Here is a 56,190-nt window from a genome sequence, read left to right on the forward strand (position 1 = left end):
CCCTACGCGTGGACGCTGCACGACTACTCGCCGGTGTGCCACCGCAACCACCTGGTGCAGCCGGACGGGCGCTACTGCGGCCTGGCGCCGGTCACCGAGTGCCGGTCGTGCCTGGCGGTGGACGCGGACGGGTTCGAGGAGCCGGATCCGGGCGAGCGGCGGGCGGCGTTCGGGGCGTTCCTGGCGGGCGCCGCGCGGGTGTTCGCGCCGTCCTCCGACACGGCGGCCCGGATCCGGACGGTGTACCCGGATCTGTCGGTCACGGTGCGGCCGCACGTCGAGCCGGAGCGGTCGGTGCGCTCGACCGCCCTCCAGCGGCCCGGCCGAATCCGCCGCGTCGCCGTGCTCGGCGCGATCAGCGCCACGAAGGGCGGCCTGTTCCTGCAGGCGCTCGCCACCGACGCGCAGGACCGCGACCTGCCGCTGCACTTCGCGATCGTGGGCTACTCGGACCCGGCCCTGGCGATCGGCCTGGAGCGCGTCGGGGTCGCCCAGACCGGGCGCTATTCCGGGGACCACGAGGCCCTGGACCTGGTCTGGCGGCTCTCGGCCGACCTCGTGCTGCTGCCGGCGATCTGGCCCGAGACCTACTCGTACGCGCTGACCCTGGCGCTGCGCACCGGCCTGCCGGTGGCGGCCTTCGACCTCGGCGCGCCGGCCGAGCGGCTGCGCGCCTACCCGAACGGGCACCTGCTCCCCGGCGCGCTGGCCACCGACCCGGCCGCCTTCAACGACCGCCTGCTCGCCATCGACGTCTCGGCCGCGGGCCGGCTCACCGTGCCGATCCGGGCCGCCACCTACGGCGACCTGATGGGCGACTATTACGGCCTGGACCCGGCGCCGGCCGGGACCGGGCACCCCAGCGACGAGGACGCCGCATGATCTCCGTCAACGAGGACATGAAGCAGGAGATGCTGCGCCGCGGCATCTCGGTGCTGCACCCGGCCCCGTTCGGCCTGCCGGAGGATTGCGTCTTCGAGCCGCCGTGCAGCATCAAGTGGATGGGCGTCGATTACTGCCTCACCATGGGGGCGTTCTCGTACGCGGTCAGCGGCTACTATTTCGGCGCCGACATCGCCCGCTACTGCTCGATCGGCGAGAGCGTCCAGGTCGGGCGCGGCAGCCACCCGGTCCAGTGCGGCTCGACCTCGCCGCTGTTCTACACGCACCACTCGGCCGTGTTCGACCGCATCGACCCGCGGGCGGAGGATTACGAGATCTCCGGCCCGTATCTCTGGCCCAAGCGCGTGCGCATCGGCAACGACGTCTATATCGGCCACGGCGCCTTCCTGATGCCCGACATCACGATCGGCGACGGGGCGGTGATCGGCGCCATGGCGGTGGTGACCAAGGACGTGCCGCCCTACGCGATCGTGGCCGGCAGCCCCGCCCGGATCGTGAAGATGCGCTTCCCGGACGCGCTGATCGAGCGCTACCTGAAGGTGCAATGGTGGCGCTACGCCTTCTGGGACCTGCGCCAGTGCTCGATCACCGACCCGGAGACGTTCATCGACGCCGTCGAGGAGCGGATCGCCGGGGGCATGCAGGAATACCGGCCGGAGCTGATCCCGATCCGGTCGCTGGTGCCGGGCGCCTGAGCCCAGGCACCTGAGGCCGGGCGCCCGCCGGGACGCGCCGCGCGCCGGGACGCGCCGCGCGCCGGGGCGTCCGGGGCGGCACGCTCAGCCCGCCAGCACCCGCGCCGCCGCGTCGCCGAGGGCCCGCACGCCGAGGGCGAGGTCGGCGTCGCTGGTATCCTCCGCCCAGTGGTGGCTGATGCCGCCGATCGAGGGCACGAACAGCATCGCGGCCGGCAGGATCCGGGCGACGTTCTGGGTGTCGTGCCCGGCCCCCGACGGCATCACCTGCCACCCGCCGGGGCAGACGCTCTCGGCCGCCTCCGAGAGGGCGCGCATCAGGGCCGGGTCGCAGGGGGCGGGGATCGCCTTGGCCAGGGCCGTCAGCGTGGCCGGGCAGCGCTCGCGCCGGTTCGAGTCCCGCACCAGCGCCTCCAGGCAGGCCTCCATCCGCTCCAGCACGGGCATCGCCACGTCGCGGAACTGGAAATACACCTCGGCCCGCCCCGGGATGATGCTGAAGCCGCCGGGACCCAGGGTGATCCGTCCCGTGGTCCAGGTGCTGCGCGGCCCGCAGACCTTCGGGAATTCCCGGTCGATCGCCGCGAGCAGCCGCACCGCCGAGAGACCCGCGTCCCGGCGCTCCGCCATGGTGGTGCCGCCCGCGTGGTCCTGGTTGCCGGCGAAGTCGATCCGGAACTGCCAGATCGCCACGATGCCGCTCACCACGCCGAGATGCAGGCCGGCGGATTCGAGCTGCGTGCCCTGCTCGATGTGCATCTCGAGGAAGCCGCGGTAGCGGTCCGGGTCGAGCCGCGTCCGGGGCAGGCCGGCGAGGCCGGCGCTCGCGAGCGCGGCGCGGAGCGGCGTGCCGTCGGTGCGGTTGCGGGCCTCGTCGATCTCGGCCTCGGTCAGGTCGCCGATCGCCGAGCGGCTGCCCAGGAAGCCCCCCGAGAAGTGCCCCTCCTCGTCCGCGAAGGCGACGACGTCGACGGGCAGCCCGGCGCGGGCCAGCGCGACCCCGGCCACGACGCCCAGCGCCCCGTCGAGCCAGCCGGCCTCGTTCTGCGTCTCGATGTGGCTGCCGACCAGCAGGTGCGGGCCCGGCCCGCGGTGGCGCCCGAGCACGTTGCCGATCCCGTCGATGGAGGCCTCCAGGCCGCAGGCCTCGAGCCGGGCCATCAGCCAGCGCCGGGATTCCATGTCGTCGGCCGAGAAGGTCGGCCGGTGGACGCCGGTGCGGAACCGGCCGATCTCGCGCAGTTCGTACAGGTCGGCCAGGAAGGCCCGGGTGTCGATCGCGGTCATGGTGAGCCCAGGCGATGAGGCCAAGTGTTGAGGCCGAGTGTTGAGGCCGAGTGAGGCGGCCACGTGGAGAGGCCTCCGGCGGTGCAAGCCCCGTGCGGCCCGCTATTCCGCCGCCGCAGGTCTCGAGGCCGCGCCCTGCGCACCGCCCCCCGCGCCCTCCAGCCAGGCGGCGAGATCGGCCCGGGCCCGGTCGGTGAGCGCGCGCTTCTTCAGCGCCGCCTTCTCGGGTCCGCGCAGGCGCCGGCCGGTCTCGTTGCGGGGGGCCCGCTCGAGCGGCGGGAACAGGCCGAAATTCACGTTCATCGGCTGGAACGAGCGCGGGGCGTTGGCCTCCCCGTCCGCCATCAGGTGGCCGCCGGTGATGTGGGCGATGAGCGCGCCGAGGGCCGTGCTCTGGGGCAGGGGGGCGAGGGGGGCGCCGGCCGCCTCCGCGACGGCGAAGCGGCCGGCCATCAGCCCGACCGCGGCGCTCTCGACGTAGCCCTCGCAGCCGGTGATCTGCCCGGCGAAGCGCAAGGTCGGACGGGCCCGCAGCCGGAGGGTGGCGTCGAGGAGGCGCGGGCTGTCGAGGTAGGTGTTGCGGTGCAGGCCGCCGAGGCGGGCGAACTCGGCCCGCTCCAGGCCGGGGATCATGCGGAAGACCCGCACCTGCTCGGCGTAGGTCAGCTTCGTCTGGAAGCCGACCATGTTGTACAGGGTGCCCAGCGCGTTGTCCTGGCGCAGCTGCACGATCGCGCAGGGCTTGACCAGCGGGTCGCGGGGATTGGTGAGCCCCACGGGCTTCATCGGCCCGTGGCGCAGCGTCTCGGGGCCGCGCTCGGCCATGACCTCGACGGGCAGGCAGCCGTCGAAATAGGGCGTGCCCTCCCACTGCTTGAACCCGATCTTCTCGCCCGCCACGAGGGCGGCCACGAAGGCGTCGTACTGCTCCCGGGTCATCGGGCAGTTGAGGTAGTCCGCGCCCGTGCCGCCGGGTCCCGGCTTGTCGTAGCGGGACTGGAACCACGCCACGTCCATGTCGATCGAGTCGCGGTGGACGATCGGCGCGATCGCGTCGAAGAAGGCCAGCGACTCGGCGCCGGTGAGCCCGCGGATGCCCTCGGCCAGCGCCGGCGCGGTGAGCGGGCCGGTGGCGACGATGCAGGGCCCCCATTCCTCCGGCGGCAGGCCCTCGACCTCCCCGCGGACGAGGGTGACGTTCGGGTGCTGCTCCAGGGCCCGGGTCACCGCGGCGGAGAAGCCCTCGCGGTCGACCGCCAGCGCCCCGCCCGCCGGCACCTGGTTGGCGTCGGCCGCCCGCATGATCAGCGAGCTCAAGGAGCGCATCTCCTGGTGCAGCAGCCCGACGGCGTTGCCCTCCGGGTCGTCCGACCGGAACGAGTTGGAGCAGACGAGCTCGGCCAGCCCGTCGGTCCGGTGCGCCTCGGTGCCGCGCACCGGGCGCATCTCGTGGATCACGGCGCGATGCCCGGCTTCGGCTACCTGCCAGGCGGCCTCGGATCCGGCGAGGCCGCCGCCGACGATGTGGATGGTCTGTGTCATGTCCGAGAATAGCGAAGGACCGCCGTCCGGATCAACGGGCGGCGGTCCTTCGAGGCGTTCGTCTCGGGCGCTGTGACGCGGACGCGGGGATCAGACGCGGGCGACGCCGCGGATCTCGCTGCGGTTGATGCCGAGATCGGCAAGATCGCGGTCCGACAGGCGGGACAGCTGGGTGACGGTGTCGCGGTACCGGAGATAGGCGCGGACGCGGCTCAGGACGCTACGGGCGGCGGACATGGTGTGCTGTGACCTCTGCTCGGGCAGACGATGGCGCCCCATTGCGCATCGCTGCCTCTTGTTGGTGCAACGCACATATAATCGCGCCGCAGCGCAGCAGGAGTCGCAAGGTCAAGCACCAGACCTGCGAAAATCGCATAACCGGCTTAAGAAACCGGCAAGGTTTCCGGATGGTCATTCTTTGTGCGCATGCAGGGCGAAGAAGGGCCTTCCGCACGCGCGAAGGGCGCCCCGCCGGTCGGCGGGACGCCCTGCATGCCGTCTGACGAACTCGGACGGGGGCTCAGTAGAACGGGCGCGGCCCGTAGAAGCCGTAGGGCCGGTAGAAGGGCCGCGGCCGGTAGTAACCGCCGTACCCGCCGTAATAGACCGGGCGCCGCCAGTAGCCGTAGGGCCGAGGGCCCCAGTTCGGCCGGCAGATGCCCCACGGATTGGGATGGAAGCCGGGGCCGCAGCCCCCGGCCGCCTCGGCAGACCCCGCGAGCCCGAGGCCGCCGGCGATCGCGGCGGCCATCACGAGTGCCTTCGCGCGCGGTGCGCTCAGAATCGTCATGACTGGATCTCCTCAACGTTTCCGGCGGATCGGGAGCCGGTCGTTCGAGATTCGGTCCCGCCACCTGAACCGTCGCTGAGCCGTAGGTTGTGTCCGGTACAGGCCCGCGACGGCGCCGCGGCAACGCCGCTCGGAGCGCGAAGGTTGCACGCTCCGGGTCGCGGGCTCAGTGCAGCGAGGGCGTGCGCAGGAACCGCTCCCGATCCCCGGAGACGAGGGCGAGCTTCACGCCGCGCCCCTCCCGGCGGATCGTGAGGGGGACCCGCACCCCGGCCTCGCCCAGGGCCCAGACGCTCCGGAACAGGGCGGCGAGGTCGGCCACCGGCTCGCCGGCCACCGCCTCGATCACGTCGCCGGCCTGGAGGCCGCCGGTCTCGGCCGGGCCGTTATCGGCGAGGCCCATCACGACGATGCCCTCCTCGCTCTCGGTGGCGTAGAGGCCGAGCCAGGGGCGGGGCGGCCGGTCGGCCCGCCCGCGCGTGGCGAGGTCCTCGAGGATCGGCGTCAGCAGATCGATGGGCACGACCATGTTGATCGGCCGCGCCGCGCCGCCGCCGCCCTGCTGCAGCTGCAGCGAGCCGATGCCCAGCAGGTCGCCCTGGGGGCCGATCAGCGCGGTCCCGCCCCAGTGCGGGTGCGCGGGGGCGGTGAACAGGGCCTCGTCGAGGACGTACTCCCAGTAGCCGGCGAATTCCTGCCGGGCCACGACCTCGACGGCGACGCAGCGCTGGCGCCCGCCCGCCCCGGCCAGCACGGCCCGGTCGCCGGTCTTGAGTCCGGCCGAGTGGCCGAGCGGGAGGGCCGGCACGCCGAGATCGCCGAGCGCCTGGACCAGGCCGAAGCCCGTGGCGGCGTCGAAGCCGAGGACGTGGCCGGGCACCGAGCGGCCGTCCCGGGTGGTGAGCCAGACGCTCTCGGCCTCGGTGACGAGGTAGCCGATGGTGAGCACCAGCCCGTCCTCGCGGATCACCACGCCGTTGCCGGCGCGCTCGGTGCCGAGCGTCTCGGCCGTGAACGCGCTGTCCGGGATCCGCGCCGACAGGGCCAGGACCGCGGAGAGCGCCCGGTCGAGGTCGTAGCCGTAATCCGCGGGCCTGGGCTGGGCCTGCGCGGGGATCTTCCACTCGCCCTGCGTCGCCATGACAATCCTTCGGCTCGTCCGCCTGCGCTCCGGTCGGCCCCGGAGCCGCGCCATCGGCACACCATAGGATGTCCGCGCCGCCCGCGTCACCCGCGGCCGGCTGCGACCCGTGGCACGGGCCCGCCCGGGGCGGCCGGGTGCGGCCCGCGGCGGCACCGGCACAAAGAAAAACCGCCCGGCGGAGCCGGGCGGCGCGCCGTCCCGGAGGACGGCCTGTCGGAGATCCGGGAGCCCCCGCCGCGCGGCGGCGGGGAGCCCGGTGTCTCGGAAGGATCTCAGTACTTGCGGACCAGCGGCGCCGGGACCGGCGCGGCGGCCGGGGTCGGCGAGTAGAGCGGCACGATGAACCGGATCCAGCCGTCGGTGGAGTAGTTGTCGCGGGTGCGGCCGAACGCGTTGGTGTACTGCGCGCCGGTCACGACGTCGCGGGCAACGTAGGCCTGGACGGTGAAGATCTTGAAGTCGTAGCCGATGAGGCCGCCGAGGGCGAACCGGCCACGGTTCCCGGCCGCGGCGCTGGCCTGGCTGATGTCGAAGTTGTAGGTGCCGTAGGCGATCGGGCCGATCTCGAAGTTGCCGAACTTCTTGGTCGCCGTGAGGTCGAAGTTCAGGGCGTCCGACAGGCGGATCGGGCCGATGGCGGCGCCGACCTGGCCGGGGAAGCGGCCGGGCGAGTCGTAGATGTTGGCGGTCAGGTTGGCGGTGATGTTCCAGCCGTCACCCGTGTAGCTGCCGGCGATGCCGAAGCGGTAGGTGTTGGAGGAGAGCTGCGGCAGGACCGGGGTGGCCGTCGTGCCGTTCGCGGTGATGATCGAGCCGCGGTCGCCGTTCAGGTCGTTCAGGTAGGCGCCGCCGAGCAAGCTGACGCCGAAGTTGTTGCCGAGGTCGAAGGCCCAGATGCCGCCGACGAAGGTGCCGACGTTGATCGAGATGTCCTTGTTGCGCACGCCCGCCGGGTTGCGGGTGAAGGCGAACACGGTCGGGGGCGCCACGAGCAGCTCGACGCGGCCGCCGAACGGCACGAACGGGGTCGACCAGACCAGGACCGGGATGTTGACGGCCGTGTCGGGCGAGTTCGGCGCGTCGGTGCGGCGATAGGTGAACGTGTTGATCGCGTAGAGGCCTTCCGGCAGCGGCGCGCCGACGGCGAGGCCGACCTGCTCACCGGGAACCGTCGTGGTCTGCGCCTGCGCGATCGTCGAGGTCATGCCGACCGTGAGCGCGACCGTGCCGGCCGCGAGCCAGTTCTTCATCATTTTCTCATTCCTTCCCAAGGTCATACGGCGTCCGTCCCGCATTCGGCACTTCCCTGCCGGTCTGCTCGCCTATCGCGGCTGCCGGCTTCGGACCTGCCGAGCGCCCCCACGGAGCCTGCCCGTCTCAACGTCTGCGACTATTCTACAGAGACCTGCGGAAAGACAGTGGAATGCTCGCCGAAACGCCACAACCGGCCGAACCGTTGCGCAAAAGCCGCATTTTTGCGGCGATGCAACACTGTCCACAGACCCTGCTCGGATCGCGGTTTCGGCAAAATATCGTTGAACGGTCAAGCTGTTGCCGGCCCGGGCCGCGGGAGAATCCGGCAAAGGCGGGAAGGTGATCGGGCAGGCCGCCGGTCCGGACGCGCGGGCCGGGATCCGGCTCCGAGCCGGTCGGCGGCGGGTCCGGAGCCGGATCCGGCCGCTCGAATCACCGTCCGCGGGCGCGGGGTCCGGCCGAGACCCGGCAGAAACTGCCGCGCCGGCCCGGGAGCGGGTGATCCGTCGCGTCGGACCCGCGCCCGCACTGCAGGGGCGGGGGCGCGTCCGGCACGGTCGCCGGTGCGTGCGATGCCCGCCCCCGGACGGTCCGCCCCCTCCGCCGCCGCGCTACTCCGCGGCGCGGCCGCGGCTCGCGGGTGAGGCGGGCCGCCGCTCCAGCACCTCGCGCAGGAACCGGCCGGTATGGCTGGCCTTGGCGCGGGCGATCTCTTCCGGCGTGCCCTGCGCCACCACCCGGCCGCCGCCGTCGCCGCCCTCGGGACCCATGTCGATCACCCAGTCGGCGGTCTTGATCACTTCGAGGTTGTGCTCGATCACCACCACGGTGTTGCCCTGGTCGACCAGCTCGTGGAGCACCTCCATGAGCTTGGCGACGTCGTGGAAGTGCAGGCCGGTGGTCGGCTCGTCGAGGATGTAGAGGGTGCGGCCGGTGGCGCGCTTCGACAGCTCCTTGGAGAGCTTCACGCGCTGCGCCTCGCCCCCCGACAGGGTGGTGGCCTGCTGGCCGACATGGACGTAGTGCAGGCCGACCCGCTTCAGGGTCTCGAGCTTGTCGCGGATCGCCGGCACCGCCTTGAACAGCTCGGCCGCCTCCTCGACGGTGGAGTCGAGCACGTCGGCGATGGACTTGCCCCGGTACTTCACCTCCAGGGTCTCGCGGTCGTAGCGCTTGCCCTTGCAGACGTCGCAGGTGACGTAGACGTCCGGCAGGAAGTGCATCTCGATCTTGATGACGCCGTCGCCCGAGCAGGCCTCGCAGCGCCCGCCCTTGACGTTGAACGAGAAGCGCCCGGGCTGGTAGCCCCGCGCCTTGGCCTCCGGCAGGCCCGCGAACCAGTCGCGGATCGGCGTGAAGGCGCCGATATAGGTGGCGGGGTTCGAGCGCGGCGTGCGCCCGATCGGCGACTGGTCGATGTCGATGACCTTGTCGAGGTGCTCCAGCCCCTCCAGCCGCCCGTAGGGGGCCGGGTGCTCCAGGGCGCCGTTCAGCTTCTTGGCGACGGCCTTGTAGAGGGTGTCGATCACCAGGGTGGACTTGCCGCCCCCCGAGACGCCGGTGATGCACGTGAAGGTGCCGAGCGGGATCTCGACGTCCACGTCCTTGAGATTGTTGCCCCGCGCGCCGAACAGGCCGAGCTTGCCCTTCCGGCCCTTGCGGCGGGCGGTCGGGGTGCGCACCGCCATCGCGCCCGTGAGATACTTGGCGGTGAGCGAGGCGGGGTTCGCCAGCACCTCCGCGGGGGTGCCCTGCGCGATGATCTCGCCGCCGTGGATGCCGGCGCCCGGGCCGACATCGACCACGTAATCGGCCTGCAGGATCGCGTCCTCGTCGTGCTCGACCACGATCACCGAGTTGCCGAGGTCGCGCAGGCGCTTGAGCGTGCCGAGCAGCCGCTCGTTGTCGCGCTGGTGCAGGCCGATCGAGGGCTCGTCCAGCACGTAGAGCACGCCGGTCAGGCCGGAGCCGATCTGCGAGGCGAGGCGGATGCGCTGGCTCTCGCCGCCCGAGAGCGAGCCGGAGCCGCGGGCGAGCGTCAGGTATTCCAGGCCGACATCCACCAGGAAGCTCAGCCGGTCGCGGATCTCTTTCAGGATCCGGACCGCGATCTCGTTCTGCTTCGCGGTCAGCTTCCCAGGCAGGTCCGAGAACCAGCGATGCGCCTCGGAGACCGAGAGGGCGGTCACGTCGGCGATGTCCGCCATGGCGACCTTCACGGCCAGAGCCTCGGGCTTCAGCCGCTTGCCGCCGCAGGCGGCGCAGGGCGTCTCGCTCATGAAGCGCCCGATCTCCTCGCGCACGGCGTCCGAGTCGCTCTCCTTGTAGCGGCGCTCCAGGTTCGGGATCACGCCCTCGAAGGGCTTGTTGACCGTGTACTTGCGCAAGCCGTCGTCGTAGGCGAAGCGCACCGCCTGCTTGCCCGAGCCGTAGAGCACGATGGCGCGGGCCGTCTCCGACAGGCTCTGCCAGGGGACGCCCGTCTTGAAGCCGAAATGCTCGGCGAGCGCCTCGAGCGTCTGGCCGTAATAGGGCGAGGTCGACTTCGCCCAGGGGCCGACCGCGCCGCGCTTCAGGCTCAAGCCAGGGTCGGAGATCACCAGCTCGGGGTCGATCCGCATCTCGTGGCCGATGCCGCTGCAGGTCGGGCAGGCGCCGAACGGGTTGTTGAACGAGAACAGCCGCGGCTCGATCTCCGCGATGGTGAAGCCCGAGACCGGGCAGGCGAAGCGCGACGAGAAGGTGACGGTCCGCGGCGCCTCGCCCTCGGGGGCGTCGGCGAACACGATCTCGGCGACGCCGTCGGCGAGTTCCAGCGCGGTCTCGAAGGATTCGGCGAGCCGCGAGCCGATATCGGCCCGGACCACGATCCGGTCCACCACCACGTCGATGTCGTGCTTGAACTTCTTGTCGAGCTTGGGCACGTCGTCGATGGCGTAGTATTCGCCGTTGACGCGCAGCCGCTGAAAACCCTTCTTCTGGTATTCTGCGATTTCCTTGCGGTACTCGCCTTTCCGCCCGCGGACCACGGGCGCGAGCAGGTAGAGCCGGGTCTTCTCCGGCAGTTCCAGCACCCGGTCGACCATCTGCTGGACGGTCTGGCTCTCGATCGGCAGGCCGGTGGCCGGCGAGTAGGGGATGCCGACCCGCGCCCAGAGCAGGCGCATGTAGTCGTAGATCTCGGTCACCGTCCCCACGGTCGAGCGGGGGTTCTTCGAGGTGGTCTTCTGCTCGATCGAGATCGCCGGCGACAGCCCGTCGATCTGGTCGACGTCGGGCTTGGACATCATCTCCAGGAACTGGCGGGCGTAGGCCGAGAGCGACTCGACGTAGCGGCGCTGCCCCTCCGCGTAGATCGTGTCGAAGGCGAGCGACGACTTGCCCGAGCCCGAGAGCCCGGTGAAGACCACGAGCTTGTCCCGCGGGATGGTCAGGTCGACGTTCTTGAGATTGTGCTCCCGGGCGCCGCGGATCGCGATGACCCGCCGGTCCTCGACGGGGGCCGGCGCGGCGTCGAACAGGGCCTCCAGCTTGGCGTCGATGGCGGCTTCGGTCCGGGCCGCGGGCGCTTCGCCCTTCGCGCGGACCGGTTTGGGCAGGGCTGCCTTCGTTGAGCCTGCCTTCGTCGAGGCTGCCTTGAGGGGCGTCTTGGGAGCGGCTTTGGCGGCGCCGGCGCGGCTTGCGACACGACTTCCAGCTTGGGCTTTGGCCATGAGGGCGGCGGTCTTTCGAGGCGTCGACGCGGTCAGAGTCGGATTTCGCGCGCGGGCCAGCCGCCGCACTGGCCTCATGTCGAGCCCGAGGGGGCTCACGGCAAGATGCGGCCGGCGGGACGCAGGCCCGTCATGCGCCGCCCTTGCTAGAACGAAACGCGTACGTCGGCAACCGCTCGGTGAACGCGCCGCCGTCTCCGCGGGCGCAGCGCGGCGGCCCCGATGGCGCCACACGGACGAGGCGCGCGCCGGGCTCCCTCCGCTGCGCGGGACGACGCGGTGCAGCCGACGGCCGCGATCAGAGTCCGGCGGCCCCAGGTTCGCCGTACCTTGATTCGCCAAATTTCGGGATCCGCCAAACCTCGGGTTTCGCCAAACCTTGGCCCACCTTCGGTGTTGCACCGCGGGGGCTGAGATCCACGTCGCCGAATCCCGCCCTCAGATCCACATCCCGACCCGTATCGATGCCAGCGCTCGACCTGACCGCTCCGGTCGCCATCCCCGGGGCCGACGACCGGACCGCGGCCCGGCAGAGGCTGTCCACCCGGCTGTTGTTCCTGATCGTCGGCCTCGCCAACGCCACCTGGGCGCCCCTGGTGCCGCTGGTGAAGGACCGCGCCGGCCTCGACGCGGCGGGGCTCGGCCTGCTGCTCCTCACCTTCGGCGTCGGCTCGATCCTGGCGATGCCGAGCGCCGGGGCCGCGGCCGCGCGGCTCGGCTTCCGGCCGGTCCTGCTCGCCGGCACGCTCGCGATCGGCCTCGCCCTGCCGGTGCTGGCCGTGGGCTCCGGGCTCGTGCCGCTCACCGGGGCGCTGCTGCTGTTCGGGGCCGGGATGGGGGCGGTGGACTGCGTCATGAACCTGCAGGCCGTCGCGGTGGAGCGCGCCGCCGGGCGCCCGATGATGTCGGGCTTCCACGGCCTCTACAGCCTCGGCTGCATCCTGGGGGCGCTGCTGGCCAGCGTCCTGATGGGCACCGGCCTGGGCGCCGGCTGGAGCGTGCTGATCCTGGTCGCCGGCATCGTGGCCCTGTTCGCGGCCGCCTGGCCGGGCATCCTTCCGGCCGGCGGGACAGGGGGAAGCGGCGGGCCCGCCTTCGCGCTGCCCCGCGGCCCGGTGCTGGTGCTGGGCCTGCTCTGCTTCGTGGTGTTCCTGACCGAGGGCTCGGCCCTCGACTGGAGCGCGGTGTTCCTGATCCAGCAGCGCGGGCTCGATCCGGCCTGGGCGGCGCTCGGCTACGCTTCCTTCTCGGTCACCATGACGGCCGGCCGGCTCGGCGGGGATGCGATCGTGGCCCGCCTCGGCCGGCGGCCCGTGGTGATCCTCGGCGGCCTGCTGGCGGCGGCCGGCCTCGCGCTCTCGGTCGTCATCCCGGCCTGGGAGGCGGCGCTCGCCGGCTACGCCCTGGTCGGGGCGGGCTGCGCCAACATCGTCCCGGTCCTGTTCACGGCGGCGGGGCGCCAGACCGCGATGCCCGCGCGCGTGGCGGTGCCGGCGGTGACGACGCTGGGCTATGCCGGGGTGCTGGCGGGGCCCGCGCTGATCGGCTTCGCCGCGCAGGCGCTCGGCCTGCCCGCGTCCCTGCTGATCGTGGCGGCGCTGCTCCTCGGCGTGGCGGCGGCCGGCCGGTCCCTGCGGGTGTGACCCCTCACGCCTCGGCGTTGCGCGCCATGAAGGTGGCGGGCGTCCCGTCCTCCGGGTTCACGAAGACGATGTCGGTCGGCGCCCGCCGGGGCGTGTCGATCGACAGGAACACCACCGGGTCCCCGGGCTCGAGCGCCGGCATCGCGTGGACCGTGCCCTTCTCGAAGAACAGGAGCTGGCCCGGGCCGAACGCCGTCTCGGCGGCCGGATCGCCCAGCCAGACCCGGCCCCGGCCCGAGAGGCAGTAGAGGTACTCGTCGCAGGTGGCGTGATAGTGCGGCGGGGTCGGCCGGTAGATCCGGAACACCCGGGCGCTCGCCGCCTCCCGGTCGGTCAGGTAGGTGTCGACCAAGAGGGTCTCGGCGCTGTCGGGCAGACCCGCCGCCAGCGCCGTCACGTCGAAGAGGCCGGTCCCCGCCGCGTCCGCCATCACGTCCTCCTCAATCGGAAAACCCTTCGAGCACGATCTTCCCCCTGGCGCGCCCGCTCTCGACCAGCGCGTGGGCGCGCCGCAGGTTCGCGGCGTCGATCCGCCCGTAATGCTCCCCCAGGGTGGTGCGCAGGCGCCCGGAATCAACGAGGCGGGATATCTCGTCGAGGAGCGCCCCCTGGGCGGCGATGTCGGCGGTGGCGAACATCGAGCGGGTGAACATGAACTCCCAGTGGAGCGACAGGCTCTTGCGCTTGAGGAGCCCGACGTCGAGGCGCTCCGGATCGTCGATCAGGGCGAGGCGGCCCTGCGGGGCGATCAGCTCCACGATCGCGGCGAGGTGGGCGTCGGTGCTGGTCGTGGAGAAGACGAGGCCCGGCGCGCCGATCCCCAGGGCCGCCACCTCCGCCGCCAGGGATCTGGAATGGTCGACCACGTGGTGGGCGCCGAGGTCCCGGCACCAGGCCGCCGTCTCAGGCCGCGACGCGGTGGCGATCACGGTGAGGTCGGTGAGTTCCCGGGCGAGCTGGATCGCCACCGAGCCGACGCCCCCCGCGCCGCCGACGATCAGGATCGCCGGGGCCGCGCCCGGCACCGGCTTGTCCCCGTCGAGCCGGTCGAACAGGGTCTCCCAGGCGGTGATCGCGGTGAGCGGCAGGGCGGCGGCCTGCGCCCAGTCGAGGCTCTCCGGCTTGTGCCCGACGATGCGGGCATCGACGCAATGGTATTCGGCGTTCGTCCCCGGCCGGGTGAGGTCGCCCGCGTAGAACACCGCGTCGCCCGCGGCGAAACCCTGGACCTCCGCGCCGGCGGCGACGACGGTGCCGGCCGCGTCCCAGCCGAGCACCTTGGTGCCGCCTTCCTCCGGCTCGGCCCGCCGCCGGACCTTGGTGTCGACCGGGTTCACCGAGACCGCCTCGACCTTCACCAGCAGGTCGCGCGGGCCGGGCTCGGGCTGGGGCAGGTCGAGGTCGACCAGGGCCTCGGGATCGGTGATCGGCAGGGACTTGCGGTAGCCGACGGCGCGCATGGTGATCTCCTCGGAGTGTCGCCGCAGGAGATGCCGCCCGCCTTCACGGGCCGCAAGTACGCACATAAAACGCCACTAGTGCCGGAAATGATACCGTCGGAGACAGCCCATGCCCCGCACCCGCCGCCACACGGGCGCCTGCAGCCCCGGCTGCGCCGTCGAGGCGACGCTCCGGCTCATCGACGGCAAGTGGAAGGGCGTGATCCTCTACCACCTGCTGGAGGGGACCCTGCGCTTCAACGAGATCCGGCGGCGCCTCGCCAGCGTGACCCAGCGCATGCTCACCAACCAGCTGCGCGAAATGGAATCCGACGGCCTGATCACCCGGACGGTCTACGCTGAGGTTCCTCCGAAGGTGGAATACAGCCTGACCGAGCGGGGGCGGTCCCTCGATCCGGTCATCCGCGCGCTGAAGACCTGGGGTGATCTGCACGCGGAATTGGCAGATACGACTCAAAACGCCGCCTGATTGGGCAAACCGGTGCCGAATATGGGCGCGACCACATAACCGGATCTTTATGACTTGGCCGGAAGGTGGCGCATCTCCCGCCGGACGGTTCCAGAACTTCCGATGCCGATCCTCGCCTCGCTCCGCGCCCGCATCCTGGCGGTGGCGCTCGCCCCGTGCCTCGCCTTCGCGGGGGCGGCGGGCCTCGCCGTGTCGGACCAGTGGGCGCGCCGCGCCGAGATGGGCCGGGTGGAGGGCCTGGTCGGCCTCGCCTCCCGGATCAGCGCCTTCGTGCACGAGGCCCAGCGGGAGCGCGGCGCCTCGAGCCTGTTCCTGGGCGCGAAGGGCGCGCAGTTCGGCCCGGAACTGGCGGCCCAGCGCGTGCGCACCGACGCGGCTCTCGCCGGGCTTCCCGAGGCCATGAAGGCCGCGACGGGCTTCGGGCCGGTCTTCCAGGCGCGCGGTGAGGGCTTCGCGCGGGCGCTCACCGGGCTGGCCGCGCAGCGCCGGGCGGTCGACGCCCTGACGGCGGCCCCGCCGCAGGCCGTGGCCTACTACACGGGCCTGATCGGGGAGGGGCTCGGCCTGGTGCGGGCCATGGGCGGCGCGATCGACGAGGCCGGCCTCGCCGCCCGGGCGAACGCCTACGCGGCCTTCCTGGCGCTGAAGGAGGCCGCCGGCCAGGAGCGGGCCGCCGCCTCGGCAGTCTTCGCCTCCGGCACCCTCGACCTCGCGGCCGCCCGCCGCCTCGCGACCCTCGCGGCCGACCAGGCGACCTATGCCGGCCTGTTCCGGGCCGGCGCCGAAGCGGGGCAGGCGAGCCTGCTCGACGCCGCGGAGGCGACCGAGCCGTCCCGCGCGGTCGCCCGCCTGCGCGCGGGCGTGCAGGAGACGATGCCGGGGACGCCCCCGGCCTTCCGCGACGCGCCGGGGTGGTTCCGCCTCGCCACGCAGCGGATCGACGCCCTCAAGGGCGTGGAGGATCGGCTCACCGCCGACCTGGTGGCGGCCGCGGGGGCGGCGCACGCCCGCGCCGAGCGGATGCTGGCCCTCTGGGCCGCCGGCGGGCTCGCCCTGTTCGCCCTCTCGGCCGGCCTCGCGGTCTGGCTCGGCACGGCCATCGCCCGGCCGCTCTCCCGGATGGCCGGGGTGCTGACCGCGATCGGCCGGGACGCGGGCACGGCCGACCTGACCATCCCGACCGGCGGGCCGCGCGAGGTCCGGGCGATCGCCGCGGCCGCCCTGGCGTTCCGCGACAGCGTCGCCGAGCGCCGGGCGGCCCGGGCCGCGCAGGAGCGGCTCGCCGCCGAGACCGCGGCGGCCCAGCGCGCGGCCGCCCTCGGCCTCGCCGACAGCTTCGAGCGCCAGGTCGGCGGGATCGTCGAGGCCGTCTCGGCGGCGGCGGCCCAGCTGGAGGCCTCCGCGCACGGGATGGCGCGGGCCGCCCAGGACACGACCGATCTGAGTCGGGCGGTGGCGGTGTCGGCCGATTCGGCCGCCCGCTCGGCCGACACGGTGGCGGCGGCCACCGAGGAGCTCACCGCCTCGGTCCGGGAGATCGGCGTGCAGGTCGGGTCCTCGGCGGACCTCGCGGCGAACGCCACGCGGAGCGCCGACGGCATGGCCGGGGAAGTCCACCGCCTCGCCCAGGCGGCCGGCAGCATCGGGGAGATCGTCGCGATCATCTCGCAGATCGCCGGCCAGACCAACCTGCTGGCGCTCAACGCCACCATCGAGGCGGCCCGCGCCGGGGAGGCCGGCCGCGGCTTCGCGGTGGTGGCCGCCGAGGTCAAGACGCTCGCGGAGCAGACCGCCAGGGCCACCGAGGAGATCGCCGGCAAGGTCGCGGAGATCACCGGATCGACCGAGGCCTCGGTCCGGTCGATCGGCGGCATCACGGCGGTGATCCGCGACCTCGCGCGGATCGGCGCCGAGATCGCCGCCATGGTCGAGCAGCAGGGCGCGGCCACCGCGGAGATCGCCCGGACCACCGCGCAGACCTCGCAGGACACACGCGGCGTCTCGGGCCACATGGCGGGTGTCGGCGCGGCGGCCGGCACGGCGAGCCAGGGCTCCGCCCAGGTGCTGCGGGCGGCCGCCGACCTGTCCCGGCAGGCGGGCGACCTGCGCGGCGCCGTCGAAGGCTTCCTGGCCCGGGTCCGCGCGGCCTGAAGAGAGGCTTCCGGCGGGTCGAGCCCCCTGGCGGCGTCGGGAACCGTCTCGGCGCGAGGCGGCCCGGGAATCCGATGACGGGCTTGCGGCCGCCACGACACGCCGCGCTCCCTGGGCGGCACGGCGATCCAGGGCTTCGAGGCCGAACGCGCCGACCGCCACGAAGGCTCCGCGCCGGCCGCGAGAGGGCACGGGGACGGTGCACGCCCGGAACCCCGGGGCTTCAGCGCGGGATCCGGGCCGGATCACCTCCCGGTTTCCGGCCCCGTCGAGAATCAGTCGGGAATCGCGAAGCCGATCGACAGACACAGGGCCGCGACGGCCGTCAGGGCCATGGCGGCCTGACGGACCTGACGCCAGCGCGCGCTGCGCGCGCGCTCCTCCGGGCTGGCGCCGAGCTGGAGCTCGTCGTCGAAGCCCGTCACGAAGGATTCGAAACTCGGGAAGGCGCGCCGCGCGAGCCAGATCCACACGCCGACGGCGATCAGGCCGAGGACCCAACCGCCGTAGGTAAACGCATCGTCCAACATCCGGCGCAGCCCTCGAGACGACGCCCCCCTCGCGACTTATTCTACGGGAAGTTGCGAAGATTGCCTAGGCGGAAGAAGGGCTTCCGGTGGCGGTTCCGTGTTTCCGAACGTGTCTCGCCGGGACCGATCGGGTGCCGGTCCGGCCGCGTCCCCGTCGGGTTCCTGTCGCTCCCCTGTCAGTCTCTCGCGCGGCCGAGGGCGTAGAGGGTGATGGCGGCGGCGTTCGAGACGTTGAGGCTGCGGATCGCGCCCGAGAAGGGGATCCGGGCCAGGACGTCGCAGCAGCCCCGGGTCCGCTCGCGCAGGCCCTTGCCCTCGGCGCCCAGCACGATCACCAGCGGCCGCGCGATCGTCAGCGCGTCGAGGCTCTCGGGCGCGTCCGAATCGAGGCCGACCCGGGTGAAGCCGCGCTCGCCCAGGGCGATCAGGGCCTCGGCGAGGTTCCGGACGGTCACGAAGGGCACGTGCTCCAGGCCGCCGGAGGCGGATTTCGCCAGGACTCCGGTGGCGCCCGGCGCGTGGCGCGCCGTGGTGACGATCCCGGCGACCCCGAAGGCCGCGGCGGTGCGCACGATCGCCCCGACATTGTGCGGGTCCGTGATCTGGTCGAGCGCCAGCAGCAGCGCGTCGGCGGGCAGGTCGTCGAGGCCGGGCGCGGGCAGGGGCTCGGCCTCCAGGTACAGGCCCTGATGGACGGCGTCCGGGCCGAGCAGGCGGCCGATGTCGCTCGGCCGCACCAGCTCCGGGGTGATCCGCACGGCGCCGCCGAACTCGGCCTCCAGCCGCGCGGCCGCGTTCTCGGTGGCGAGCAGCCGGTGCAGGCCGCGCTGGGCGTTGCCCAGGGCCTGCACCACGGGATGCCAGCCGTAGAGCACGGTCGGCCCGTCGCCGCCCTCCTCCCACGGGCGGGACGCCCCGCCCGGGCGACCTCCGGACCGGGGGGCGGGGCGCCGGGGCCCGTGCGGGCGGGGCCGGGCGGGGCGGCCGCCGGGCGGCCGGGCGTCGTCGCGGCGATCCGTCATCGGGCCGCGATCGGCGAAGGGGCCCTGGGTCGGGCGAGGCTGGGCCGGGCGAGGCTGGGTCGGGCGAGGCTGGGCCAGACGAATTCGGGCAAGGGGGGCATCGGCGCGCTCTTCTCTGAGGGCCCTGTCGGAAGGAGCCGAGAAACCGGGCGGGATCGCGCGCGTCAAGCCGGCATCACACCGGGAACTCCCGGCAGCCCTCGGGGATCCAGGGCCAGGACGATCGACGGAGCGCGCCGGCACGGCACCGGATTCCGTCGCCGACCCGTCAAGTCGGGACGGTCCTCCCGCGTAGGAATGTGGAAAACGAACTCATATTCCCTTTGTGACCTGTGCATGTGCGGGCGCGACACGGTCGTTCTTCAGAACGAACGGGCTGGTCCGCAGTAGGAAGATTATCTGGACGAATCTCTCAGAGAGTCAGTTCAGCAAGTTATATGGGGTGGCGAATTCCGCATCTGTGCCAGGGGCTTGGCCTGCATTCGCGCATTCGACTCTGCGCCGGCCCGCATCGGACTCTGCGTCGCGGCGTATCCGATTCTGCGCCCGGACGGCCGGTCGGCGTATCGGAATCTGCGCGGCGGCGTATCCGATTCGGCGCGAATCCGGGCCCGGAGCGGTGAATAACGGGGACGGACACCGAGCGGTCCCGCGTATCGAACTCTGCGTGGGATCGCCGGGGGAGCGGGTCCCGTATCGAACTCTGCGCGTGCCGGCCCGGGAGCCGGCCGTGAAGGGAGCAGTGTCGGCCCGCTTTCGGGCGCGTCCCCGCGACCGGGGAAGCGTGGATTGCCGGGACAAGGCCGATCGGACGGGGGCCGCGGCGGGCGAATCGTGGCATGGCAGGATCGGGCCGTCCGTCCGCCTGGCGGATCGACGGCCCGTGTACCGCGGGCCGAGGGGCGATGAGCATCGAGGAGAAGATCGCCGGGATCCACGACCCGGACCTGCGGGCCGAGATCGAGGCGGCGCGCGGCGGCTTCCTGTTCGCGCAGATCGTCGAGCACGTGCTGCACCGTCAGCGCGAGCGCGACGCACAGGCCGCCCTCCTGGGGGAGGAGGAGAGCCGCCGGGCCGGGCTGTCCCGCGACCAGCGCCGCCGCGACGCGGTGCGCCTCGTGATCGAGAACGAGCCGGCCGTCCCGTCGAGCCTCCAGCACATCCACTCGGTCCTGGCGCTGTGCGGCCTGCCCTACCGGGACCCCGGGCCGGTGCGGGAATTCTCCCGCAGCTACGGCCGCAACTCGCTCAACCTGATCGCCGGCCGGATCAAGGACCCGGAGACCGGCGCCTTCGAGCCCCAGGGGCTGCCCTACGGCCCGAAGGCCCGGCTGGTGCTGCTGCACCTCTGCACCGAGGCCGTGCGCCAGCGCAGCCCCACCGTGAAGGTGGCCGAGACCCTGTCGGGCTTCATGCGGGAGATGGGCTTCGCGGTCACGGGGGGCGAGCGGGGCACCATCCGCCAGTTCAAGGAGCAGCTGAACCGGCTGGCCGCCTGCTCCATGCAGATCGGCCTCTGGGACGGGCGCGACAGCGCGACCACCCTCAACGTGCCGCCGTTCCGCAGCCTGGAATTGTGGCGCCCCCGCGCCGGGGAGGGGGACGACGAGGCCGGCCGCACGGTGCGCTTCGATCCCGAATTCTACGAGACCCTGATCCGGCACGCCCTGCCGGTGGACCTGCGGGCGGCCCGGGCCTTCTCGGGCTCGGCGCGCAAGCTCGACCTGCTGTTCTGGACCGGCTACCGCCTGCGGTCCCTGCAGCGGCCGCTCCGCCTGACCTGGGCCAACCTCCACGCGCAGTTCGGGGCCGAGAACGCCTCGATCCGCAGCTTCCGCCAGGCGTTCAAGGCCGATCTCGCGCATCTGCGCGAGGTGTTTCCGCGGCTGCCGCTGGTGCTCGACGACGGCGGGCTGACCCTGCACCCGGCCGATCCCAGCACGCTGCTCGTGCCGCCTCGCCCTGCGGCTAAGGGAATACGGAAACGCCTCAAGGAATAGAACAGGGATCGTTGCCTCTCATTCCCTCAGGGAATGGCGGCCTGACGGAATATGTGACGGTGGCTATTCCCTGAATGGCGCGGAATGAGATATGTGTTCCGTCCGCCTGGAAGGAACATCACGTGGCCCTGTCGGATTCCGAGATCGCGGCGCGGCTCGCCGCGCTGCGACGCCAGCGCGAGGCGCTCGATCGGGAGATCGCCGATCTCGTCCTCTACCAGGAACTCGGCCGCCGGCTCGCGGCCGGCGGAGCGGACGCGCGGCCGGACCCGGCCCCGAAGCCCGATCCGCCGGCAGGGCCACGCCGAGACCCGGCCGACGAGCCGCCGCGGGGGCGGGACGTACGGGACGTCCTAGAGGCCCGGTCCGGATCGCTTGCCGACGCGGCGGGCGCGGCCCCCGGGCACTGGGGCGCGCGGGCCGGTCCGGCGGCGCGGTCCGCGGGGGCGCCCGGTCCCGTCGGCGCCGCCGGACCGATCCCGCCGGCGATCGCCTTCACGGAGGACGCCGCCGGCGCCCGCCGCTACGGCCGGGCCTTGGTGCAGGCGGCCTGCGCGGCGATCGCGCGGGCGGGCCGGCCGCTGCACGCGGCCGAGATCCTGGAGGTGCTCGCCGGGCAGGGCTTCACCCTTCCCGGCCGGGATCCGGTGGCGGCCCTGAACACGCGCCTGTGGAAGCGGTCCGGGCCGGGCGGCCCCCTGAACCGGGTCGCCGAGGCCACCTACGCCCTGGCATCCATCCCGGGATCCGCCCCGGCATGGCCGGGGCCGGAGCCCGCCTGAGGGGCGCCGGTCACGAAGACGTGAGGCCGGACCCCGCCGGCTCCCCCATATTGGGGGGCGCCGCGACGGGCGATCTGCTTGGCTGCGCGCCGGCAGACGGCGTCCCGGCCGGGGAGGACGTGCATGGACAGGATCGGCCGTGATCGGATGATCGGGCGGGCGCGATGACCGCGGCGCTCGCCGCGCCGGCCACGCAGGTCTGCGCCTTCATGCTCGGCTGCGCGCTGATCCACGTCGCCCGCGCCCACGCCGATCTGATCACGCGGCTCCTCGCCGTCACGGCGGTCGGCGCGGCCGTGCTGGTGCTTCTCGTCGCTTCCCTCGACGACGCGCCGGAAGGCGGAACCTTCGACGAGGTCACCGTCTACGCGGCCTCCTGATCCGGCCGCCCGATCCGGCCGCTTGGCCCATCAGGGGCCGCTCAGTTGACCAGGCAGAAGCCCTGACCGGTGCCGATCCGGCGCTCCTGCGCGCACCAGGGCTTGGACGCGCCGGGGCCGGTCGCCGGAACCTTCAGGCTGGCGGTCGTCTGCGCGGGGTCGGCGGCGGTGCCGCGGAGGGTGAGGCTGCCGACGGGCACCCGGCCGGGCGCGGGCCGGAGCGCGACCGGATCGGGGCCGGCCTCCGCTCGCGATCCCGGCGCGACCGCGCCGTCCGGTGCCGGGAGCGCGGGGCTCGCCGCCACCGGTTGCACCGGGTCGGGCGGGCTCAGGGTCGCGAGGCCGGGCATGTCCTGCGCCGCCGCGGCGCCGCACAGGACCAGGCAGGCGGCCGAGGCCGCGAGGAACCTGATCATCGACGAAGCTCCTGACGAGAACCATTCCGCCGGCCGGTCCCGCGGGCCGGACCTGCCGTGAGGCTGAGTCTGGCCTCCCGCTCGTTAAAGGGGCGCGAAGATTCAGGATTAACCGGTTTTGAAGATCGCCGTCTCCCCGGAGGCGGACAGCCTTGACGGCCCGCGCGGCGGGCCGCCGTCGTCCGGGAATGGAGGCCCGGCGACCGGGTGCGGACGCGGCGCGGAGCCGCTCCCGATCGCGCCGGGAACGGCTCCGCGCCGTCGTTTCGGGCCGTCGGTTCGGGCCGTGTCGCCGCGAACCGCCCCGCGTGGGCGGCGCGCCCTCCGCCCGACGGGTCTCGCCGCCGGCGGAGGGCGCCAGGGTCCTCAGTGCGCCGGGGCCGCCACCGCGGCGGCGAGCCGGTCGTGCGGGACACCCGACCCGCCCACCACCGCGATCCGGCTGCCGCCGGCGCTGCGCCGGCTCGCCCAGTCGCCGATCATCTCCAGGCAGGTGTGGTCGATGGCCGCGAGGTTGTCGGTGGCGAGGCGGACCTCGCCGCCCGCGGGGGTCCGCTCCAGGGCCGCCGTGAGGCTCGGCAGCTGCAGGAAGGTCGCCGCCCCCGACAGGCGCAGCTCCGGCACGCCGGGCACTTCGGGGGCCGCCGCGTGCTCGATCCGGAGCCGTCCCTTGCGCAGGCTCGGCAGGGCCTGGATCAGGCTCAGGGCGAGGCCGGTGAGCACCCCGGTGAGCAGGTCCACCGCCACCACGGTGGCCATCGTGGCGAGCCAGATCGCCGCGGTCAGCCAGCCGTAGCGGGCCTGCAGGTGCAGGGCGTGGGCCGGGCTCGCCAGCCGCCAGCCGGTGACCACCAGGATGCCGGCGAGGCTCGCGGTCGGCACCAGGGCCAGCAGCCAGGGCAGCACCAGCAGGAACGCCAGGATCCAGGTCCCGTGCATCACCGTGGCGGCGCGGCTGACGGCGCCCGCCTGCACGTTGGCCGACGAGCGCACGATCACCCCGGTCATCGGCAGCGCGCCGGCGAGCCCGCAGATCAGGTTGCCGATGCCCTGCGCGCCGAGTTCCCGGTTGAACTGGGTGCGGGGACCGTCGTGCATCCGGTCGACGGCGGCCGCCGAGAGCAGGCTCTCGGCGCTGGCGATCACCGCGATCACCAGGGCCATGATCAGGATCTCGGCCTCGGCGAGGCGCGCCCAGGATTCGGCCGCCGGCAGGGCGAGGCCGGAGAACAGGGCCTCCGGCACCGCCACGCGCTTGACGGCGAGATCCCCGAATCCCGCCACGAGGCTGCCCGCCAGCACGCCGACGAGCGCCCCGGGCAGGAGCCGGAGCCGCGCCGGGCGCAGCCGCTCCCAGGCGATCATCGCCGCGATGGTGATCCCGCCGACGATCACGGCCCCGGTGCGGTCGCCCGTGCCGCTGACGAAGTTGAAGAACGCGGCCGGGATCGCCACGAGGTTGTCGAGGCCGCTCGCCCGGGGGAGGGCGTCGGTCAGGACGTGGATCTGGGCCAGCACGATCAGGATCCCGATGCCGGCCAGCATGCCGTGCACCACGGCCGGCGAGATCGCCCGGAACCAGCCGCCGACCCGCAGGGCGCCGGCGACGAGCTGGACGAGGCCCGCCACCACCAGGACGGGACCCAGGGCGTCGAGACCGTGCGCCTGCACGAACCCGTAGACGATCACGGCGAGCCCGGCGGCGGGCCCGCTGACCTGGAGCGGCGAGCCGGCGAGGAGGCCGACCACGATGCCGCCGACGATGCCGGTGATGAGGCCGCGCTCCGGCGGCACGCCGGACGCGATGGCGATGCCCATGCACAGGGGCAGCGCCACCAGGAAGACCACCACGGAGGCGGGCAGGTCCCGGGCGAGGCTCGCCCGGACGGCGCCGTCCGGGGCGAGGGCGCTCTGCAGGCTCGTGGTCAGGCGGCCGGGGGCGCGCATGGTCAGGCCGCCTGCAGGCGGCTGCTGGCGGAGGAATCCTGCGCCACGGGCATGTCGGCCCCGGCGATCGGCCGGAATTGCCCGCTCGCGCCGTCGTAGGCCAGGAGGGCACCGGTCTCGATCTCGAAGAACCAGCCGTGCAGCCGCAGGGATCCCTTGGCCAGGGCGGCGGCGACGCTCGGATGGGTGCGCAGATTGGCGAGCTGGACCACCACGTTCTCCAGGGCCAGGGCGTGGTGGCGGGCCTGGGCGTCCATCCCCTCGGGATAGGCCTCGCAGACGATCCGCTCGGCGGCCTCGGCGTGGCGCAACCAGGCCGCGACGCTGGGCATCCGCTTGAGCAGGTCCCGGTTCATCAGCCCCTTCATGGCGCCGCAATCCGAGTGGCCGCAGACCACGATGTCGCGCACGCCGAGGGCCACCACGGCGTACTCGATCGCCGAGGAGACGCCGCCGACCACGTCGGAGGCCGGGGGCACGATGTTGCCGGCGTTGCGGCAGACGAACAGGTCTCCGGGTCCCGCCTGGGTGATGTGCTCGGGCGAGACCCTGGAATCCGCGCAGGCGATGATCAGCGCGCTCGGGTGCTGACCGTCGCGCACCAGCTGCTGGTACATCTGCCGCTGGCCGGGGAAGACGCTGCCCTGGAAGCTGGCGATGCCCTGGATGAGGTTGTTCATGAAGGGTCCCTGAGGCCGGGAGAACCGGAAGGCGAGAACGGGGAAGGGCGATGCGCCGGAGCGCGCAGCGGTGTTCGGTCGGCTCCGCCCGGCCGGAGGGGCCGGGCGGCGGGTCTCGGTGTCGGGTGACGTGTCGGGTGTCGCGTCGGAGGCCCGGCCTCCGACGTCTCAGCGACGGACCCGGCGGCGCTCCGCGGTTCCGGAGGCCCAGTGCGGGTCGACGACCTGGCCGCGCGCCACGGTGGCCCCGGCCCTGTCGTGAATCATCGGCGCCCCGAGGAGCTGCCCGGACCCGGAGCGCTGCGAGTGCAGCGAGCGCGGGTCGTGGTGCGGGTCGTTGATGTAGGAGCTCATGTGGCCGCCGCCGGCGGCCTGACGGCTCCCGCCGCCGCCTTCGCCCGCCTGCGCCGCCAGGGGCGCTCCGAGGATCCCGGCCAGGAGGGCGAGGCCGAAGGCGGGACCGGCCGCGCGGCCGCGAACCGAGAGATGTCGGGACTGGGTGCGGGACTGGATCATGACGTTTCCTCGCTGTTCGACTTGTGGCGAGGGACACCGCATCCCTGCCGATAAGTCGACCCTAGTCTACATTTTCGGAATAGCGTGTGCGCATCGGCACATTGTATCGACGAAAGCTTTAATCCGTGGCGTAAGTACTATCGTGTGCGTCCGCGCACGTCTTTGTCCTTCTTGAGAGAGGGGCCGGGATTAAGGACAGATCTGGCGCCGACGGCGCGGAGCGTGTCCTTCAGGAGCGTGTCCGCGGCGCGCAGGGCCGCGCGGCCGCCCTCGCAACGCGGACGCGCGCGATATCGGGTGAGGCTGGGACGACGGCCGCCCGGGCCGGAGCGGGGTCAGGCCCGTCCGGTGTGGAGACGCGTCACGGGCAGGGGATTGGCCGCCACGTAGACGAGGCCGCCGGCCTCGTAGGTGAGGCTGGCCGTCCTGCCTCCGGCGAGGCCCCGCTCGAGCAGGCGGGTGCCGAACCCCCTCCGCGACGGCGAGACGACCGGCGGGCCGCCGCACTCGCGCCAGGTCAGCCGCAGGGTCTCGGTGTCGGGACCCGCCTCCACCGTCCAGGCCAGCGCGGCCCGCCCGCCCGGAACCGACAGGGCGCCGTGCTTGACCGCGTTGGTGCACAATTCGTGCAGGATCATCGTGAGCGCGAGGGCACCCTCGGGCGGCAGCCGCAGGTCGGGGCCGTCCAGGGTGATGCGCGGGGTGTTCGCACCCGGAGCGTCCCGGTCCGCAGGGTCACGATCCGAAGTCTCCCGACCGGAGGAATCCCGGTTCGACGGATCGCCGCCCGCGGGGTCCGGACCCAGGAAGGGCCGCACCGCCTGGGCGGCGATGCCGCGCAGATCCGCGCTCGCCCAGCTCTCGCGGGTCAGGATGTCGTGGGCGCGCGACAGGGCGAGGAGCCGCGCCTCGAAGGCGTCGCGCCCGGCCGCCGCGCCGGCGCCCAGATTCTTCAGGCTCTGCGCCGCCATCGCCTGCACGGTGGCGAGGGTATTCTTCACCCGGTGATTGAGTTCGTCGATCAGCAGCCGGTGGGTCTCGGCGCGCCGGGCCCGCTCGTCCGCCGCCGCCGCGAGGGCGTCGGCGATCGTCGCGCCCTCGCGCACGAGGGAGCGGGGCAGCGTCGGCAGGGGCTGGTCGCGGCCCAGGGTCTCGGCGGCGACCGCCAGATCCAGCAGGGGGCGGGCGATCAGACCCGCGAGCAGCCACGCGAGCAGCGCCGCCGCGAGGGCCACCGCGCTGCCCGCCGCCAGGATGCCCCCGCGCAGGGCCGCCACCGAGGTCAGGGCCCGGTCGGCCGTCTGCCGCACCACCACCTGCCAGCCGAGGCCCGGATAGTCGCGGTGGCCGGCCGTGGACGCGCGGGCGCTGAGATACGCGGCGCCGTCCGGCCAGGGGCCGACCCGGCTCGTGCCCTCCGGATCGAGGGGCCGGCCGCCCGCCAGGACCGAGCGGGGCAGGGGGGCGCCCTGCAGGGCGGGCGGCCCGAGGAGCACGGTGCCGTCGCGGGACAGGATCAGGATCTCGGCGCCCTGGCGGTGGCCCCGGAGGCCAGCCTCGAGGATGCGGGCCATGTCGCGCGCCCAGGTCCAGTCGAGATGGGCGGCCAGCACCCCGAGGACGCGGCCGTCCGGCGCCCGCACCGGCGCCGCGACGTCGAGGAGCCGCAGGGGCTCGCGCGCCGCCGCGCGCGCGGCGGCCTCGTCCGGGGGCATCAGCGCCTCGAGGAGCTTGGCCGGGTGCACGTCGCCCACGTAGGGGCCCGCGCGGCCGCCGCGGAAATAGTCGCGGCCGGAGACGTCGGCGCCCTCCAGGGCGCCGGTGCTGGTGACGGAGAAGCGCCCGTCGGCGTCGATCAGCCCGATGATCGAGTAGGCCGGGTAGGTCGCCTGGAGCCGCTCCAGCACGGCGCGCTTGGCGGCCGTTCCGGTCCCGGGATCGCGCAGACTGTCCGAGGCGGCGGCGATCTGGATGTCGCGCCAGCGCTCGAACATCCCGATATCGAGGCCCCGGGCCATCTGACCGGCGATCTCGGCGAGCTGGCCGCCGACCTCCGCCTCGAGCCGTCGGGTCGCCTCGCGGCTCACCAGGGCGGCGAGCGTCAGGGTCGTCAGGAAGCCGAGCGTGCCGAAACCCAGGGCCAGCACGACGCGCAGCCGCGGCGCGCGCCACCGGTCACGCCATCCGCCGCGGCGGCCGGTCCGGTCCGCGGCGCCGGCGCAGGGCGCCGCAAGGGATTCCGATCGCGCGACCGCTTGCATCCGATCTCCCTGGGATCGGCCGGCTCCCGGTGGAGGGAGATCGTGCCCGCGATCCCGTCTCAGCACGCGGGGCAGGCCTCAGCAAGGCGGAAACGGGCCTCGGCGATGCAGAATTTCTATCGGGAGTTGCAAATCTGCACCCCGTCGTCCCCCCGGCTCGTCCGGGTGCGGTCCGGGCTGCCGGCCGGGGCCTCAGTCCTCGAGAAGGGCGTGGGCCGCCCGGACCAGGAGCCCGCCCGGCCGGCGCAGGGCGTCGAGCACCGAGAAGTGCTCGGCCCCGGGGACCGGCAGCAGGGAGCCGGGGGCGTGGGCCGCCGCCCGCAGGGCGTGCAGGTTGCGGGCGTCGTGGATCAGCGCCGGCAGTTCGCGGGAGCCGTAGGCGATGCAGAGCGGCTTCGCGATCACCGGGAGCCGCAGGGGCGACAGGGTCTCGATCTCGCCGTCGGTGAGGCTCAGCTTGGCGTCCAGGGAGGTCTGGCGGATCGGCGCGAGGTCGTAGACGCCGGAGATCGCCAGACCCGCCGCCACCGCCGGATGGCCGAGCTGCATCGCGGTGAGCAGCCCGCCCGCCGACCAGCCCGACAGGATCAGGGGACCGCGGATCCCGCGCGCGGCCCCGTGGGCGGCCAGCCAGTCGAGGGCCGCGCCGATCTCCGCCACGATCCGGGAAAGGCCCGCCTCCGGCGCCAGGGTGTAGCCGACCATCGCCACCGACCAGCCGGCGGCGTTCGGGCCCTCCGCGAAGCAGGCGAACAGCTCCCGGGCGCCCCGCTGCCAGTAGCCCCCGTGGATGAAGACCAGGCAGGGCGCCGCCGCGTCCCGCGCCGGGTAGAGGTCGAGGGCGTTGCGGGCGCCGGGGCCGTAGGGCACGTCGAGGCCGGCCGGATGCGCCGCCCGATAGGCGGCCGAGGCCGCGTCCCGGGCGGCCACCTGGGCGGCGCTGTCGGCCACCGCGCGGGTGTTGTCGTAGCAGGCGTCCCGCGCCTCCTGCGCGAGGGTGTCCCAGCGGCGGCGCGGATCCGCGGGGGTCGGATCGTCCAGGCGGAACTCCAGCACCATCGTGTCCGTCTCGGGCCGCTGCGGTCGCCCGCACCATGGCAGGCGGCCGGGCCCGGGTCGAGGCGGTTCAGAAGCCGGGCGCGGCACCCGGGACGGTGCCGCCGTAGCCCCAGCCCGTGAGCGGCGGCGCCGCGACCCGCTCGCGCGTCGCCGGCGCGACCGTGCGGGCGAGGGGCCGGGGCCGCTGCCAGACCCGCCAGAGCGGACGGTCGCGCGCCGCCATGCGGGCGAGGGTCAGGTCCATGTCGGAGGCCGCGCGGTGATGCGGTCGCCCGGCGGGGGGCGCGGCCTGCCGGCGGGCCTCGGCCGGGGCGGCCAGCAGCGGGGCCGTCGGCAGGAGGAGCGTCGGCAAGAGGAGCGTCGACAGGAGGACGGCGAGGATCGGGGCGGGACCGGGACGCATGGTCGGGGCTCCGGGACGAGCGGGCCGAAGGTGCCCTACCCGGCGGCTACGCCCGAACGTCGTCCCGGTTCCGGGTCTGCGCCGCCGGGCGCCGGGCATTGCCCTGGATCCCCGGAAGGCCGAGAACTCCGGCGGACGCCGCGTCCCTCCGAAACCGATTCGGGAGGGGCGGTGTGCCGGCCGCGGCCCGGCCAAGACCTGGCCAAGACCCAGCCAAGACCTCCCCACGGCCTCCCCACGACATGGGATCCATGACAGAGTCCGCACAGACCGCCACGCCGCGCCCCGGCACGCCCGATCCGGCGGCGCTGCTCGCCGCGCTCGTCGCCTTCGACACGGTGAGCGCCCGCTCGAACCTGCCTCTGATCGACTGGGCGGAGGCCTATTGCCGCGACCTCGGCGCCGCGGTGGAGCGGGTGCCGGATCCGACGGGCCGGAAGGCGGCGCTGCTGGTCAGCGTCGGGCCGTACGAGACGCGCCCCGGCTACGTGCTCTCCGGCCACAGCGACGTGGTGCCGACCGACGGCCAGCCCTGGTCGTCGGACCCGTTCGTCCTGCGGGAGGAGGGCGGGCGGCTCTACGGGCGCGGCACCTCCGACATGAAGGGGTTCCTCGCGGTCTGCCTCGCGCTCCTGCCCGAGATGGTCGCGGCGGAACTCGCCACCCCGATCCACATCGCGATCTCGTACGACGAGGAGATCGGGTGCCTCGGCGTGCGCCCGCTGATCGCCCGGATGCTCGAGCGCGTGCCGCGGCCGCTCGGCTGCTTCGTGGGCGAGCCGACCGGAATGGACGTGGTGGTCGGCCACAAGGGCAAATCGGCCGCCCGCCTCACCTTCCGCGGCAAGGCCAGCCACTCGGCCCTGGCGCCCCAGGGGGTCAACGCGGTCGAGTACGCCGCCCGCTTCATCGAGCATGTCCGCCTGTCGGCGGAGGCCATCGCCCGGGACGGCGCCCGCGACGCGCTCTACGACGTGCCCCACACCACCGGCCTGTCGAGCGTGGTCCGGGGCGGATCGGCGCTCAACATCGTGCCCGACAGCTGCAGCGTCGAGTTCGAGTACCGGGCGATCGGCGCGGACGATGCCGCCGCGCTGGCAGCGTCCGCGATCGCCTACGCCACCGGGACGCTGGCGCCGCTGATGCGGGCCGGCGATCCGGCCTGCGGCGTCGCGGTCGAGCCGCTGATCGATTATCCGGGCCTCGACACCGATCCGGAGGCGGCGATCGTGACCCTGGCCAAGCGCCTCGCGGGCCGCAACGGCCACGCCAAGGTCTCGTACGGCACGGAGGGCGGGCTGTTCGAGCGGCTCGGCGGCGTGCCGGCCGTGGTGATCGGGCCGGGCTCGATCGCGCGCGCCCACCGGGCGGACGAGTACGTCACCCGGGACGAACTCGCGGCCTGCGCGGGCTTCGTGCGGCGGCTGATCGGCGCCTGCGTGACCGGCTCCGCGGCGGCGTCCCAGGGTGCGCTCCCGGGCTGAACCGGCCTCCGCGCCGGTCGGGCGCGCCGCCGGTCCGCGGAGCCTCCGCCGCGCGGCGCGATCTCACTAGGGCGATCTCACCAGGGCGATCTCACCAGGGGATGCGGCCGAAGCGGTCGACCAGCCGCCGGTACTCGGCCTCGCTCTCGGCCCTCGACGTCCCGCCCTGGCCGACATCCGAGCTTCCGGAGCCCGGATGCACGAGGCGGCACACCAGCGGCAGGACGAAGCCGTGGCGCGCGAGCTGCACGTTGGGGCCGCCGAGCTGGAGGACGTTGGCGAGCCACGGGCGGACCAGGGAAGCGTGCTGCAGCGTGACGGGCGCCGTCGCCTCGACGAGGTGGGCGCGGCGCAGGCCGGTCTCGGCGAGGCGGCCGAGCCACTCGTTGTCGTAGTGCCACTTCGCGGCCGGGCTGATCGCGCCGACCTGCGCGAAGGTCGTCCGCCGCATCAGCCAGCCCGACGGCGTCGCGAAGTCGTTGATCCGCACCACCTCGCCGGCCTCGTCGGTCTCGAGCTGCGTCGAGGAGACGAAATCGAAGCGGTCCAGGGCGCGGACGGCGACGCCCAGATAGGGCGGCAGCCAGCGATCGTCGTCCTCGAGGAGGCCGACGAGGTCCCAGCTGTCGTCGACGGCGGCGATGGCGGCGTTCAGCGCGGGGATCTGGCCCTTGCGCGCGCCGCGCGCGAAGGTGACCTGCGGGTGCGCGGCGAGCCGTGCCGGGATCTCGGTCCCGGGATCGGTCCCGACGAAGAAGTGGATCGTCGCCGGCCGGTCGAGCTCCTGGGCGTTGGCGCTCGCGATCGCGTGCTCCAGGAAGTACGGGCCGGCCTCTCCGGCCAGGGTCGAGGGTTTGAGCCGCGACGGCGTGATGATCGCGATTCGCATGGTCAAGGCTCGCCGGTTCTGCGGATACGGTTTGCGGTCCGGTTCCCCCGATCTGCGCGCCGTCACGCGTGATCACCGCGCGTCGACCGAGAGAGACTTGCAGAACTGGAGCCGAGACGGGACCGTGCCTGTCAAGTCTCGGGCGATCGGTTCGGGTTGAGTTCAATAATAGTCGAAAAGATTCTGAGCTACTGTATACATCGAGATCGATCGGTCGGGCGAGAATCGATCCGAAATTCTGAAAATTTCCGGTGTTCCATTATTTTCGCGAAACGGCTTGAATCATTGTTGCCGCGATGCCACCCTCGCTCGAAGAAGCGCGGCATGCCGGGCGGCGGAGCCCCTCCCGGCCGGCACCGGCCCGTCGCCGAGGAAACCTTCGCGCCGCTCGCGGCTTGGATCAGCGCCTTGGATCACCGCCTTGGATCAGCGGTCCGCACCGGGCCGGGTTGAGGGAGACCCTTCAGAGCATGGCCAGCCTCAGCGTCGCGATCGCGTTCGGCGTCCGCCTGCTCCTCGTGCTGCTGTTCCTGCCGTTCAGCGCCCTCGACAAGATCCTGAACTTCAGGGGCGCGGTCGGGCAGGCGCGGCAGGCCGTGCACGCCACCGCGCCCGCGGCGGCGCTGATCCTGATCGGGCTCTGCGTCGAGATCGGGATGTCGCTGTGCATCCTGACCGGGACCGCCGACCGGGCCGCCGCCTTCGTGCTCGCCGGCTATTGCGGGGTGACGGCGCTGCTGTGGAAGCAGTTCTGGGTGCCGGGGGATTTCTGGGCCGGGGGCAGGGGCCGCGAGCTGTTCTGGGACTTCCTGAAGAACTTCGCGCTGGCGGGCGGCTTCCTGCTCATCACCTTCGGCACCGGCGCCGGGACGGTCCAGGACTTCCTCGCCGATCCGCTCGGATCGACCCATCCCTACGCGATCGCCGACCGGGCCCGGCCGTAGCGGGGCGCGGTCTGCGGGGCTTGGCGCGGCGGGGCCCTCAGCCCCTCAGAGCCCCTCAGCCCTTCGGCACGGTGGCTTCCATGGACGGGCGGCGCTCGAACTCCGCGTACCAGGCGGCGACCGCCGGGCGGCCCTCCCGCCACGCGAGATCGGGGAAGCGCAGGTCCAGGTAGCCGAGCGCGCAGCCCAGCGCGACCGTGCCGATATCCAGCGCCGGCATCCCGCCGACCAGGCTCTCGAACCGGTCCAGCGCCGCGCGGATCTTGCCGACCTGACCGGCCTCCCAGGCGTCCCAGCGGTGGGGCTCGGGACGCAGCACCCGCTCGTAGCGGGTGAGCAGCGCCGCATCGAGCAGGCCGTCGGCGAGCGCCTGCCGGGTCAGCGCGTCCCAGCGGGCGGCGCCCTCGGGGAACAGGCGCGGGCCGGCGGAGAGGTTGTCGAGATACTCGCAGATCACCCGGCTGTCGTAGAGGGCTGTGCCGTCCTCCAGCACCAGGGCGGGGATCTTGCCCAGCGGATTGTGGGCGGCGACCTCCGCGGAGGGGCCGGTCGGCGAGGCCCCCGCGACGGTGACGGCGATCCGGTCGATCAGTCCCGTCTCGTGGGCGAGGACCAGCACCTTGCGGGCGTAGGGAGAGGCGGGGGAGTAGAGGAGCTTCATCGGACCGTCCCGGTTTGGTCTCAGGCGCCGTGATCGCGGCGTCGGGACCTTGCACCGATACCGCGGGGAATCCAGTCCCCGGCGCCCCGCCGGAGGCTCAGACCTTCCGGGTCACCCTGGAGCCGGCATGGACCACCCGGCTGCGGCTCCGGCCCGAGCTCGGGCGTCGCACCCGCACCCGCTGGCGCCAGACGAGGATGGCGCTCGCCACCCGATCGAGGACGAGCATGCACAGGCTGCCGACGATGGCGAGCACGCAGGCGGCCCCGATCAGGACGCCCCAGATCCCGGGGGCCGGGATGATCATCAGGCACAGGAGACCGAAGACGGCCGCGCCAGGTATCCACTTCGCCATCGCGCCGTCCGCCTGAAACAAGGGTGTCGCTCGGGCACAAGCTGCACCGAGACCCTTAAGAGGGTTGGTTCGACTGGTGTGTAGGCGAATAGTTTTGTCTCTAGAAGATATGAATCTGTCAGTCTCGGTTTATGTACGGTAAATACGGCGGTGAATATGGTCGGTCATCGGCGTCCCGGGACCTGATCTCAATCCACCAGCGACAAGGTCCGTCCGGCGCTGACCAGATGGTAGAAGCGGCCGTCGAACATCTGCATCACCGCCTCGGTGGCGGCGTGCGATTCCGGGCGGATCGACGAGGCGAGGCAGGCGTCCAGGGCCGCCTGGTCGGGGAAGTCCATCTCCAGGATCATGGCGATCGGCCGCGCGTCGTCGTCCTTGGAGACGAGGCGCTGGACCCGCACGGCGGTGACGCCCGGGAACCGCCGCCAGAACGGCTCCAGCTCGTCCCGGACCCGGCGGAAGAACTCCTCGTCCCGCCCGTCGCGCACCGTGCCCTCGTAGATCGCGGTCCTGGTCAGCATCGGCCGTCCCCCGGAAGTCCCCGTCAAACCCCCGGGTCAACCGCCGGCGGCGGGGATCGCTCCCCGCGATGATCCGGCAGCGTTCCGGCAGCGCTCCGGCGGTGACAACGCGCACCGGCTGTCGGCGGAATCGGCCGCCGGCGGGACGGACGGGCTTCTCCCCCGCGGCCGGTCGGCGTATTCAGGGACAGCCCATCGTGACGATGCGGGAGAGACCGGGATCTTCCCAGCAGAGGGGACCCGGCGCCGACGGAGCAACCGCCCCGGAAACTCTCAGGCACCGGAACCGTGTCGTCAGGGCGATCTGGAGAGTGGTGCAGCGGGCTGAAACCGTGGGCACCCGCCGAAGGGGACGTCCGTGCCGCGCCTCGCCAGGGCGGGTCGGATCAAGCTCTCAGGCACCGGGACAGATGGGGCGCGCAACCGGCCGACCGCTCGAGGGCGGCCTCCACGCGTCCAGTCCCGGAGTCCAAGCTCATGACCCACATCGCCGTGATCGGCGCCGGCATCACCGGCGTGACGACCGCCTACGCGCTCGCCCAGCGCGGCTACCGCGTCACCGTCCTCGACCGGCAGCGCTACGCCGCCATGGAGACCTCCTTCGCCAATGGCGGCCAGCTCTCGGCCTGCAACGCCGAGGTCTGGAACAAGCTCTCCACGGTGATGCAGGGCCTGCGCTGGATGCTGCGCCGGGACGCGCCGCTGCTGATGAATCCCAAGCCCTCCTGGCACAAGCTGTCGTGGATGGCCGAGTTCGTCCGCGAGATCGCCCATTACCGGGAGAACACCGTGGAGACGGTGCGGCTGGCGCTGAAGGCCCGGGAGGCCCTGTTCGCCATGGCCGAGGCCGAGGGGATCGACTTCGACCTGAAGACCCGCGGCATCCTGCACTTCTACCGGGACCGGGCGAGCTTCGAGAAGGCGACCGCCGTCAACGCCCTGCTGCGGGAGGGCGGCCTGGAGCGCTACGCCGTGACCCCCGAGGAGATCCGGGCGATCGAGCCGACGCTGGCCGGGCGCTACCACGGCGGCTTCTTCACGCCCTCGGACGCCACCGGCGACATCCACAAATTCACCCGCGGCCTCGCGGCCGCCTGCGCGCGCAAGGGCGTCCGCTTCGTCCAGGACGCCAGCGTCGAGACGATCGCGCCCGGGGAGGGGGGCTACGCCGTCGGCTGGCGCGAAGCGGGCCGGCCGGCCGGCGACGCGCGGGTCCTGCGGGCCGACGCGGTGGTGGTCTGCGCGGGCTGCGCCAGCCGGCACTTCGCGGCGATGCTGGGCGACCGGGTCAACGTCTACCCGGTGAAGGGCTACTCGATCACCGTGAACCTGCTGACCCCGGAAGCGCAGGCGGCGGCCCCGGAGGTGAGCATCCTCGACGAGGCGGCCAAGATCGTCACCAGCCGCCTCGGCGACGAGCGCCTGCGGGTCGCCGGCACCGCCGAGTTCAACGGCTTCAACCGCGACATCCGCCACGACCGGATCGAGCCGCTGGTCGACTGGACCCGCGAGCAGTTCCCGCGCGTCGACACCGACCGGGTGGTGGCCTGGAGCGGGCTGCGACCGATGCTGCCGACCATGCTGCCCAAGGTCGGCCGCGGCCGACTGCCCGGAATCTTCTACAACACCGGGCACGGCCATCTCGGATGGACCCTCTCGGGCGCCACCGCCGAGCTCGTCGCCGGGGCGGTCGCCGCCGAGCACGCCCCAGAGCCGACGATCCTGCCGCTCGCGGCCTGACCCGGGTCTCCGAAGGGCCCGAGGCCCTTCGGCAGGTTGTCAGGGCGGAGCCCTGACGCGCAGCGCGGCGCGCCGTCCCATCCTCGAACAGGGGGCGCGCCGTCGAAGATTATTTTGTATTCTCTTTCCGAACCACCCCGGAACCCGAGCCGCGATGCCCTCGTCTCCCGCCTATCTCGACCCCGCGACCGGGGCGACCTACCCGATCGAGACGCCGCGCTGGCGCTCCGAGACGGGCGGTCCGCTGATGATCACCGACCTGCCGGGAATCGGGCGGGCGGAGATCGACACGGGCCGGCGCTCCCTCTGGCGCTACGCCGCCGCCCTGCCGGTGGCAGTGGCCGACCCGGTCACGCTGGGCGAGGGCTGCACCCCGCTGGTGCGCCGGCCCTGGCGGGGCGGCCACGCCCATTTCAAGCTCGAGTGGTTCGCGCCCTCCGGCAGCTTCAAGGACCGGGGCGCCGCCGTGATGCTGTCGATCCTGCGCCAGCAGGGGATCGACGCGGTGCTGGAGGATTCCTCCGGGAACGGCGGCGCCGCGGTGGCGACCTACGCGGCGGCCGCCGGGATGCGGGCCAAGATCCTGGTCCCGGCCTCGACCTCGCCGGCCAAGACCGTCCAGATGCGGGCCGCCGGCGCCGAGGTCGAGCTGGTGCCCGGCACCCGCCAGGACACCGCCGACGCGGCCGTCGCCCAAGCGGAGTCGATCTTCTACGCCAGCCACAACTGGCAGGCCCATTTCCTCCAGGGCACCAAGACGCTGGCCTACGAGCTGTGGGAGGATCTGGGCTTCACCGCGCCCGACGCCGTGATCATCCCGTGCGGGGCCGGCAGCAACATCCTCGGCTGCGATATCGGCTTCTCGGAGCTGCTGCGCCGGGGGGCGATCGCCCGCCTGCCGCGGCTCTACGCGGTCCAGCCGGCCCATTGCGCCCCCCTGCACGCGGGTTTCGAGGCCGGCGCCGCGGATTTCGTGCCGGTCACCCCGCGCCCGACGCTGGCCGAGGGCGCCTCGATCGCCCAGCCGGTCCGCGGCCGGGAGGTGCTGGCGGCGCTCCGCCGGTCCGGCGGCGGCACCGTGGCGGTCTCCGAGGAGGCCATCGAGGCCGCCCTGATGGAGCTCGCCCGCTCGGGCCTCTACGTCGAGCCGACCTGCGCCATGGCGGCGGCGGCGCTCACCGACCTCACCGCGCGCGGCGCGATCCGGCCCGGGGAGACCACCGTGGTGGTGCTCACCGGCACCGGCATCAAGGCGACGCCGCGCATCGCCGAGCTTCTGGGCCTCGCCCCGTAACCCGGCTCCCCCCGCCACGAGATCCGCACGCGTTCAGGAGGACACACCATGCGCAACAATATTCCCGCCACCGTCGGGATGCCGGTCGAGGAGGTGGACACCCCCTGCCTGCTGGTCGACCTCGACGCCCTCGAGCGCAACGTCGACACGCTCGGCCGCTTCATGAAGGCGCACGGCCTGCGCCACCGGGCGCATGCCAAGACCCACAAGTCGTCCGACATCACGGTCCTGCAGATCGAGCGGGGCGGGGCCTGCGGCGTCTGCTGCCAGAAGGTCAGCGAGGCCGAGGCGCTGGTGAGCGCCGGCATCCGCGACGTGCTGGTCTCCAACCAGGTGGTGGCGCCGAAGAAGATCGAGCGCCTCGCGGCGCTCGCCACCCGCGCGCGGGTGCTGGTCTGCGTCGACGACCTCGGCAATGTCGACGACCTCTCGGCGGCGGCGGTCCGGTACGGCGTCACCCTCGAGTGCCTCGTGGAGATCGACGTCGGCGCCGGCCGCTGCGGCGTCGCGCCGGGCGAGCCCGCCGTGGCGATCGCGAAGAAGATCGCGGCGGCGCCGGGCCTGCGCTTCGCGGGCCTGCAGGCCTACCAGGGCAAGGCCCAGCACGTGCGCGATTTCGGCGAGCGGAAGGCCCTGATCCAGACGGCGATCGACGAGACGAAGCGCACCGTCGACCTGCTCAAGGCCGAAGGGCTCGACTGCGCCATCGTGGCGGGGGCCGGCACCGGCAGCTTCGCCATGGAGGGCGGCAGCGGCGTCTACAACGAGCTGCAATGCGGTTCCTACGTCTTCATGGACGCCGACTACCAGCGGGTGAAGGACGCGGACGGGCGACCGATCGCGGAGTTCGAGAACAGCCTGTTCATCTACACGGCGATCATGAGCAAGGCGAAGGCGGACGTCGCGATCTGCGATGCCGGCCTGAAGGCGCAGAGCATCGACAGCGGGCTGCCGGTGGTCTTCGGCCGGGACGACGTCGAGTACGTCAAGTGCTCGGACGAGCACGGGGTGATCAGCGATCCCGGCAACGTGCTGAAGCTGAACGAGCGCCTGAAGTTGATCCCCGGCCATTGCGACCCGACGGTCAACGTCTACGACTGGTATGTCGGCGTGCGGAACGGCCGCGTCGAGGCGATCTGGCCGGTCACCGCCCGCGGCATGACGTTGTAACGGGATTCCGAAGGGCCGAGGCCCTTCGGCGGGGCGTCGGGGCGGCGCCCCGACATCGGGCTCCGCCCGATACCCGCGAAAGGTCTCGACCTTTCGACACCATGACTCGGGAGGTCCCTGAATCCATGCGCTTCATCTCCGAGGAGGACTCCGCCGCCCTGGTCGATCACGCCATGGCGTTCGACGCGGCCCGCGCGGCGCTGATCGCCGCGGTGGCGCCAGGGACGACCCTGTTCCCGGCGGTGCTCGGCCACGGCTCGGAGCCGGCCAACCGGTTCTCGATCAAGTCGGGCTCCACGGCGGACTATGCCGGCCTGAAGGTCGGCTCGTTCTGGCCCGGCAACCCGGACCGGGGCCTGCCGCGGCACAATTCGGTGATCCTGCTGTTCGACCAGGCCGTCGGCCGGGTCGACACGGTGATCGAGGCCGGGCGGGTGAACGCCTACCGGACCGCCGCCGCCGACGCGGTGGCGGCGAGCGTCCTGGCGCGGCCGGACTCGGCGGTGCTGGCGGTGTTCGGGGCCGGCAACCAAGCCGAGTTCGAGTGCGCGGCGCTCGCCCGGGTCGTGCCGATCCGGACGGTGCTGGTCGTCGCCCGGGACGCCGCCAAGGTCGCGGGCTTTGCCGAGCGCCTGGCGGGGCAGGGGGCGTCCGGGCTCGACGTGCGGGCGGCCGCGCCCCGGGAGGCCTGCGCGGCGGCCGACGTGATCGTCACGGCGACGCCGGCCCGCGCGCCGCTGTTCGAGGCCGACTGGGTCCGCCCAGGCACGCACGTCGCCGCCATGGGGGCGGACGCCAAGGGCAAGCAGGAGCTGCCCCCCGCCCTGCTGGAGCGCGCGGCCCTGTTCTGCGACCTGCCGGAGCAGTCGCGCACCATCGGCGAGTTCCAGCACGCCTCCGCGGACGCCCAGGCCGGAATGCGGGCGCTCGGCGACGTGCTCCGGAGCGGGGAGGGGGGCCGGACGGATCCGGAGGCGATCACCGTGTTCGATTCCTCCGGCATCGCCCTGCAGGACCTGACCATCGCCCGGGCGATCCTCGCCAAAGCCGACGCGCGCCTGTAGGGGGAGGCCGGCGCCGGCCCTCCTCGCCCCGGCGGAGGACGGCATGCAGGACAGGCAGATCCGGGTCATCGGCATCGGCACGGGCGATCCCGAGCACCTGACCCTCCAGGCGGTGCGGGCGCTCGCCGACGTCGACGCGGTGTTCCTCCTCGACAAGCGCGCCGAGACCGCCGACCTCGTCGAGATCCGCCGCCGGATCTGCGCGACCCATATCGCCAAGCCACACCGGTTCGTCACCGTCGAGGACCCACCCCGGGAGCGCCGCCCGGCCGATTACGGGCGCACCGTCGAGGCCTGGCACGCGGCCCGGGCCGAGCGGCTGGAGGCGGCCTTCGCGGCCCATCTCGGGGCCGGGGAGGTGGGGGCGATCCTGGCCTGGGGGGACCCGGCCCTCTACGACAGCGTCCTGCGCATCCTCGACCACATCCTGGCCCGCGGGCGCGTGCCGTTCCGGCGCCTCGTCGTGCCCGGGCTGTCCAGCGTGCAGGTCCTCGCCGCCCGCCACGGCGTCCCGCTGAACGGCATCGGCGGGTCGGTGCTGATCACCACCGGCCGGCGCCTCGCCGCGGGGTGGCCGGCGGAGGCGGAGAGCGTCGTGGTGATGCTCGACGGCGACCCGGCCTTCGCGCATCTCGACCCGGACCTGACGATCCACTGGGGCGCCTATCTCGGCAGCCCGGACGAGATCCTGGTCTCGGGCCGGCTGGGCGACGCGGGCGAGGAGATCCGCCGGGTCCGCGCCGAGGCCCGGGCCCGGCACGGCTGGATCATGGACATCTACCTGCTGCGCCGTGACCGCGCCGCCACGGACAGGGCCGGCGCGGCCGGCTAGACCGCCGCCATGCTGCGCCTGCGGGACTACCAGCGCGCCAGCCTCGACGCGCTCTCGGCCGCCTGGGCGCGGGGAGGGGCGGACGACGCGGCGCCCGGCCACCTGATCGTGCTGCCCACCGGGGCGGGCAAGGCGCTCGTGATCGCGGCGCTGGCCCGGGAGACCCTGGAGGAGAACCCCCTCGCCCGGGTGGCGATCGTCACTCACAGCCGCGAGCTGGTCGCCCAGAATTTCTCCGAGCTGACCCGATCCTGGCCGGCGGCGCCGGCCGGGATCTTCTCGGCCGGGCTCCGGCGGCGGGAGGCCGGGGCGCAGGTGCTGGTCTGCGGCATCCAGTCGGTGGCCGACCGGCTCGACACGGTGGGCCCGCGCGACCTCGTGATCGTCGACGAGGCCCACCTGATCCCCCGCGCCGCCGACACCCGCTACGGCCGCTTCCTGGCGGGCCTGCGCGCGCGGACTCCCGGGCTGCGGGTGGCGGGCTTCACGGCCACGCCCTACCGGCTCGATTCGGGCCGGCTCGACGAAGGCGAGCACCGGCTGTTCTCCGGCATCGCCTACGAGGCCGACACGTTCACGCTGATCCGGCGCGGCTTCCTGGCGCCCCTCGTCTCCAAGGCGACCCTCACCCAGCTCGACGTCTCGGGGGTCGGCCGGCGCGGGGGCGACTACATCCCGGGCGAGCTGGAGGCGGCGGTCAACCGCGACTGGATCACCCGGGCGGCGGTCGCGGAGCTCGCGGAGTACGGGCGTGCCCGCCGGGCCTGGCTCGCCTTCTGCGCCGGCCTCGCCCACGCGGACGCCGTGCGCGACGCGGTGCGGGCGGAGGGGTATTCCTGCGAGAGCGTCTCGGGCGAGACACCCCGCCGGGAGCGCGACCGGATCGTGGCGGCGTTCCGGGCGGGAAAAATCCGCTGCCTGACCTCGGTGGGCGTGCTCGGGACCGGTTTCAACGTGCCCGAGGTCGATCTCGTGGCGCTGCTGCGCCCGACCCGCAGCACCGGCCTCTACGTGCAGCAGGTCGGCCGGGCGCTGCGCTGCGCGCCCGGCAAGGCCGACGCGCTGATCCTCGATTACGCCGGTCTGGTGCGGATGCACGGGCCCGTGGACGCCGTGACGGTCCGGAGCGCCACCCAGGGACTGGGCGGGGCAGGGGCCCCGCGCGCCAAGCCCTGCCCCGGCTGCGGCGCCCTGATCGCGCTGAACGCCTCCACCTGCGAGGCGTGCTGGACCGAGCCGGAGGCGGACCCGGACGCCGAGGCCCCGCACGAGGCCGCCGCCGACGACGAGCTGGCGATCCTCTCGGCGGATCCCGGGCTGCCCGGTCCCGAGCCGGCGGGCCCTGCCCCGGTGGCGGAGGCTGGCGGGCAGGAGGCTGCTCGGCAGGAGGCCGCCTGGCATCCGGTCACGGCCCTGAAGCTCGAGGCCGCACCCGACGGGCTCGACCTCGTCCTCGGCTGGCGGGACGGCCCCGCCGAGGCGGCGTGGCGCGTCCGCCTGCGGCCCGAACGCAGCGGCTACGAGCGGGAGAAGGCGGTGTCCTGGTGGCGCGGCCTCGGCGGCGGCCGGGACGCGCCGATGAGCGCCGCGGAATTCCTGGAGCGCGCCGCGCTCCTGGCCCGGCCGGCCTCGATCCGGATCCGGCCGGGCCGGCTGTCGGAGCATATCGACTGTCGGACCCGGGATGGCCGGATCCTCGGCGACGTGCGCCGCCTGGGCGGGCGCGCCGCGTGAGGCGGCGCGAGTCGCGGCGGGGAGGGGGCTCGGACCGCCCTCGCCCGATCCGGATGCCGCCGAGCCGAGCGGGCCTCGACGCCGGGCCGCACCGCCCGGATCCGGAGGCGGCCGGAGACGAGCTCCCATCCGGGCTCGCAGCCGGCCACTCACAGCGGCTCAGCCGGCGGACCACCCCTCACCCAGCCCGATTTGCTCGCTGAATTCCATAATATATCTTATGCGAACAAGGGAGCGGCTCTCGGGGGCTGGGTTGTCGGGTGCTGGGCGCCTCGACCTGGAGGCCGCGCGGTTGGATCAGGGCTGCTGATCGGACGTCAGGTCGAGGCCGCAGGGTTGAAAGGCCGCGCGCCGCCGCCGGGCATGTTCGGCTCCGACCCGGGCCGCGACGCGCCCGTCGTCGCGCGCGACGCGGCGTGATCGCCACGGCGGGCGCGGGGACGAAGGGGCCGACGGGCGCCGAAGTCCGACGCTCCCGGGCAGGGCGGTCGGGTCAGGGGCCGGAGGCCCCTCCCCGCGGCGGACGGACTGGAACGACGCACGGCCGAGCGCTGCCGCAGCGCTCCGGCTAGCTCAGTGTCGCGCGCGGTGGCTGCCCGGCTCTTCGGGCGTGGCCGCCCGCGCACCCGGCGGCGGCGATCTCCGACGCGCCCGGCGCGGTCCTGTCCGCGCGGGCGAGGGCACCTGCGCGTCCGGCCGGGCTCACCGGTCCCCTGCCCTGCCTGTCGGACCTGCCTGTCTGACGGCTCCCGAGCCGGATGGCCAACCCGGCGGGGCCATCCAGGCCGGCGGTGCACGCACCGCGTCAGCGCATCACCGACACGCTGGTCAGCCAGAGCCGGCAGAGCCGCGGCCAGAGGGCGACCGGCGCCTCCGACCGGCCGATCCCGAAACCGTGGCCGCCGACCGCGAAGCGGTGGTACTCGACCGGCACGCCCGCTGTGCGGCAGGCCGCGTCCAGGATGCGGCTGTGCTCCGGGCTGATGACCGCGTCGTCGTCCGCCTGCACGAGGAACAGTGTCGGGCAACCGGACCGGATATGGGTCTGGAGCGACCAGTCCCGGCTCGCCGCCGGGCTCGGGGTCTCGCCGACGAGGGACCGCCGGGTGGTCGTGCGGTCGTAGGGCGGCTCCAGGCTCACCACGGGGTAGATCAGCGTCGCGAAGTCGGGCCGCGCCGACAGGTCGTCGGCCGCGTCGACGGGGTCGTAGGCCCGGAACGCGGAGCGCGCGGCGATGAGGCCGCCGAGGTGCCCGCCGGCGGAGAAGCCGAGCACGCCGACGCGGGCCGGGTCGATCCGGAAGCGCGTGGCCGCGGCGCGGATCAGGCGCAGGGCCCGCTGCCCGTCCTGGAGCGGCGCCAGGGGGCCCGCCGCCCAGCCCTCGCCCGGCAGGCGGTAGGTGAGCACGAAGGCCGTGATGCCTTGCGCGGCGAGCCAGAGCGCGGCGGGGAGCGCCTCCTTGACCATCCCGATCCGGGCGTAGCCGCCGCCGCCGGCGACGAGGACCGCCACGCCGGTCGGCGTCTCCGGGGCGTACACCTCCAGGATCGGCACGGCGACGTTCTTCACGGCGCCGCTGTCGTCGCGGACCGGCGGACCCTGCGGACCGCCGCCGCCCGGCGGCTCGCCCGGCCAGAGCGGGATCCGCTCCGGCGCCCCGACGGCGTCGGCGCCCCGCGCGGACAGGACGGCCGAACCCGCGGCCAGGGTGAGGAGCAGAGAGCGGCGGTCGGGCACGAAACCGGGCATGGGCCCCCTCGCGACGGGCGCGGTCCCGTGCGGCCCGGTAGGCAAGACCGCCGTGCCGGATCGGTTCCCGGTCGGGCGCCGGTCCGGGACTACAGGACCCGCGGCAGCAGCCGGCCGAGGAGATCCCGCCCCGGGAACCGGACCGGCGGCATCCGCAGGTCCGGCGCCGGCTCATCGCCGGGGATCGGCCCCTCGGCGAAGCGGGCCCCGGCGGACCAGAACCCGTCCCGCCGCGTGCCGATCATGCCGAGCCCGACGGGCTCCCGCGTCGCGTCGGGGCGCAGCCGTCCCGCCGCCCAGACGCGCTGCCAGCACCGGCGCCGCGACAGGTCGGCGTCCCGCCAGCCCAGCCGCGCGTAGCCGGCCGCCGCGAAGACCCGGTCCCCGGCGAAATCCTCCGGAATCCAAACCCAGCTCGAGAACACGTGGACCGTGTCGGCGCGGAAGCCGGCCGGATCCACCGCCCGCGTGTAGGCGCTCAGAGCCCTCGCCCGGTGCCGGCCGACATGCCGGCGCAGGCGCCCCGGGAGCGCCAGCGCCTCCGGGAAGGCGGCGGCGTCGAGGCGGGTCGGTGCCGCGCCGCGCTCCAGCGCGTAGACGCTGTCCACGAGGTGCATCCAGGGTTCGAGATCGACCTCCCACGCCTGCTCCACCGGCGCGAACCGGCGGACCCGTCCCTCGATCAGCCGGTCGGCGACGCGCCGGGCGGGCTCGGGAACCCAGTCCGGCCCGGCCTCGGTCACGCGGAGCAGCGTCGCGGGCCCGTGCGCACGGACCGCCTCGGCCAGGCGGGCGAAATCGGCCTCGGGCTCGTCGCGGCCGACCTTGCGCACCAGGATCTTCGACCCGTCGGCGAGCTCGTCCAGCAGCTTGCGCTTGAGATGGGCCAGCCGGCCGTACTCCCGCTCCAGCAGCACCTCCGGCTCGATCGAGCCGGCCGGATGCCCGGTATTCGCCCAGATGTTGTAGGCGACGCTGTGGCAGTAATAGGTGCCGCCGGAACTCACGGAGAGCCGCAGGTCGCCCGGCACGCCGAAATCCGCGAAGCCGCAGCGCAGGCCGCGGATCAGGTCCTCCATGGGCGTGTAGGAGAAGCGCAGCAGGCCGGAAGGCTCGACCCCGCCGTAGCGCTGCACGAACCCGAACTCGCAATTGTCGCCGAGGCTCCGAAAGGCGTGGAGCCGTTCGGCGAGGAGCGCCGCCGTCGTCCTGTTCTCGGTCACTGCATCCGCTCTGTCTCGCCGCGCCCGTCGCACCTCGATCGCGGCGGGGTAGGGCCATTGTCCAGTCCCCGCCCCGTCGTCGGGGCGCGCCCCACGCTCAGCCGGCCGGGGGCGCCTCCGGGGTTACCTCCAGGGGCACTTCCAGGCGGAAGCAGGCGCCCTTCTCTCGGGCCGGGATCGTCAGGCTGCCGCCGAGCTGGCGCGTGAGGCTGCCGACCACCCGCATGCCCAGGCTCTTCGAGCTGCGCCCGATCTCGAACCCCGCCGGAAGGCCGATCCCGTCGTCGGCAACCTCGACCACGAGCCCCTCCGGCCGCCGCTCGGCGCGGACCCGGATCTCGCCGCCCGCCGGGTGCGTCTCGGTCGGGTAGGCGTATTTCAGCGCGTTGGTGACGAGTTCGTTGACCAGGAGGCCGATGGGAATCGCCCGGTCGGCCGAGATCCGCTGCGGGCAGGCCGTGCAGGTAAGCCGCTGACCCGGCACGCCGCTGGCGAGGTTGGCCACCAGCTTCTCCAGGAAGGGCGCGAGGTCGAGTTCGCCCGGCACCCCCTCCCCTTCACCCTCTACCTTGTCACCTTGCCGCCAGAGCTGGTCGTGCACGCCCGCGATCGCCTCGACGCGGCTGCGCGCGTCCGACAGAGCCGCCTGAACGGCGGGTTCCTCGGCGGCCCGGGCCTGCAGGGCCAGGAGGCTCGCCACGATGGCGAGGCTGTTCTTGACCCGGTGGCTCATCTCGCGGGCGAGCAGGTCCTGCCGGGCGAGGGCGGCCCGCAGCAGGCTCTCGGTGCGCTGGCGCTCGATGGCGCCGCCGAGCAGGTTGGCGAAGCCCTGCATGAAGGCGATGTCGGCTTCCGCGAACATGCCCTCGCGGGTGTCGTCCACCTCCAGCACCCCGAAGGCGCCGTCCCGGTTCTCGATCAGCACGTTGATCGCCCGGCGGATGCCGTGCTCGGCCATGAGCTGCGGCGTGCGGAACCGGGTCTCGTCCGCGAGGTGGTTGGAGATCACAGGCCGGCCGGTCTTGAGGGCGAATCCGGCCGGGGAGGCGAGATCGGCCCCGATCCGGGCCTTGCCGATCACGTCGGGCCCCCAGCCGACACCGGCCCGGACCAGCAGGGTGTCGGCGCCGCGCCGATATTCCAGGGCCTTGCAGAACTCGGCACCCATGCCCTGCGCGCACAGCTCCGCGGCCCGCTGCAGCAGGTGATCGACATCGGTGCCGCGCAGGGCCTCGACACCGAACTCCGACAGGATCGCCTGCTGGCGCAGGCGATAGTCGAGATCGGGCGGCGCGGGCGCGCGGCGCGGCTCGGGGCTCGGTTCCACTTCGGTCTGGTCGGTCTGCGGAGTCATGGAGGGCGGCAGGGTAGCAGGAAGGTGGCCCCGACGCGAAGCGTCGTCGCCCGGAGGAGCGCACCCGTCCTCGCACCCGTCGCCGCGAGTGTCGTCGCACGTGTCGTCGCACCCCGGCGGCCGCCCGGACCCCCCGGCCCCGTACGGCGTTCGTCCGTCGAGCACGCTTCGACGAATGCGTGGAGAAACGCGCGGAGGAACGCACGCATGGCCGACGACCTGAACGGACTCTCCGACAAGGCCCTCTCGATCCTCGCCTTCGCGGCCTATCACCGGCTCGTCAGCGGCGAGACGGTCACCTCGGTGATCCGCCGTGACGGCGCCGGCCACGAGGCCGACCCGGAGGGCGTGAAGGAGCTGGAGGGGCGCGGCCTCGTCACCGCCGGCGAGAGCGCCATCGACCTCGGCGAGACCGCGCAGGCGGCGGTCGAGACGATGGTCACCGCCCTGCGCCGGGAGGTCGGCCGCTGAGTGCGGCATCCCGGCCGTGGAAACCCGGGAACGCGCCCGCCGCCGGGCGCCTTTCCCCGCATCCACGCCCTCATTCACGCTCATATCCACGATGGAGACGCGCATGACCGCCAAGGCGAAGGTGAAGACCGGGGACGACGTCACCTACAAATGGGGCAAGGGCACCGTCTCGGGTGAGGTGACCAAGGTCCACACGCGGGACGTGGAGAAGACCATCAAGGGCAACACGGTGAAGCGCGAAGCCTCGAAGGCCGAGCCCGCCCTCGAGATCAAGACCGCCAAGGGCAAGACCGTGCTGAAATCGGCCTCTGAGGTCCGGGTCAAGTCGGCGTAAGCGCGCAACCTTCGCGTGCCGTGATCTTGCGCACATCGCTTTCTGCTTAAGGTCTCGCCGGAAGCGGGGCGGCGGCTATCTGTAACGGTTCCAGCCTTGGAAGCCGGGACCCCCGCATGACCATTCCCCTCAGGCTCACCCTGAACGGGCAGCCGCGCGAGATCGCCCTCGACGATCCGCGCGTCACCCTCCTCGATCTCCTGCGCGAGCGCCTCGGTCTGACGGGCGCCAAGAAGGGCTGCGACCGCGGCCAGTGCGGCGCCTGCACGGTCCTGGTGGACGGGCGCCGGATCAACAGCTGCCTGACCCTCGCCGCGAGCCTCGACGGCGCCGAGATCCTGACCATCGAGGGGCTCGCCGAGGGCGACCGGCTGCACCCGGTCCAGGCGGCCTTCATCGCCCATGACGGCTTCCAGTGCGGCTTCTGCACGCCGGGCCAGATCATGAGCGCGGTCGGCCTGATCCGCGAGGGCCAGGCCGGCACCGATCCGGAGCGCATCCGCGAGGGCATGAGCGGCAATCTCTGCCGCTGCGGCGCCTACGCGGGGATCCTGGACGCCGTGCAGGACGCGGCCGCCCGGACCTCGGAGCAGCGGGAGGACGCGGCGTGAGGACCTTCGACTACATCCGCCCCGCGAGCGTGCCCGAGGCCGTGGCGGCCGGCCAGCAGCCGGGGACCGCCTTCCTCGCCGCCGGCACCAACCTCGTCGACCTGATGAAGGGCGGTGTCGCCACCCCGGAGCGGGTCGTCGACATCACCCGCCTCCCCGGTCTCTCGGCCATCGAGCGGCTGCCGGACGGCACCGCCCGGGTCGGGGCTCTGGTCCGCAACAGCGACCTCGCCCACGACCCGGCCTTCGCCAAGGCCTACCCGATGGTGGCCGAGGCCCTGCTGGCCGGCGCCTCGGCGCAGCTGCGCAACGCCGCCACGGTCGGCGGCAACCTGATGCAGCGCACCCGCTGCCAGTACTTCACCGACGCGGTCTCGCCCTGCAACAAGCGCGCGCCCGGCTCCGGCTGCGCGGCCCTGGGGCACGCCACCCGCATCCACGCGGTCCAGGGCTGGAGCGAGCACTGCATCGCCACTCACCCGTCCGACTTCTGCGTGCCGCTCGCCGCCCTCGACGCGGTGGTCGAGATCGCCGGGCCGGACGGTGCCCGGGAGGTGCCGCTCACCGCGTTCCACCACCTTCCCGGCGACCACCCGGAGCGGGAGACCGAGCTGCGACCCGGCGAGCTGATCACCGTCCTGCGCCTGCCCCCCGAGGCGGCCGCGTTCCGGGGTAATGCCCGCTACCTCAAGGTCCGCGACCGCACCTCCTACGCCTTCGCGGTGGTCTCGGCGGCGGCCGCCCTCACCCTGGAGGCCGGAGGCCGGATCGGCCAGGCCCGGCTCGCCCTGGGCGGGCTGGCGCTCAAGCCCTGGCGGGTGGCGGAGGCTGAAGCCGCGCTCGCCGGGCAGGCACCCTCCCCCGAGGCCTTCGCGAAGGCCGCCGAGGCCGCGCTCGCCGGCGCCAAGCCCACCGGTGAGGCCAACGCCTTCAAGGTCGAGCTCGCCCGCCGGGTGGCGATCCGCGCGCTGACCCAGGCCGCCGCGGGCACGCCCGCCCGGATCCCGGCCCTCCCCGCTTCCCCGTTCGGCATCGTCTGACCCTGCCCCGGTCGGCGGCTCCAGGGCCGTCTTTGCGAGCGGAGCGAAGCAACCCAGGCGGCGCCACGATGCCCGGTGTCGCGCTGCCCTGGGTCACTTCGCTGCGCTCGTGATGACGGAGCGGGTCACCGCAACCGAAGGCTTCAACCGGAACCCTTTGAGGAGACCCGCATGACCGCGACCTCCACGCCCGCCCCGAATCTCCCCGCCGGCGCGATCCGGCACGGCTCCAGCATCGGCCAGCCGCTGACCCGGCGCGACGGCCCGCTCAAGGTGACGGGCCAGGCCCGCTTCTCCGCCGACAACCTGCCGCCCGGAACCCTCCACGCGGCGCTCTGCGTCGCCCGGATCGCCCGCGGACGCGTCACCGGCCTCGACGTGGCCGCCGCCGAGGCGCATCCCGGCGTCGTCGCGGTGATGCGGCCGGGGCACGCCCCGACGCTCGCCAAGGACCCGGACGCCAAGGACGGGCCGTTCACGTTCCGCCTCGACCTCCTGCAGAACGACCGCGTCCGCTACGCCAACCAGCCCATCGCCGTGGTGATCGCCGAGACCCTGGAGGCGGCCACCGAGGGCGCCCGGCTGCTCGCCCCGACCTACGCGGCCGAGACGCCGCGGATCGGGCTCGATTCCGGCGAGGCCTTCACGCCGGATTCGGTCGGCGTCGGCGCGCCGCCCGTCGAGACGGACGGCGATGTCGAGGCCGGACTCGCGGCCGCGTCCAAGACGATCGCCGCCACCTACGAGACGCCGGCCCAGTACCACAACGCCATGGAGCCCCACGCGGCGGTGGCGAGCTGGGACGGGGACCGGCTGACGCTGTTCATGCCGACCCAGGCGCTCGCCATGTCGCAGGCAAGGCTCGCCGGGCTGTTCGGCATCGGCCCCGACGACATCCACATCGAGAGCCCCTATCTCGGCGGCGGCTTCGGCTCGAAGGGCGTCCCCGCCGGGCCGCAGGTGCTCGCCTGCATGGCGGCGAAGCTCGTCGGCAGGCCGGTGAAGCTCGTCCCGACCCGGACCCAGATGTACGGCCCGACGGGCCATCGCGGACCGACCCGGCAGACCCTCCGGCTCGGCGCCGACGCCTCCGGCAAGCTGACGGCCCTCGACCACCACATCCGCACCGCCTCGTCGAGCTTCGACGACTTCTTCGAGCCGGCGGGCCGGGCGACCAGCACCCTGTACGCGAGCCCGGCCATCGCCATCCGGCACGAGGCCGTGCGCCTCGACACCGGCACGCCGCTGTTCATGCGCGCGCCCGGCGAGGCGTCCGGCAGCGTCGCCCTGGAGAGCGCGCTGGACGAGATGGCCCACGAACTCGGCATGGACCCGCTGGAGTTCCGGCTCGCCAACTACGCCGAGGTCGAGCCGATCACCGGCAAGCCGTTCTCCTCGAAGGCCCTGCGGGACTGCTACCGGCGCGGCGCCGAGGCCTTCGGCTGGGTCGGTCGCCCGCTGCAGCCCCGCCAGACCCGCGACCGGGACGGGTTCCTGGTCGGCACCGGCATGGGCACCGCTACCTTCCCGGCGCTGATCTTCGAGGGGATGGCCCGGGCCGAGATCCGCGCCGACGGCACCGGCACGGTGGAGCTCGGGGCGATCGACATGGGCCAGGGCTCGTGGACGGCGCTCGCCCAGATCGCCGCCGACGGCCTCGGGATCGGGATGGACGCCCTCACCTTCCGGATGGGCTCGTCAGACCTGCCGAATGCCGGCATCGCGGGCGGCTCGGGCCACACCGCCACGGCGGGCGGCGCGGTCCACGCGGCGGCCGGCGACGTGATCCGGCAGCTCGCGGAGCTCGCCACCAACGACCCCGCCTCCCCGCTCTACGGCGCCGGCAATGCCGGCGTGACCGCCGCGGGCGGGCGTCTGACCCGGCGCGACGACCCGGGCCGGAGCGAGTCCTTCACCGACATCCTCCGGCGGGCCGGCCGGTCGCGCATCGAGGGCCAGGGCAAGGCCGGCGCCGACCCGGCCGCGCAGGCCTCCTACGCCATGCACGCCCACGGCGCGGTCTTCGCCGAGGTGAAGGTCGATCCCGATCTCGGCCAGATCCGCGTGAGCCGCCTCGTCGGCGCCTTCGCGGCGGGCCGGGTGATCAACCCGCGCCTCGTCCAGAGCCAGTATTACGGCGGGATGATCTGGGGCCTGTCCTTCGCCCTGCACGAGCGGGCCGAGATGGACCCGCGCACCGGCCGCTTCCTCAACGACAACCTCGCCGAGTACCACGTGCCGGTGAACGCCGACGTGCCCGCCATGGAGGCGATCCTGGTCCACGAGGACGACGCGGTGGTGAACAACCTGGGCGTGAAGGGGGTCGGCGAGATCGGCATCACCGGCACGGTGGGCGCCATCGCCAACGCGGTCTGGCACGCCACCGGCGTGCGGGTCCGCGAGATGCCGATCACCCTCGACAAGCTGCTGGGCTGATCCAGCGCTCCGGTCGCGTGGAACCGGTCCCGGGCGCGTCGCGCCGCCCGGGTTTTTTTAGTATGGGGCATGCCACCCGGCGGCCGGCGGCCGCCGCAGCAGCGCGGAGACCGGCATGCCCCTCACCAGCGACATCGGCGGCGTCGTCCCGATCGCGCCGACCCCGTTCCATCCGGACGGCCGGATCGACGAGGTCTCCCTCGACCGGATGACCGACTTCTTCGGGGCGGCCGGCGTCGACGGCCTGACGATCCTCGGCCAGCTCGGCGAGGCCGGCAAGCTCGACCACGCGGAGGGAATCGCCGTGGCGCGGCGCGTCCTCGGGCGCACACGGCTGCCGGTGATCGTCGGGGTCACGGCGCCGGGCTTCGCGGCCATGCGGTCGCTCGCCCGGGAGGTGATGGAGCTGGGCGCGGCCGGGGTGATGATCGCGCCGCCCAACACGCTCCGCACCGACGACCAAGTGGTCGGCTATTTTCGGAATGCCGCCGAGGCCGTGGGTCCGGACGTGCCCTTCGTGCTTCAGGACTATCCCCTCACCTTCTCGGTCCAGATGACCCCCGGCGTGATCCGCCGGATCGTGTCGGAGAACCCCTCCTGCGTGATGCTCAAGCACGAGGACTGGCCGGGGCTGGAGAAGATCTCGACGCTGCGCGGCTTCGAGGCGGACGGCTCGATGCGCCACATCTCGATCCTGGTCGGCAACGGCGGTCTGTTCCTCGATTTCGAGACCGAGCGCGGCGCCGACGGGGCCAATACCGGCTACGCCTTCCCGGAGATGCTGGTCGACGTGGTCCGCCTCGGCCGGGCCGGCGAGCGCGACGCCGCCCACGACCTGTTCGACGCCCACCTCCCCTATCTCCGCTACGAGCAGCAGCAGGGCCCGCTGGGGCTCGCGGTCCGCAAATACGTGTTCATGCGCCGGGGGATCTTCGCGTCCGACGCGCAGCGCAAGCCGTCGCAGGCGCTGACCGCGCAGGCGAAGGCCGAGGTCGAGTACCTGCTGGCCCGCCTCGCCCGCACCGACGCGCGGGCCCGTCTCGCGGCCTAGACCGCCCCCGCCGCGCCCTGCCCCGGCCGGAAGGCCGGGGCCCTCGCTCAACCCGCCGCGGCTGCCGGGTTGCGTTCGGCGCGCGACGGCTCACTCGAGCCTGTAGGCGATGACCGAATCGCCCGGCGTGGTTCCGAGCGAGCCGTGCCCGCCCGCTGCGATCACCACGTACTGCCGGCCGTCCCGGCCGCGATAGGTCATCGGGGTGGCCTGGCCGCCGGCCGGCAACGTCGTGGTCCACAGGACCTCGCCGGTCTGCATGTCGTAGCCGCGGATGCGGTCGTCGAGCGTGGCGGCCGTGAACGCGACGCCGCCCGCCGTGGTCAGGGTGCCGCCGTGGGCCAGCATGCCCATCTCCAGGGGAAGCGGGACGGCCAGACCGCCGACCTTCTGCCCCGCGACCGTGCCGTTGCGGCGCTTCCAGGCGACGGTGCCGTCGGCGAGATTCACGCCGACGCGCACGCCCCAGGGCGGCGCGCTGCAGGGGATGCCGAGGGCGGAGCGCATGTGCGCGATCGAGATCGCGTAGCGGCCGCCGAGATTCTCGTTGACCGGGCTCGCCTCGGGATCGGCACCGAGGAGGCGCCTCTCCGGCTCGCCCGGCGGGCGCGGGAGCAGGCGGTAGATGTAGGGCAGGTATTGCGGCGTCGCGATCATCCAGTGATGGACCGGATCGACCGCCACCGATCCCCAGTTGAACACCCCGATATTGCCGGGCCAGACGATCGCGCCCTCCGAAGCCTGGGGCGGCGTGAACGGGTTGCCGTCGTAGCGGTTCGACCGGAAGGCGAGGCGGCACTGGATCTGGTCGAAGGGCGTGACGCCCCACATGCCGGCCTCCGTCAGCGGCGCCGGCGTGAAGCGGAGGGACGACATCGGCTGGACCGGGGACGGCGTCTCCCCCGGGATGTCGGTCCGGGTCGAGACCGGAACCTCGGAGACCGGCCGGACCGGGGCGCCGGTGCGGCGGTCGAGGACCCAGACGTTGCCGACCTTGGTGGGGATCAGGATCGCCGGCACCGTCCCCTCGCCCTGCGGCAGGGTGAGGAGGACCGGCTGGGACGGGTTATCGCGGTCCCACAGGTCGTGATACGCGGTCCGGAACGCCCAGCGCAGCGCGCCCGTCTCCAGATCCAGCGCCGCCAGGGCGTCGATGAGGGCCTCGTCCGCCTTCGACCGGGCCACGCCCACCTGATCGGGCGCCCGGTTGCCGAACGGCACGTAGACGAGCCCCAGCGCCTCGTCGGCCGAGAACTGCGTCCAGGCCACCGCCGAGTTGGGCTCGTACGACTCGCCGGGCCGCAGCGGCGCGGTCGCGTCGGGCTTGCCGGCGTCGAACTTCCAGACGATCGCGCCGGTGCGCACGTCGAAGGCGCGGATCACGCCCGAGGGGTTGTCCGCGTAGTAGTTGTCGGCGATCGCGCTGCCGAGGACGATGAGGTTCCGGGTCACCAGCGGCGCTGAGGTCTGCTGATAGGCGGCGCGCCGGAGGTTCGGCATCTGCGCCTTCAGGTCGACGAACCCGTCCGCCCCGAAGGTCCTGCACGGGGCGCCGGTCTCGGCGTTCAGCGCGTAGAGGCGGGCGTCGACCGAGGCCGCGATGATCCGGCGCGGGCACTCGGCGACCGCGGCCGCGACGGCGGCGGCCCGGTCGGCGTCGGTCTCGGCGGGCGGCGCGTAGCCGGCCGAGTCGTTGTAGGACACGCCGCGGCAGGTCTGGTGCTGGTACTGGCCGTCCCGCGCCATCTTCGGGTCGAAGGCCCAAACCAGCCGGCCGGTCTCGGGCTCCAGGGCCTGGACGATGTTGTGCGGCGTGCAGAGGTAGAGCAGCCCGTTCACCTTGATCGGCGTGGCCTCGAAGGTGAATTCCTTCGGATCCGCCCGGCTGTCGCCGCGCAGGTCGCCGGTATGGTGCTCCCAGGCCACGGCGAGGCCCCGGACATTGGCGGTGCCGATATCCGCCAGCGCCGAGTAGCGCTGGCCGAGATTGGTGCCGCCGTAGGCGACCCAGTCGTCGGCCGGATAGGGAACGCCGCTCGGATCGACGGCGGCCGGCCCCGCCCCCGCGACCTTCGGCAGGCTGCCCCGCGTCTCGACCGGGTCGACGAACCAGGACTCGGCGCCCGAGGCCGCGATCAGCAGGACGACGACCCGGAGGGCGAGCGGACCGTTCCCGAGACCGGGCCTCCAGGGCCGTTCGGGCGCGTCGCGTAGGCGCCGCACCACGGAGGGCAGGCAGAGCACGAGCCCGACGAGGAGGAGCAGGCCCCCGCGCGGGATCCATTGCCACTTGTCGAATCCGACCTCGCTCACCGTCCAGGCGAAGGCCGCCGCCAGCACCAGGGCGTAGATCCGGAGGCCGTTCTGGCGTCGCCGGACCAGCTCGACGCCGGAGACCAGCACGCCCAAGCCCAGGGTCACGTAGAACCAGGACCCGCCCGCGAGGGCCAGTGTCAGACCGAAGCTCGCGAGAGCGAGCCCGAGCAGCGCGATCGACAGCGCTATCGTTCCGAGTGCCACGGCGGTGGTATCCGCTTCCTGAGCCGGCCGGTCACGGCGGCGCCGGAAGCTGAGCCCCCACGGCGCCGCCGCATGCCCGACGGCTTATCGCCGCCGTAGCTGTCCCAAGGCTGGACAAGGCTGCCGGGCGCCGCCGCTCACGCCCCGGCCCGGTCCTCCGGACGCAGGGTGACCCTGTCGCCGTCGCGCAGCGAGGCCGGCGGGCCCACGACGACGCGCTCGCTGCCGTTCAGACCGTCGCGCAGCTCCAGGAGCGTGCGGGTCTGGCGGAAGATCGTGACGGGGCGCATCCGCACCACGCCCCCCCCGTCCCCGGCCGCCTCGACCACGGCCACGCGGGTCCCGTGCTGGTCGAAGATCAGCGCGTCGTTCGGCACCGTCACGGCGGGCGAGACCCGCGGGATCTCCAGCGTGATCGTGATGTAGAGTCCCGGCCGCAGCGCCCCGTCGGGGTTGGGGATGTCGACCTGCGTGACCAGCGTGCGCGCGGCCGAGAGCAGCGTCGTCGACGAGCGCGAGACCGTGCCGGGGAAGATCCGGCCCGGGATCTGCGCCACCTCGACCGAGGCGGCCAGCCCGTCGCGGACGCCGTCGGCGGCGTAGAGCGGCACGTTCACCGCCATGCGCAGCACGTCGTCCCGGTTCAGCGTGAGGAGCGGCGCCCCCGTATTCGTGTCCGCCGTGACCGCGTCGCCGACGTCGTTGTTGCGGGCCGTCACCACCCCGTCGAAGGGCGCGCGGATCTCCTCGAAGCCGGTCAGGACCTTGAGCCGGGCGACCTGCGCCTCCTGGGCGGCGATGTTGGCCTCCGCGACCTTCACGGCGGCCCTGGCGGCGTCGACGTTGGCGGTCTGCGCCAGCACCCCGGCCTGGGAGGTGTCGGCGTTCTGCCGGGTCTCGACCCCGGTGCCGGCGAGCGTCGAGGTCCGCCGGTTGGTCACGTCGGCGAGGTGGCGGTTGGCCTCGGCCTGATCCACCATCGCCCGCGCCTGGATCAGCGCCGCCTGGAGCTGCAGCACCTGCGACTGGGCCTGGACCAGCTGCTGATCGAGGTCGGGCGCGCTGATCCGGAACAGCAGGTCACCCGCCTTCACGTGCGAGCCGATATCGACCTTGCGCTCGACGATGTAGCCGGTCGCCCGCGGGTAGAGGTTCGCGATGTCGAACGCCTGGGTGGTGCCCGTCTGGGTCAGGCTCAGGGTGTCGGAGGCCCGGGCCGCGGCGGTGACCCGCACGGTCGGCGGTTTCGCCTCGGCGGCGGGCGGACTCGCCGCGCGCGACGCGTCCGGCCACAGGCGGTATCCGAGGACGCCGAGGCCCGCCAGCGCCAGCAGGGCGAGCCACCGGCGGCCGCCGCGGGCGGGCGGGACGGTTCCGTCCGTGGCTGAACTGTCCCGGTCCGCCATCCTCGCCCTCGGGTCGCGCCGCGCCTGAACCGCCGCCTCGGCGCCCGGCCGGGACGCGTGCGCCGCCGTATTCAATGCGCCGTCTTCAATGCATAGACCGCGCGCGGGCTCCGGGCGAGATGCCGCAGCGCACAGCGCGGCCCGCCCGCGGATCCTCCGAGCACGCGACCGGTTTCCCTGCCACGGACTCAGGGACCCACCCACGATGACCGAGATCTCCAGGCGCGCCGTCATCGCAGCCGCCGGCGGCGCGATG

General features: G+C 73.5%; 49 protein-coding genes, 1 pseudogene and 2 riboswitches (1 of these 52 only partly in view). Of the genes and pseudogenes, 23 read left to right on the plus strand and 27 right to left on the minus strand.

From position 1 onward, the window contains the following. Positions 1-882: pseudogene (locus tag BM314_RS26180) on the plus strand (glycosyl transferase); the annotation flags it as partial. Continuing rightward, positions 879-1,598: a CatB-related O-acetyltransferase gene (locus BM314_RS31315; RefSeq protein WP_042671319.1), complete on the plus strand. Its 720-nt coding sequence runs from the start codon at positions 879-881 to the stop codon at positions 1,596-1,598. The pseudogene BM314_RS26180 and the gene BM314_RS31315, both read left to right, overlap by 4 nt. Positions 1,599-1,682: 84 nt before the next feature. On the opposite strand, the gene BM314_RS26190 is transcribed toward BM314_RS31315, so the two are convergent. The 7 genes from BM314_RS26190 to uvrA all read right to left on the minus strand — a co-directional run bounded on the left by BM314_RS26190 (position 1,683) and on the right by uvrA (position 11,328). Then, positions 1,683-2,885 (minus strand): Zn-dependent hydrolase, encoded by a 1,203-nt coding sequence (locus BM314_RS26190; protein WP_091981277.1) that lies wholly within the window; start codon positions 2,883-2,885, stop codon positions 1,683-1,685. A gap of 102 nt (positions 2,886-2,987) precedes the next feature. Further along, positions 2,988-4,427, minus strand: coding sequence for a methylenetetrahydrofolate--tRNA-(uracil(54)-C(5))-methyltransferase (FADH(2)-oxidizing) TrmFO (trmFO, locus tag BM314_RS26195; RefSeq protein ID WP_042671323.1), 1,440 nt, complete (start codon positions 4,425-4,427; stop codon positions 2,988-2,990). A gap of 90 nt (positions 4,428-4,517) precedes the next feature. Then, positions 4,518-4,664 carry a DUF1127 domain-containing protein gene (locus tag BM314_RS26200; RefSeq protein WP_020095497.1) on the minus strand — a complete coding sequence of 49 codons (147 nt, stop codon included), beginning with the start codon at positions 4,662-4,664 and terminating at the stop codon, positions 4,518-4,520. Positions 4,665-4,947: 283 nt separating this feature from the next. Continuing rightward, positions 4,948-5,217 carry a GCG_CRPN prefix-to-repeats domain-containing protein gene (locus BM314_RS26205; protein WP_020095498.1) on the minus strand — a complete coding sequence of 90 codons (270 nt, stop codon included), beginning with the start codon at positions 5,215-5,217 and terminating at the stop codon, positions 4,948-4,950. A 166-nt stretch (positions 5,218-5,383) separates the two neighbouring features. Continuing rightward, a complete protein-coding gene (locus BM314_RS26210; protein WP_020095499.1) occupies positions 5,384-6,358 on the minus strand; it encodes a S1C family serine protease in 975 nt (324 codons plus the stop codon). 275 nt (positions 6,359-6,633) lie between these two features. Next, a complete protein-coding gene (locus BM314_RS26215; protein ID WP_020095500.1) occupies positions 6,634-7,614 on the minus strand; it encodes a transporter in 981 nt (326 codons plus the stop codon). A gap of 612 nt (positions 7,615-8,226) precedes the next feature. After that, the gene (gene uvrA / locus BM314_RS26220; RefSeq protein ID WP_091981279.1) at positions 8,227-11,328 is read right to left on the minus strand and encodes an excinuclease ABC subunit UvrA; all 3,102 of its coding nucleotides are present in this window, start codon (positions 11,326-11,328) and stop codon (positions 8,227-8,229) included. Positions 11,329-11,792: 464 nt separating this feature from the next. On the opposite strand from uvrA, the gene BM314_RS26225 reads away from it, so the two are divergent. Then, on the plus strand, positions 11,793-12,971 hold the full coding sequence (locus tag BM314_RS26225; RefSeq protein WP_091981281.1) for an MFS transporter: 1,179 nt from the start codon (positions 11,793-11,795) through the stop codon (positions 12,969-12,971). Between the two features lie 4 nt (positions 12,972-12,975). On the opposite strand, the gene BM314_RS26230 is transcribed toward BM314_RS26225, so the two are convergent. Both BM314_RS26230 and BM314_RS26235 read right to left on the minus strand, forming a co-directional pair. Next, entirely contained in the window at positions 12,976-13,401 is a 426-nt protein-coding gene (locus BM314_RS26230) for a cupin domain-containing protein (protein WP_042671331.1), read from the minus strand. A gap of 10 nt (positions 13,402-13,411) precedes the next feature. Further along, positions 13,412-14,431: a zinc-binding alcohol dehydrogenase family protein gene (locus BM314_RS26235; protein ID WP_091981283.1), complete on the minus strand. Its 1,020-nt coding sequence runs from the start codon at positions 14,429-14,431 to the stop codon at positions 13,412-13,414. Positions 14,432-14,540: 109 nt separating this feature from the next. On the opposite strand from BM314_RS26235, the gene BM314_RS26240 reads away from it, so the two are divergent. Further along, positions 14,541-14,900 (plus strand): winged helix-turn-helix transcriptional regulator, encoded by a 360-nt coding sequence (locus BM314_RS26240; protein ID WP_042671335.1) that lies wholly within the window; start codon positions 14,541-14,543, stop codon positions 14,898-14,900. A gap of 102 nt (positions 14,901-15,002) precedes the next feature. Further along, the gene (locus BM314_RS26245; RefSeq protein ID WP_091981285.1) at positions 15,003-17,051 is read left to right on the plus strand and encodes a methyl-accepting chemotaxis protein; all 2,049 of its coding nucleotides are present in this window, start codon (positions 15,003-15,005) and stop codon (positions 17,049-17,051) included. Between the two features lie 275 nt (positions 17,052-17,326). Here the strand turns inward: BM314_RS26245 and BM314_RS26250 are convergent, their stop codons facing one another. Together BM314_RS26250 and BM314_RS26255 are read right to left on the minus strand one after the other, a co-directional pair. After that, positions 17,327-17,581, minus strand: coding sequence for a hypothetical protein (locus BM314_RS26250; RefSeq protein WP_026605300.1), 255 nt, complete (start codon positions 17,579-17,581; stop codon positions 17,327-17,329). 176 nt (positions 17,582-17,757) lie between these two features. Continuing rightward, complete coding sequence (locus BM314_RS26255) at positions 17,758-18,603, minus strand: TrmH family RNA methyltransferase (RefSeq protein WP_083916122.1); 846 nt, start codon at positions 18,601-18,603, stop codon at positions 17,758-17,760. Between the two features lie 905 nt (positions 18,604-19,508). Between BM314_RS26255 and BM314_RS26260 the strand changes: the two genes are divergently transcribed. The 3 genes from BM314_RS26260 to BM314_RS26270 all read left to right on the plus strand — a co-directional run bounded on the left by BM314_RS26260 (position 19,509) and on the right by BM314_RS26270 (position 21,765). Next, complete coding sequence (locus tag BM314_RS26260; protein WP_091677303.1) at positions 19,509-20,603, plus strand: replication protein RepA; 1,095 nt, start codon at positions 19,509-19,511, stop codon at positions 20,601-20,603. 122 nt (positions 20,604-20,725) lie between these two features. Continuing rightward, the gene (locus tag BM314_RS26265) at positions 20,726-21,385 is read left to right on the plus strand and encodes a hypothetical protein (protein ID WP_091981287.1); all 660 of its coding nucleotides are present in this window, start codon (positions 20,726-20,728) and stop codon (positions 21,383-21,385) included. A 164-nt stretch (positions 21,386-21,549) separates the two neighbouring features. Continuing rightward, a complete protein-coding gene (locus BM314_RS26270) occupies positions 21,550-21,765 on the plus strand; it encodes a hypothetical protein (protein ID WP_042674410.1) in 216 nt (71 codons plus the stop codon). Between the two features lie 41 nt (positions 21,766-21,806). Here BM314_RS26270 and BM314_RS26275 read toward each other — a convergent pair whose 3' ends face one another. From BM314_RS26275 to BM314_RS26305, 7 genes are all read right to left on the minus strand, one after another. Then, entirely contained in the window at positions 21,807-22,181 is a 375-nt protein-coding gene (locus tag BM314_RS26275; protein ID WP_091926290.1) for a hypothetical protein, read from the minus strand. A 366-nt stretch (positions 22,182-22,547) separates the two neighbouring features. Beyond that, on the minus strand, positions 22,548-24,128 hold the full coding sequence (locus BM314_RS26280; protein WP_244540042.1) for a SulP family inorganic anion transporter: 1,581 nt from the start codon (positions 24,126-24,128) through the stop codon (positions 22,548-22,550). Between the two features lie 2 nt (positions 24,129-24,130). After that, positions 24,131-24,808 carry a carbonic anhydrase gene (locus BM314_RS26285; protein WP_020095513.1) on the minus strand — a complete coding sequence of 226 codons (678 nt, stop codon included), beginning with the start codon at positions 24,806-24,808 and terminating at the stop codon, positions 24,131-24,133. Positions 24,809-24,976: 168 nt separating this feature from the next. Next, positions 24,977-25,324: a hypothetical protein gene (locus tag BM314_RS26290; RefSeq protein ID WP_244540043.1), complete on the minus strand. Its 348-nt coding sequence runs from the start codon at positions 25,322-25,324 to the stop codon at positions 24,977-24,979. A 335-nt stretch (positions 25,325-25,659) separates the two neighbouring features. Further along, on the minus strand, positions 25,660-27,585 hold the full coding sequence (locus BM314_RS26295) for a sensor histidine kinase (protein WP_091981289.1): 1,926 nt from the start codon (positions 27,583-27,585) through the stop codon (positions 25,660-25,662). A 192-nt stretch (positions 27,586-27,777) separates the two neighbouring features. Continuing rightward, positions 27,778-28,644 (minus strand): alpha/beta hydrolase, encoded by an 867-nt coding sequence (locus BM314_RS26300; protein ID WP_082558081.1) that lies wholly within the window; start codon positions 28,642-28,644, stop codon positions 27,778-27,780. A gap of 67 nt (positions 28,645-28,711) precedes the next feature. After that, positions 28,712-29,047 carry a hypothetical protein gene (locus BM314_RS26305; protein WP_091981292.1) on the minus strand — a complete coding sequence of 112 codons (336 nt, stop codon included), beginning with the start codon at positions 29,045-29,047 and terminating at the stop codon, positions 28,712-28,714. Between the two features lie 251 nt (positions 29,048-29,298). Between BM314_RS26305 and argE the strand changes: the two genes are divergently transcribed. Beyond that, positions 29,299-30,531 carry an acetylornithine deacetylase gene (gene argE, locus BM314_RS26310; RefSeq protein ID WP_056529961.1) on the plus strand — a complete coding sequence of 411 codons (1,233 nt, stop codon included), beginning with the start codon at positions 29,299-29,301 and terminating at the stop codon, positions 30,529-30,531. Positions 30,532-30,622: 91 nt separating this feature from the next. Here the strand turns inward: argE and BM314_RS26315 are convergent, their stop codons facing one another. Continuing rightward, positions 30,623-31,420, minus strand: coding sequence for a glycosyltransferase family 2 protein (locus tag BM314_RS26315; RefSeq protein WP_091981293.1), 798 nt, complete (start codon positions 31,418-31,420; stop codon positions 30,623-30,625). 470 nt (positions 31,421-31,890) lie between these two features. Between BM314_RS26315 and BM314_RS26320 the strand changes: the two genes are divergently transcribed. Continuing rightward, positions 31,891-32,364, plus strand: coding sequence for a DoxX family membrane protein (locus BM314_RS26320; protein ID WP_042673314.1), 474 nt, complete (start codon positions 31,891-31,893; stop codon positions 32,362-32,364). Between the two features lie 55 nt (positions 32,365-32,419). Here BM314_RS26320 and BM314_RS26325 read toward each other — a convergent pair whose 3' ends face one another. The 3 genes from BM314_RS26325 to BM314_RS26335 form a co-directional block, all read right to left on the minus strand. Next, the gene (locus tag BM314_RS26325) at positions 32,420-33,025 is read right to left on the minus strand and encodes a glutathione S-transferase (protein WP_091981296.1); all 606 of its coding nucleotides are present in this window, start codon (positions 33,023-33,025) and stop codon (positions 32,420-32,422) included. Between the two features lie 97 nt (positions 33,026-33,122). Continuing rightward, on the minus strand, positions 33,123-33,380 hold the full coding sequence (locus tag BM314_RS26330; RefSeq protein WP_026605306.1) for a hypothetical protein: 258 nt from the start codon (positions 33,378-33,380) through the stop codon (positions 33,123-33,125). Positions 33,381-33,568: 188 nt separating this feature from the next. Next, positions 33,569-33,904 carry a hypothetical protein gene (locus BM314_RS26335; RefSeq protein ID WP_091981297.1) on the minus strand — a complete coding sequence of 112 codons (336 nt, stop codon included), beginning with the start codon at positions 33,902-33,904 and terminating at the stop codon, positions 33,569-33,571. Positions 33,905-34,100: 196 nt separating this feature from the next. Further along, positions 34,101-34,203: riboswitch (glycine riboswitch) on the plus strand. 3 nt (positions 34,204-34,206) lie between these two features. Beyond that, positions 34,207-34,316: riboswitch (glycine riboswitch) on the plus strand. Between the two features lie 65 nt (positions 34,317-34,381). Here BM314_RS26335 and BM314_RS26340 point away from each other — a divergent pair. The 6 genes from BM314_RS26340 (at position 34,382) to BM314_RS26365 (ending at position 41,738) form a co-directional block, all read left to right on the plus strand. Then, positions 34,382-35,644: a D-amino acid dehydrogenase gene (locus BM314_RS26340; RefSeq protein WP_042673311.1), complete on the plus strand. Its 1,263-nt coding sequence runs from the start codon at positions 34,382-34,384 to the stop codon at positions 35,642-35,644. A gap of 154 nt (positions 35,645-35,798) precedes the next feature. Further along, positions 35,799-36,938, plus strand: coding sequence for a pyridoxal-phosphate dependent enzyme (locus BM314_RS26345; RefSeq protein ID WP_091677280.1), 1,140 nt, complete (start codon positions 35,799-35,801; stop codon positions 36,936-36,938). A gap of 48 nt (positions 36,939-36,986) precedes the next feature. After that, complete coding sequence (locus BM314_RS26350; RefSeq protein ID WP_091981300.1) at positions 36,987-38,108, plus strand: DSD1 family PLP-dependent enzyme; 1,122 nt, start codon at positions 36,987-36,989, stop codon at positions 38,106-38,108. Between the two features lie 125 nt (positions 38,109-38,233). Then, positions 38,234-39,172: an ornithine cyclodeaminase family protein gene (locus tag BM314_RS26355; RefSeq protein ID WP_091981302.1), complete on the plus strand. Its 939-nt coding sequence runs from the start codon at positions 38,234-38,236 to the stop codon at positions 39,170-39,172. A 43-nt stretch (positions 39,173-39,215) separates the two neighbouring features. After that, positions 39,216-40,004, plus strand: a complete 789-nt coding sequence (gene cobF, locus BM314_RS26360; protein ID WP_091981305.1) for a precorrin-6A synthase (deacetylating) — start codon at positions 39,216-39,218, stop codon at positions 40,002-40,004. A 9-nt stretch (positions 40,005-40,013) separates the two neighbouring features. Next, entirely contained in the window at positions 40,014-41,738 is a 1,725-nt protein-coding gene (locus tag BM314_RS26365; RefSeq protein ID WP_091981307.1) for a DEAD/DEAH box helicase, read from the plus strand. Positions 41,739-42,543: 805 nt separating this feature from the next. Here BM314_RS26365 and BM314_RS26370 read toward each other — a convergent pair. The 3 genes from BM314_RS26370 to BM314_RS26380 form a co-directional block, all read right to left on the minus strand. Further along, the gene (locus tag BM314_RS26370) at positions 42,544-43,488 is read right to left on the minus strand and encodes an alpha/beta hydrolase (protein ID WP_091981309.1); all 945 of its coding nucleotides are present in this window, start codon (positions 43,486-43,488) and stop codon (positions 42,544-42,546) included. Positions 43,489-43,577: 89 nt separating this feature from the next. Then, on the minus strand, positions 43,578-44,711 hold the full coding sequence (locus BM314_RS26375) for a hypothetical protein (protein ID WP_091981311.1): 1,134 nt from the start codon (positions 44,709-44,711) through the stop codon (positions 43,578-43,580). A 97-nt stretch (positions 44,712-44,808) separates the two neighbouring features. Beyond that, on the minus strand, positions 44,809-46,065 hold the full coding sequence (locus tag BM314_RS26380) for a sensor histidine kinase (RefSeq protein ID WP_026605307.1): 1,257 nt from the start codon (positions 46,063-46,065) through the stop codon (positions 44,809-44,811). 207 nt (positions 46,066-46,272) lie between these two features. Between BM314_RS26380 and BM314_RS26385 the strand changes: the two genes are divergently transcribed. The 6 genes from BM314_RS26385 (at position 46,273) to BM314_RS26410 (ending at position 52,008) form a co-directional block, all read left to right on the plus strand. Next, positions 46,273-46,536, plus strand: a complete 264-nt coding sequence (locus tag BM314_RS26385) for a hypothetical protein (RefSeq protein WP_020095533.1) — start codon at positions 46,273-46,275, stop codon at positions 46,534-46,536. A gap of 103 nt (positions 46,537-46,639) precedes the next feature. Then, positions 46,640-46,870, plus strand: a complete 231-nt coding sequence (locus BM314_RS26390; RefSeq protein WP_042673358.1) for a hypervirulence associated TUDOR domain-containing protein — start codon at positions 46,640-46,642, stop codon at positions 46,868-46,870. A 116-nt stretch (positions 46,871-46,986) separates the two neighbouring features. After that, a complete protein-coding gene (locus tag BM314_RS26395; RefSeq protein ID WP_042673359.1) occupies positions 46,987-47,481 on the plus strand; it encodes a (2Fe-2S)-binding protein in 495 nt (164 codons plus the stop codon). Next, entirely contained in the window at positions 47,478-48,521 is a 1,044-nt protein-coding gene (locus BM314_RS26400) for an FAD binding domain-containing protein (RefSeq protein ID WP_091981313.1), read from the plus strand. The genes BM314_RS26395 and BM314_RS26400 overlap by 4 nt, the downstream gene beginning before the upstream one ends. Before the next feature lie 171 nt (positions 48,522-48,692). Next, positions 48,693-50,957: a xanthine dehydrogenase family protein molybdopterin-binding subunit gene (locus BM314_RS26405; protein WP_091981315.1), complete on the plus strand. Its 2,265-nt coding sequence runs from the start codon at positions 48,693-48,695 to the stop codon at positions 50,955-50,957. A gap of 115 nt (positions 50,958-51,072) precedes the next feature. After that, positions 51,073-52,008 (plus strand): dihydrodipicolinate synthase family protein, encoded by a 936-nt coding sequence (locus tag BM314_RS26410; protein WP_091981317.1) that lies wholly within the window; start codon positions 51,073-51,075, stop codon positions 52,006-52,008. Positions 52,009-52,098: 90 nt separating this feature from the next. Here BM314_RS26410 and BM314_RS26415 read toward each other — a convergent pair whose 3' ends face one another. Together BM314_RS26415 and BM314_RS26420 are read right to left on the minus strand one after the other, a co-directional pair. Beyond that, entirely contained in the window at positions 52,099-54,528 is a 2,430-nt protein-coding gene (locus BM314_RS26415) for a membrane-bound PQQ-dependent dehydrogenase, glucose/quinate/shikimate family (RefSeq protein ID WP_091981320.1), read from the minus strand. A 137-nt stretch (positions 54,529-54,665) separates the two neighbouring features. Beyond that, on the minus strand, positions 54,666-55,934 hold the full coding sequence (locus tag BM314_RS26420; RefSeq protein WP_091981321.1) for an efflux RND transporter periplasmic adaptor subunit: 1,269 nt from the start codon (positions 55,932-55,934) through the stop codon (positions 54,666-54,668). A gap of 205 nt (positions 55,935-56,139) precedes the next feature. Here BM314_RS26420 and BM314_RS26425 point away from each other — a divergent pair, with 205 nt between their 5' ends. Beyond that, on the plus strand, positions 56,140-56,190 hold the 5' end (the start) of the coding sequence (locus BM314_RS26425) for an oxalate decarboxylase family bicupin (protein WP_056529912.1). The gene runs 1,176 nt beyond the window's last position; only the first 51 of its 1,227 coding nucleotides appear in the window; it begins with the start codon at positions 56,140-56,142; the stop codon falls past the right edge of the window.

This window comes from Methylobacterium sp. 13MFTsu3.1M2, assembly GCF_900112625.1.
In the GTDB taxonomy this organism is placed as follows: Bacteria; Pseudomonadota; Alphaproteobacteria; order Rhizobiales; family Beijerinckiaceae; genus Methylobacterium.

Coding starts and splice junctions, on each gene's coding strand:
- BM314_RS31315 (WP_042671319.1), top strand. CDS start 879: ATGATCTCCGTCAACGAGGACATGAAGCAGGAGATGCTGCGCCGCGGC.
- BM314_RS26190 (WP_091981277.1), bottom strand. CDS start 2,885: ATGACCGCGATCGACACCCGGGCCTTCCTGGCCGACCTGTACGAACTG.
- trmFO (WP_042671323.1), bottom strand. CDS start 4,427: ATGACACAGACCATCCACATCGTCGGCGGCGGCCTCGCCGGATCCGAG.
- BM314_RS26200 (WP_020095497.1), bottom strand. CDS start 4,664: ATGTCCGCCGCCCGTAGCGTCCTGAGCCGCGTCCGCGCCTATCTCCGG.
- BM314_RS26205 (WP_020095498.1), bottom strand. CDS start 5,217: ATGACGATTCTGAGCGCACCGCGCGCGAAGGCACTCGTGATGGCCGCC.
- BM314_RS26210 (WP_020095499.1), bottom strand. CDS start 6,358: ATGGCGACGCAGGGCGAGTGGAAGATCCCCGCGCAGGCCCAGCCCAGG.
- BM314_RS26215 (WP_020095500.1), bottom strand. CDS start 7,614: ATGATGAAGAACTGGCTCGCGGCCGGCACGGTCGCGCTCACGGTCGGC.
- uvrA (WP_091981279.1), bottom strand. CDS start 11,328: ATGGCCAAAGCCCAAGCTGGAAGTCGTGTCGCAAGCCGCGCCGGCGCC.
- BM314_RS26225 (WP_091981281.1), top strand. CDS start 11,793: ATGCCAGCGCTCGACCTGACCGCTCCGGTCGCCATCCCCGGGGCCGAC.
- BM314_RS26230 (WP_042671331.1), bottom strand. CDS start 13,401: ATGGCGGACGCGGCGGGGACCGGCCTCTTCGACGTGACGGCGCTGGCG.
- BM314_RS26235 (WP_091981283.1), bottom strand. CDS start 14,431: ATGCGCGCCGTCGGCTACCGCAAGTCCCTGCCGATCACCGATCCCGAG.
- BM314_RS26240 (WP_042671335.1), top strand. CDS start 14,541: ATGCCCCGCACCCGCCGCCACACGGGCGCCTGCAGCCCCGGCTGCGCC.
- BM314_RS26245 (WP_091981285.1), top strand. CDS start 15,003: ATGCCGATCCTCGCCTCGCTCCGCGCCCGCATCCTGGCGGTGGCGCTC.
- BM314_RS26250 (WP_026605300.1), bottom strand. CDS start 17,581: ATGTTGGACGATGCGTTTACCTACGGCGGTTGGGTCCTCGGCCTGATC.
- BM314_RS26255 (WP_083916122.1), bottom strand. CDS start 18,603: ATGACGGATCGCCGCGACGACGCCCGGCCGCCCGGCGGCCGCCCCGCC.
- BM314_RS26260 (WP_091677303.1), top strand. CDS start 19,509: ATGAGCATCGAGGAGAAGATCGCCGGGATCCACGACCCGGACCTGCGG.
- BM314_RS26270 (WP_042674410.1), top strand. CDS start 21,550: ATGACCGCGGCGCTCGCCGCGCCGGCCACGCAGGTCTGCGCCTTCATG.
- BM314_RS26275 (WP_091926290.1), bottom strand. CDS start 22,181: ATGATCAGGTTCCTCGCGGCCTCGGCCGCCTGCCTGGTCCTGTGCGGC.
- BM314_RS26280 (WP_244540042.1), bottom strand. CDS start 24,128: ATGCGCGCCCCCGGCCGCCTGACCACGAGCCTGCAGAGCGCCCTCGCC.
- BM314_RS26285 (WP_020095513.1), bottom strand. CDS start 24,808: ATGAACAACCTCATCCAGGGCATCGCCAGCTTCCAGGGCAGCGTCTTC.
- BM314_RS26290 (WP_244540043.1), bottom strand. CDS start 25,324: ATGATCCAGTCCCGCACCCAGTCCCGACATCTCTCGGTTCGCGGCCGC.
- BM314_RS26295 (WP_091981289.1), bottom strand. CDS start 27,585: ATGCAAGCGGTCGCGCGATCGGAATCCCTTGCGGCGCCCTGCGCCGGC.
- BM314_RS26300 (WP_082558081.1), bottom strand. CDS start 28,644: ATGGTGCTGGAGTTCCGCCTGGACGATCCGACCCCCGCGGATCCGCGC.
- BM314_RS26305 (WP_091981292.1), bottom strand. CDS start 29,047: ATGCGTCCCGGTCCCGCCCCGATCCTCGCCGTCCTCCTGTCGACGCTC.
- argE (WP_056529961.1), top strand. CDS start 29,299: ATGACAGAGTCCGCACAGACCGCCACGCCGCGCCCCGGCACGCCCGAT.
- BM314_RS26315 (WP_091981293.1), bottom strand. CDS start 31,420: ATGCGAATCGCGATCATCACGCCGTCGCGGCTCAAACCCTCGACCCTG.
- BM314_RS26320 (WP_042673314.1), top strand. CDS start 31,891: ATGGCCAGCCTCAGCGTCGCGATCGCGTTCGGCGTCCGCCTGCTCCTC.
- BM314_RS26325 (WP_091981296.1), bottom strand. CDS start 33,025: ATGAAGCTCCTCTACTCCCCCGCCTCTCCCTACGCCCGCAAGGTGCTG.
- BM314_RS26330 (WP_026605306.1), bottom strand. CDS start 33,380: ATGGCGAAGTGGATACCTGGCGCGGCCGTCTTCGGTCTCCTGTGCCTG.
- BM314_RS26335 (WP_091981297.1), bottom strand. CDS start 33,904: ATGCTGACCAGGACCGCGATCTACGAGGGCACGGTGCGCGACGGGCGG.
- BM314_RS26340 (WP_042673311.1), top strand. CDS start 34,382: ATGACCCACATCGCCGTGATCGGCGCCGGCATCACCGGCGTGACGACC.
- BM314_RS26345 (WP_091677280.1), top strand. CDS start 35,799: ATGCCCTCGTCTCCCGCCTATCTCGACCCCGCGACCGGGGCGACCTAC.
- BM314_RS26350 (WP_091981300.1), top strand. CDS start 36,987: ATGCGCAACAATATTCCCGCCACCGTCGGGATGCCGGTCGAGGAGGTG.
- BM314_RS26355 (WP_091981302.1), top strand. CDS start 38,234: ATGCGCTTCATCTCCGAGGAGGACTCCGCCGCCCTGGTCGATCACGCC.
- cobF (WP_091981305.1), top strand. CDS start 39,216: ATGCAGGACAGGCAGATCCGGGTCATCGGCATCGGCACGGGCGATCCC.
- BM314_RS26365 (WP_091981307.1), top strand. CDS start 40,014: ATGCTGCGCCTGCGGGACTACCAGCGCGCCAGCCTCGACGCGCTCTCG.
- BM314_RS26370 (WP_091981309.1), bottom strand. CDS start 43,488: ATGCCCGGTTTCGTGCCCGACCGCCGCTCTCTGCTCCTCACCCTGGCC.
- BM314_RS26380 (WP_026605307.1), bottom strand. CDS start 46,065: ATGACTCCGCAGACCGACCAGACCGAAGTGGAACCGAGCCCCGAGCCG.
- BM314_RS26385 (WP_020095533.1), top strand. CDS start 46,273: ATGGCCGACGACCTGAACGGACTCTCCGACAAGGCCCTCTCGATCCTC.
- BM314_RS26390 (WP_042673358.1), top strand. CDS start 46,640: ATGACCGCCAAGGCGAAGGTGAAGACCGGGGACGACGTCACCTACAAA.
- BM314_RS26395 (WP_042673359.1), top strand. CDS start 46,987: ATGACCATTCCCCTCAGGCTCACCCTGAACGGGCAGCCGCGCGAGATC.
- BM314_RS26405 (WP_091981315.1), top strand. CDS start 48,693: ATGACCGCGACCTCCACGCCCGCCCCGAATCTCCCCGCCGGCGCGATC.
- BM314_RS26410 (WP_091981317.1), top strand. CDS start 51,073: ATGCCCCTCACCAGCGACATCGGCGGCGTCGTCCCGATCGCGCCGACC.
- BM314_RS26420 (WP_091981321.1), bottom strand. CDS start 55,934: ATGGCGGACCGGGACAGTTCAGCCACGGACGGAACCGTCCCGCCCGCC.